Consider the following 55,991-nt stretch of genomic DNA (forward strand, 5'->3'; position numbering starts at 1 on the left):
CCGGTTGAGCGTAAACAGGCTGTTGAACGTAGACCGGCCGGTCCTGGTTGATCAACGCCGAGCCGATGATGGCCGAGCCGACGATCGCGCCAAATACCGCCGGGCCTTGCCAGCCACCGCCGTGGGCTTCTGCCTGACCTGTGATAGCGAATGCACCAATCAACAAGGCCACGATGGGGAGTTTACGAATCATGATAATTCCTCGGTTCTTCGACCCGGCGTCCGGGCCTGCACCAGGCCCAAAGTTGTCGCGGGGATACTTCTATGACAGCGAATTTCTGAAAATCAGCACGGCCGCTGGGTAAATTTTGTGTAAGGTCTGTACCGGCTTCTTTACCGACGGGTCAAAGAGGCACGCGGCCCGTTGCAGACAGGCATTTATGATCGTTCAGAACCCGATGGAATGGCTAACTCCGTCCATCCGAAAGTCCGTTTGAAGGAGAAGTTTCATGCAGATGAATCCCAACAAAGACACCCAGCTGTGCATGTCCCTGTCCGGGCGCCCCGGGAATTTCGGTCTGCGGTTTCATAACCATTTGTATGAGCAGTTGGGTCTGAACTTCTATTACAAGGCGTTCAGCAGTCAGGATTTGCCGGGTGCAGTGGCCGGGATTCGCGCGCTGGGGATTCGCGGTTGCGGCGTGTCGATGCCGTTCAAGGAAGCGTGCATCGCGTTGGTCGATGAGCTGGATGCATCCGCCGCGGCGATCCAGTCGATCAACACTATCGTCAACACCCAGGGTCACCTCAAGGCCTACAACACCGACTACATCGCCATCGCGCAGTTATTGGAAACCCACGCGGTGCCGCAAGACACCACGTTCGCCCTGCGCGGCAGTGGCGGCATGGCCAAAGCCGTGGCCAGCGCCTTGCGCGATGGCGGCTACAAAAACGGTTTGATCGTTGCGCGCAACGAACGCGCTGGCCGGGCATTGGCGGAGTCGCTGGGCTATCGCTGGCAGGCGGAACTCGGCGAAGAACGCCCGCAGATGCTGATCAACGTGACGCCGGTGGGCATGGACGGCGGGCCGGAGGCGGGGCAACTGGCGTTCGAGCCTGAAGTGATCAAGGCTGCCGACACGGTGTTCGATGTGGTGGCGATCCCGTCGGAAACGCCGCTGATCGTGCGCGGTCGGGCCGAGGGCAAGAAAGTCATCACCGGGCTGGAGGTGATTGCGATCCAGGCGCTGGAGCAGTTTGTCCTGTACACGGGTGTGCGGCCGACGGAAGAGCAGTTTGTGGCGGCGGTGAACTTTGCTCGTAGCTGATTATTGATTTTTGCGTTTAGCTATCCGGCCCCTTCGCGAGCAAGCTCGCTCCCACGTTGAAATGCGTTCTACTGTGTGCGAGCTTGCTCGCGAAGGTCGCGGCTCGGTTTTCGATCAGACATCCTTGCCTATACTGCGGCATCAGCAAGCAAAGACTTGCCCCTCATAAAAACCGTGATCGAGGCTCCCCCATGCATCCGCCCATCCTCAACCTGCACCAGGTCGAACTCGAACCCCTGCCCGAAGCTCTCGCTCCCGAAGGCGAAACCGCGGGCCGCTATCAGCAGCGCATGGCGCGCGTCGGCCAGCAGCTGGGCGCGCAGAAACTCGGCTATCGGCTGTACGCCCTGCCGCCGGGCATGCGCGGCAGTCCGTTTCACAGCCATCGGGTCAATGAGGAGATGTTCTATGTGGTGGCCGGCGAGGGCGAGGTGCGGCTGGGTGCCGAACGCTTTGCGATCCGTGCGGGCGATGTGATTGCCTGCCCACCCGGTGGTCCCGAAATGGCGCATCAGATCATCAACACCAGCGACGCGGAGCTGCGTTATCTGGCGGTCAGCACCCAGCAGCAGCCGGACATCTGTGAATACCCGGACTCCAACAAATACGTGGTGATGGACAATTTCAAGGTCGATGCCGAGGGTAACGCGTCAGGCTTTGTTGCCGTGGCGCGGCAGGCGGACGGAGTGGATTACTGGGAGGGTGAATAACCCGTAGATCCCATGTAGGCGTGAGCCTGCTCGCGATGGCGGCCGGTCAGGCAATGAATTTCTGAATGAGCCACCGCAATCGCGAGCAGGCTCACTCCTACAAGGGATTATGGTGATTATTCGAGGCGGGCCAGGCGCTCTTCCAGCGCGGCAATCCGTGCTTCCAGCTCTTCGATGCGCTCAACGCAAACGCCGCTATTTGAGCGCTCCCCGGGATTCTGCCGCGCGGCCAGAATCGCCTCGATGTCCGCTGGATCGCCCAGTGCATGGGTGTAACGGTCTTCGCGCTGACCGGCCTGACGCGGGATCAACACCGCCAGCCCGCGCGCGATCAGGCGTTCAAGCTGATGCACCACTTGCTCGGCATCTTCGAAGTCATGCATGCGGCCGCTGCGGGTCAGCAGCTCGTTGACGGTCTGCGGGCCGCGCAGAAACATCAGCCCGGTGAGAATCACCTGGGCCGGCACCAGTTCCAGCGCCTTGTCGAGCTTGTGCTCCCAGCGATCGGCGCGGCTGCCCATGACCAGTTTGGTGTAACCGTGGCTTTCCAGCGCCCGCAGGCTCTGGCCGACCTGACCCTGGGTCAGGTTCATCACCGGCTCGCGGCTGGTTTTCTGATTGCAGGCCAGCACCAGCGCATTGAGGGTCAGCGGGTAGGTTTCCGGGCTGGTGGCCTGTTTCTCGATCAGCGAACCCAGGATGCGGATTTCCGTGGCGTTGAGCCGGGGTTCGTCGGTGGTGGTTTCAAGTTCGGTAGTCATCGCGCGTTCCCTCTGCAGTCGAAGGCGCCTAGCCTAATCCTTGGCTAACAAAAGGCAAGCCGTGTGGTCATCAAGCATGGCTATAATCGCCTCCACGTTCCACCCAGCCACCACACGAGACTGCCATGACCATTTCCCTGTACGCCGCATCCGTCCCGGTTTTTCAACAAATGCTCAACGCCCTGAGCGATGTCCTGAAAAAGGCTGAAGCCCACGCCACCGAGAAAAACATCGACCCGAACGCCTTCCTGCAAGCGCGCCTGTACCCGGACATGTTCCCGCTGGTGCGTCAGGTGCAGATCGCGGTCGACTTCGCCAAGGGCGTTTCCTCGCGTCTGGCCGAAGTCGAAATCCCGAAATATGACGATACCGAAACCACCTTCGCCGAACTGCAGGCGTTGATCGCCAAGGTCCTGGCCTACATCGGCGAGATCAAGCCGGAGCAGATCAACGGCAAGGAAGGCATCGAAATCGTTACCCGCCCGGGCACCCCGAAAGAGAAGCGCTTCAGTGGCCAGGCCTACCTGCTGAGCTACGGTCTGCCGCAGTTCTTCTTCCACGTCACCACCACCTACGCGCTGCTGCGTCACAACGGTGTTGAAGTGGGTAAACGCGATTACATGGGCGCGTACTAAAACACCCGGCAACAAAAAAGCCCGCCAAGGTTTGTGCCTTGGCGGGCTTTTTGTTGGGTGAATCAAAAGATCGCAGCCTTCGGCAGCTCCTACATTTGAATGCGTTTCCTGTAGGAGCTGCCGAAGGCTGCGATCTGTTGATCTTCAAGCAGAACGCTGAATTTTCTCTTCCTCACCCAAACAAGCCGCTGCGGTAAACAGTACGTCGGTGGACGAGTTCAGCGCGGTTTCCGCCGAATCCTGCAGCACACCGATGATGAAACCGACCGCCACCACCTGCATGGCAATTTCGCTCGGAATGCCGAACAGGCTGCACGCCAGCGGGATCAGCAGCAGCGAGCCGCCGGCCACGCCCGAGGCACCGCAGGCACAGATCGCCGCCACGACGCTGAGCAGGATCGCAGTCGGAATATCCACGGCAATGCCCAGCGTGTGCACGGCGGCCAGGGTCAACACGGTGATGGTGATCGCCGCGCCGGCCATGTTGATGGTTGCGCCCAGCGGGATCGACACCGAGTAGGTGTCTTCATGCAGGCCCAGGCGCTTGCTCAATTCCAGGTTGACCGGAATGTTCGCCGCCGAACTGCGGGTGAAAAACGCGGTGATGCCGCTTTCACGCAGGCACTTGAGGGTCAGCGGGTACGGGTTGCGACGCAGTTTCCAGAACACGATCAGCGGGTTCATCACCAGCGCCACGAACAGCATGCAGCCCAGCAGCACCGCCAGCAGGTGCGCGTAACCGATCAGCGCGCCGAAGCCCGAGGTGGCGAGGGTCGAGGCCACCAGGCCGAAAATGCCCAGCGGGGCGAAGCGAATCACCACGCGCACGATCACGGTCACGCCGTTGGACAGGTCGCCCAGCACTTCACGCGTGGTGTCACCGGCATGGCGAATGGCGACGCCCATGCCGATCGCCCAGGCCAGAATGCCGATGAAATTGGCGTTCATCAGCGCGCTGACCGGGTTGTCGACCACGCTCAGCAGCAGGCTTTGCAGGACCTCGGCGATGCCCCCCGGTGCGGTGACCGCCACGTTATCGGTGGACAGCACCAGATGGGAGGGGAATGCCATGCTGGCGACAACCGCCACCACGGCTGCCGCGAAGGTGCCGAGCAGGTACAGGAACAGGATCGGCCGGATGTGGGTTTCCTGACCATGCTTGTGGTTGGCAATCGACGCCATCACCAGCACGAACACCAGAATCGGTGCCACGGCTTTCAGCGCCGAGACAAACACTTTGCCGATAAACGCAGAACCTTTCGCCGCTTCCGGGGCGAACAGCGCCAAGGCGATACCGGCAATCAGGCCGATCAGGATCTGCGTGACCAGGCTGAGGTTTTTCAGGCGTTGCAATAGAGAAGGGGAAGAAGCGGTCATAACGGCATCTCTGATTTTTTATAGGGTGCAAGGTTGCGTGAAACCGGTGATACATCGGGGGCAGGTCACCGGCACGAACCGAAAGGGCTGACGCGCCATCAACGCTGTTAAACAGGCCGCTGAATAGGGTGTACGTTTTTCAGGGCGCGGACTTTATCACAGCGTAGGCCTGATCCTTCAGGTGTGTGACGATCTGCCACCCGATTGATCGGCAAGTCGGCAGGTTTGTGCAAGTCAGTGCCGAAACACTCTGTTAAGATTCGCCATCCTCATTTTAATAGTTGCCAGCGGGCCGTTCGGTCATCGCTGGTGTCGTCGTTTTGCTGGAGTTGCTCATGCTGTTGCCCATCCTTCTGTTGTCCGCCGCCGGATTCACGGTGCTGACCACGGAGTTCGTTATTGTCGGCCTGCTGCCGGCGATTGCCCGCGACCTGGCGGTAACCATCCCGCAGGCCGGTCTGCTGGTGACGCTATTCGCGTTCACGGTGGCGATGTTCGGTCCATTCCTGACCGCGTATTTCGCCCGCTTCGAGCGGCGCAAGCTGTTCATCACCATTCTGATCATGTTCGGCCTGGCCAACACCGTGGCAGCGCTGGCACCGAACATCTGGGTCATGGCCATCGCCCGACTGATTCCGGCGCTCGGCCTGCCGGTGTTCTGGGCGCTGGCCAGTGAGACCGCGGTGGACATCGTCGGTCCGGATTACGCCGGCCGCGCCATCGCCAAGATCGGCTTCGGCATCGTCTGCGCCACGGTGTTCGGCATTCCGGTGGGCACGTTGATTTCCGACGCGTTCGGCTGGCGCAGTGCCTTTGCGATTCTGGCAGTGATCGCCTTCGCCAAGGCCTTGCTGCTGTTTGTCTACCTGCCGAAAACCAGCCTGCACCAGCATCAGGTCAGCTTCGCCTCGCAGTTCAAGATCCTGCGCAGCCCGCTGATGATCGGCCATGTCGTGTTATCGATCCTGGTGTTCAGCGGCATGTTCACCGCCTACACCTATCTGGCCGACATCCTTGAGCGTCTGGCCGGGTTTAACGGTACCGTGGTCGGCTGGTGCCTGATGGGCTTTGGTGCGGTCGGTTTGATCGGCAACTCGCTGGGTGGCCGTGCGGTGGATCGTCATCCGTTGGGGGCGTCAGTGCTGTTCTGCGCGTTCATGATTGCTGGCATGGTCTCGCTGGTGCCGAACATTCATTCGCCGCTGGGGCTGGCGGTAGCGATGGGCATTTGGGGCGTGACCCAGGCTGCGTTGTTCCTGGTCAGCCATGTGCGCCTGATGAAGGCCGCGCCAGAAGCGCCAGCCTTTGCCGCTTCGCTGAACATCGCCGGGGCCAACCTCGGAATCGGTCTGGGCGCGATGATTGGCGGTCGGGTGATCGACAGTGCCGGTCTGAGCTTTCTCGGCTTCGCTGCAGCCGGATTCATTCTGTTGTCGGTCTTCCTCGCCATGGTGCTGATGACGCTCAAGCCGCGCGAAACCTGCGCCCAGGCGTCATAACGCGGTAAACAGTTCGCGTCGGGCACCTTCGGTAATCGCAACGATGCCGGGGTGCTTGACCTTGCGCTCCACCGAAATGGCGTAGAACGACTCGGTTACCGCGTCGGTCTGGCCAATCACTTCGACGCCGTACTGGCGTTTGACTTCATCGGCAATCACGCTCGGGCCGATGAAAATCCCGCTGCCCGATTGGCCAAAGGCCTGCATCAGGGCGCTGTCATCGAATTCCCCAACGATTTTCGGCTGGATCTGCTGCTCGGCAAACCAGCGCTGCAAACGGCTGCGGACCACGGTTTCCGCGCCGGGAATCAACAACGGTGCGCCGTTGAGGTTGCGCGGAAAGTCCTGCCCGTATTGTGCTGCCAGCTGCGCGGTGGCGAAGAAACTGATCCCGCATTCCCCAAGCTTCTGGCTGTAGCCCTTGATGTCGAGATGCGAGGGCATCGGGCTGTCGGAAATCACCAGGTCCAGACGCTGGATCGCCAGGTCCGCCAGCAGACGTTCGAGTTTGTCTTCGCGGCAGGTGATGCGCAGCGGCTCGTTCAGCTCCATGGTCGGCGCAATCAGGCGATAGACGATGGATTTGGGCACCACATCCGCTACGCCGACGCGGAACAGGATCTGCTGTTCATTGGGCTGGGCGCGCAGCATCAGCTCCAGCTCACCACCCAACTGGAACATCTGTTCAGCGTAGGGCAGGGCTTGGCGCCCGGCTTCGGTCAGCTCCAGTTGGCGGCCGACTCGTTGAAACAGTTCGATGCCATAAGTCTGTTCGAGCAGCGAAATCTGCCCGCTGATGGTCTGCGGGGTCAGGTTCAGCTGTTCGCAGGCGCGCACGATGCTGCCGGTCTTGGCGACCACCCAGAAGTAATGCAGTTGTCGGTAATTGAGCATCACGCGGTTCCCCTGTAGGAGCTGTCGCAGGCTGCGATCTTTTGACGTTTAAAAACAAGATCAAAAGATCGCAGCCTGCGGCAGCTCCTGCATGAATATCTGGATTCGTATAAACCGAAGTATAGCCGCTAAAAATACGAATTTTCCTGAAGTGTTTGACTCCCTAGAATGCCCAGCCAGCGACGAGTGGTCTGTGACCTTGTCTGTTCATTCGAAGGAAGTCTTATGAAATACACAATTCCAGCACTGATGTTTACGTCTTTACTGCTTATGGCCGGTTGTGATCAGGCCGAGAAAAGCGCCCAGCAGTTGATGGGCAAGGCCGCCGAGAGCGCCAAGCAGGCGATCGACGACACGCACAAAGCCGCGGAACAAGCGCTCAGCGACGCCACTGGCGGCCTGATCGAGAAAAAAGCAGCACCGGAAGCAGACGCGGAAAAATCCGAATCTTCCTCCAAGACCATTTAAACCGTCTTACAAAGAGTCAGGACTGACCCATGGAATATCTGTTAGAACTCGCCGCCAGCCCCGCCGCCTGGGTTGCATTGGCCACACTGGTGGTGATGGAGATCGTGCTCGGCATCGATAACCTGATCTTTATTTCGATCCTGACCAACAAGCTGCCTGTGCAGCATCGGCAGAAGGCCCGTCGGATCGGTATCGGCATGGCGCTGATCCTGCGTCTGGCCCTGTTGAGCACCATCGCCTTCATCGTGCAACTGACCGAACCTGTGATCGAAATCATGGGCCAGGCGTTCTCCTGGAAGGACATGATCCTGATTGCCGGTGGTCTGTTCCTGGTGTGGAAAGCCACGACCGAGATCCATCACAGCATGGATCCGGCGCCGGAAGACCCGAAAACCGCGACGTCGACCGTGACCCTGGGCTTCGCTGCCGCGATCGGTCAGATCCTGATGCTGGACATGGTGTTTTCCATCGACAGCATCATTACCGCGGTGGGCATGACTGAGCACTTGCCGATCATGGTGATTGCGGTAGTGGTTTCGGTGATGGTGATGCTGTTTGCGGCTGAGCCTCTGGCCAAGTTCATCAACGACAACCCGACGGTGGTGATGCTGGCTCTGGGCTTCCTGATCATGATCGGCATGACGCTGATCGCCGAAGGCTTCGGCGCCCACGTACCGAAAGGTTATGTATACGCGGCCATGGCCTTCTCGGCAGCGATTGAGGTGCTGAACATGATGTCGCGCCGGACGAAGCAGAAGAAACTGGCTCAACAGGCGTAATCTGCAACAAATCAAAAGGCCGGCTGGACTCCTGGAGTCCAGCCGGCCTTTTTGCCTTTCGCCTTATGTAGGAGCTGCCGCAGGCTCGGGCCGCGATCGGACGATCTTTTGACTTTAAAGATCAAAAGATCGCAGCCTGCGGCAGCTCCTACAGGGGGGCATATCAGGCGACGTGGTAAAGGTTCAGTGCGCAGTCGCGTGGCGCACGCGTTGTTTTTCTGGCTTATGAATCGGGGGCGATTCGACCGGGTGATGGTGGCGCCGCGAAATCCGCAGCACGCCCCACAGCATGGCGGCAGCAACGGCCAGCCAGCCGGCTATCAACATTACGATGGTCATGGTCAGGCTCATCTGTGCCTCCTCTTTGCCCTGCGTCGGGCACACGCTTTTTCAATTCGCTCTGTTTCAGTGACAGTCTAGTCAACGGCGTGTTTCAGACTATTGACCAAAGGTCGGTGAAGACCAATCAGTTCGCTCTATGCAATCGATCGGTCTGCGGTTTAAGGCTATACCGCGGGCGTGCGCCGCCCTATGATCGCAGGCGTTGCCGGAACACGATGACCGGCGTCTGATCAGAGAGTGACGATGGTGCAGGTATTGACTCGATTGCGAGGGGCGCTGCTGGTGGCCGGTTGCGTGGCCGTGTTGGCGGGGTGTGCAGGCAGTGTGGCGCCGCAGGTCAAGCGCCTGCCGGAGCGGGTCGAACTCAGCGGCACGTTCTATCGGGGTGAAGCCAACCAGAGTGGCCCGCAAGTGCTGGCCAGCCTGTTGTCGCAGCAGGGCGTCATGATTACGCCGGGCTTGCTGGAAAAGCCATTGCATCTGCCGGGTGCACAGGATCAGTTGCAGCAGAACCTGCAAAATCTTGCGCGCGAATACGGCATGGTGGTCTATCCGCTGGACAGCAACTTGCCGGCCTTGCTGACCCAGGTGGCGGCCGGTTATCCGGTGATGGTGCGTTTCAGCGAAGGCTCGGCATTCTGGGCTGAACCGCGTTACGCGATCCTTTCCGGTTACGACCGGCGCAAGCAGAAAGTGCTGTTGCGCGCTGGCATGAACCATCGTGAATTGATGAGTTTCAGCTCCTTTGAATCGGCGTTCGAAAAGTCGGGCGGCTGGGCAGTGCTGATCCAGAAACCGTCGCAGATTCCTGCCGAGGTCGATCGCCAGCGCTGGCTCAAGGCGGCGGACGAACTGGCGCAGGCCGGACAGGAGCGTGAAGCGGCGCAAGCCAAAAAGGCCTTGGCCGCACATTAAGCTCCGTTCGTCATCTGCCGGGCACCCTCACGCCCGGCAGGCCTCTCATTGATAGAGCCCGAATGTGCGGGTGAATCAGGAGGCGAGCATGGCAGATTCCCCATCCCCGAAAGGCCCACACTCAAGCGAGCATTCGTCCGGTCATGATCTGGGCTTCGATCCGGATTCCCCGGACCTCGACGATCCCCAGGTTGACCCCGTCGGCCCCGCCAAGGCGCCGAAAGACGTGCAACCCGACGAAGACAGCAAGCGCCCGGCCAAACCTTATGACCCGTTAGCCGATCTGAAACCCTGAAGTGAGGTGCGTATGAGTACCGATTCCAGCTTCGACGATAAACATCCGGACAGTGTGCCGACCACGCCTGAAGAAGAGGTGGACCCGGTACTGGATCCGGACAGCCCGCTGCGTGATCCGTTGGCTCGGCCGAATGTGGTGACGCCTGAGCATCATCGTGATCCGAGTGCCGGTGATGGCATTCCCGATGACGATAAAATGCCGTTACCCAATGATTGAGTGACGGGTATTTAACGACTGGCTAATTACCTCTGTGGCGAGGGAGCTTGCTCCCGCTGGACTGCGCAGCAGGCCTTTCTTGTTAAAAAAGAAGGTCCGCTACGCGCCCCAGCGGGAGCAAGCTCCCTCGCCACCGTTGGGTATTTCGAGTTACTTGGAGGCTTCGACTACGCCGCTCTGGCGACCCTTGAGGTTTTTCTCGGCCTTGTATTGTTGCGCGACCGCCGGGACATTGGTGCTCCGGCCGGTTTCCATCCAGCTGCGGATACGGCTCGCATCGGCGAAATGGGTGTATTTGCCGAACGCATCGAGAATCACCAGGGCGACCGGACGGTTGCTCATCCGCGTCACCAGTACCAGACAGTGGCCGGCGGGGTTGGTGAAACCGGTTTTGGTGATCTTGATGTCCCAGTCGGCCTTGTTCACCAAATGATCGGTATTGCGGAAACCCAAGGTGTAGTTGGGTTTGCGGAACGACACGGTTTTTTCCTTGGTGGTGGTCAGCTCACTGAGGATGGGGTGCTTGCTCGCGGCTACCAGCAGTTTGCTCAGGTCGCGAGCGGTGGAGACGTTGCGCTCGGACAGCCCCGTCGGCTCAACGTAGTGCGTATTGGTCATGCCCAGTGCCTTGGCCTTGGCGTTCATTGCCGCGATGAACGCCGCATAACCGCCCGGATAGTGATGGGCCAGGCTGGCGGCAGCGCGGTTTTCCGAGGACATCAGGGCGATCAGCAGCATCTCGCGGCGCGGCAGTTCGCTCTTGAGTTTGACTCGGGAGAACACACCTTTCATTTCCGGCGTGTGACTGATGTCGACGTCGATCCATTCGTCCATGTTCTGGTGCGCTTCAACCACGACCAGTCCGGTCATCAGCTTGCTCACCGAAGCGATCGGCACGATCACGTCCGGGTTGCTCGAATAGATGACTTTATTGGTCTGCAAATCCATAAGCAGGGCGCTGCCGGAGGCGATCTTCAGTTGCGAGGCATCGCGTGGCGCGGCGGTGGTTTCAGCGGCGTTGACAGTTGGCGTGACGAATGTGCCTGAAACAGCAAAAACCAGGCTCAGGATCGAAAGACGAATTTTCACGCGGGCGAACTCATAAAAGTTGGATATTCCGTTAGTTTGTAACGGGTTATTTCTTCAAAGCGTCGCATTCTAGGAGTATGGCTGAAGATCTGTCGATGGTTGTTTGACTGACCTGAAAATCTCGTGAAAAGGCCTGTAAAAAGAGGGGTTTCCGGCGAACGGTTAGTGTTTTTTCTCAGACACGAAAAACCCCGCACCAGGCGGGGTTCTTTTACCGGGGGAAAACGCCTCAGGCGTGCAGGGTTTCTGCCGCGTAAAGGGTGTTTTCCAGCAGGCAGGCGCGGGTCATCGGGCCGACACCGCCCGGAACCGGAGTGATCCAGCCGGCGCGCGGCAGGGCGGTTTCGTACACTACGTCACCCACCAGCTTGCCGTCTTCCTGACGGTTGATGCCGACGTCGATGACGATCGCGCCTTCCTTGATCCACTCGCCCTTGACCAGGCCCGGCTTGCCGGCGGCCACGACCACCAGATCAGCCCGACCGACGTGGCCGGCCAGATCCTTGGTGAAGCGGTGCGTGACGGTCACGGTGCAACCGGCCAGCAGCAGTTCCATCGCCATCGGGCGACCGACGATGTTGGACGCGCCAACCACCACCGCGTCCAGACCATAAAGGTCCACGCCCGTGCTTTCCAGCAAGGTCATGATGCCTTTTGGGGTGCATGGACGCAGCAGCGGGATGCGCTGGGCCAGGCGACCGACGTTATAAGGATGGAAGCCGTCGACGTCTTTGTCCGGGCGGATGCGTTCCAGCAGTTTGGAAGCGTCCAGGTGCTCGGGCAGCGGCAGTTGCAGCAGCACGCCGTCGATCGCCGGGTCGTCGTTGAGGCGATCGATCAGATCGGTCAGCGCTTGCTGAGTGGTTTCGCAAGGCAGGTCGTAGGCTTGAGAGAGGAAGCCGACCTCTTCACAGTCTTTACGCTTGTGCGAGACATAAACCTGAGAGGCAGGATCGCTGCCGACCAGGATCACCGCGAGGCCGGGAGTGCGCAGGCCTTGCTGGCGACGCTCGGCAACTCGTTGGGCGATCTGCTGGCGCAGGCTGGCGGCGATCGATTTGCCGTCGATTAGTTGTGCAGTCATTGCGCGTGATTAACCATCGAGAGGGGAAAAAAAGAGAACGCATTCTCGCATGTCAGGCGGTGAGGGCAAAGGCGCTTGGTCAGCTAATTCCCCTAACTCCTTTAATTAAATGAATTTTTTTCAAAAAGGATTTGACGACCTTGGGAGCGCTCTATACTATTCGTCGCACTTGTCGGGCACAGCCTAGCACTGGTTAAGAAGGTCGAGCGGAATTACGGTTCTGCAAGACTGGAAAGCATTTAGTTTGTAGTCCTCCAAGAGTACAGATTAATAAGGCGCCCGTAGCTCAGCTGGATAGAGCATCCGCCTTCTAAGCGGATGGTCGCAGGTTCGAGTCCTGCCGGGTGCGCCATTAGGCAGCTTTGGCACAAGTAGCGCGATATGGTGGGCGTAGCTCAGTTGGTAGAGCACGGGATTGTGACTCCCGTTGTCGTGGGTTCGATCCCCATCGTCCACCCCATATTTCGAAAGGCGCCAGATGTAACAGTCTGGCGCCTTTGCTTTAAAAGCTTCATCTGCGGATGTGGTGGAATTGGTAGACACACTGGATTTAGGTTCCAGCGCCGCGAGGCGTAAGAGTTCGAGTCTCTTCATCCGCACCAATTAAAGCTTCATTCATGCCGCAGGCCGGATGAAGTTCAGCAAAGAAGTTGAATGGCTTTTTTGTGATGCAATATGGTGGGCGTAGCTCAGTTGGTAGAGCACGGGATTGTGACTCCCGTTGTCGTGGGTTCGATCCCCATCGTCCACCCCATATTTCGAAAGGCGCCAGATTTAACAGTCTGGCGCCTTTTTTGTTTTACGGCTTGTGGTTTGGCTGTGCAGGGTCTCGGGTCGCAGGGGCGGGGCGTTTCGTCGTGTTTCCGGGCTTGAGGCTGGCGTGCCGACCACCGGCCATGTTTGCGGGATCCGCCGTCAGGGAGATGGCTCGCAGGCGCTTCTATATATAGAGGCGGTTGAAGCAGAGCCCTGGCGTGATGGTCCTTATTCGTCTTCGGGGTGGAGTGCATTGCTGCATTCACACCTATAAATGGCCTGCTGTTTTTTTACCCGTTTTCAGTAGGGTGACTTCTTGAGTTTGACCCACTAGAATGCATGCCCTTGATTCTGGGGTCGGAAACGGCCGGCTAACGTCTGTGCAACGAGGAATATCCATGCAAGTTTCTGTTGAAAATACTACTGCTCTTGAGCGCCGCATGAGCGTCACCGTGCCGGCTGAGCGCATTGAGAGCCAGGTCAACAAGCGTCTGCAGCAGACTGCCCAAAAGGCCAAGATTGCTGGCTTCCGTCCAGGCAAAGTGCCAATGAGCGAAATCAAGCGCCGTTTCGGTGCTGACGCTCGTCAGGAAGCTGTTGGTGATGTCATCCAGTCCTCCTTCTACGAAGCTGTGGTTGAGCAGAAGCTGAACCCTGCCGGTTCGCCTTCGATCGAGCCGAAGTCGCTGGAAGCCGGCAAGGACCTGGAATACGTAGCCGTATTCGAAGTGTTCCCTGAGTTCACCGTTGCCGGTTTCGACGGCATCGCTGTCGAGCGCCTGAGCGCTGACGTGGCTGACGCTGATCTGGACAAGATGCTGGACATCCTGCGCAAGCAGAACACCCGTTTCGAAGTGGCCGATCGCGCTGCGCAGAACGAAGACCAGCTGAACATCGATTTCGTTGGCAAGGTTGACGGCGAAGCATTCGCTGGCGGCTCCGCCAAAGGCACTCAGCTGGTGCTGGGTTCCGGTCGCATGATCCCGGGCTTCGAAGAAGGCCTGGTTGGCGCCAAGGCGGGCGAAGAGCGCGTTCTGAACCTGACCTTCCCTGAGGACTATCAGAACCTGGACCTGGCTGGCAAAACCGCCGAGTTCACCGTGACTGTCAACACTGTTTCCGAGCCTAAGCTGCCTGAGCTGAACGAAGAGTTCTTCGCTCAATTTGGTATCAAGGAAAGCGGCATCGACGGTTTCCGCACCGAAGTTCGCAAGAACATGGAGCGTGAACTGCGTCAGGCCATCAAGTCCAAGGTCAAGAATCAGGTAATGGACGGTCTGCTGGCCACCAACCCGATCGAAGTGCCAAAGGCTCTGCTGTCCAACGAAGTTGACCGTCTGCGCGTGCAGGCTGTTCAGCAGTTCGGCGGCAACATCAAGCCTGACCAACTGCCGGCCGAGCTGTTCGAAGAGCAAGCCAAGCGCCGTGTAGTGCTGGGTCTGATCGTGGCTGAAGTGGTCAAGCAATTCGACCTGAAGCCTGACGAAGCCCGCGTTCGTGAAATGATCCAGGAAATGGCTTCGGCTTATCAGGAGCCTGAGCAGGTTGTGTCCTGGTACTACAAGAACGAGCAGCAACTGAACGAAGTTCGTTCGGTTGTGCTGGAAGAACAAGTTGTGGATACTGTTCTGCAGAAAGCTAGCGTGACCGACAAATCGGTCTCTTACGAAGAAGCGGTCAAGCCGGTAGAAGCTCCAAAAGCCGACTGATTGTTTTTGCGTTAAGAAGTACACACATAAGCCAGCCTTCGAGCTGGCTTATGCGTATTCAAGACATAACTATTTGGGAGTGACTGCAGAGCATGTTCCGTAATTCGTATATTCAGCAGAACTCTGATATCCAGGCCGCAGGCGGCCTGGTCCCGATGGTTGTCGAGCAATCTGCTCGTGGCGAGCGCGCCTATGACATCTACTCGCGCCTTCTGAAGGAGCGCGTAATCTTTCTGGTGGGTCCTGTAGAGGACTACATGGCCAACCTGATCTGTGCGCAATTGCTGTTCCTTGAAGCGGAAAACCCGGACAAGGACATCCATCTTTACATCAACTCCCCGGGCGGTTCGGTGACAGCGGGCATGTCGATCTACGACACCATGCAGTTCATCAAGCCAAACGTATCGACGACCTGCATTGGTCAGGCGTGCAGCATGGGTGCATTCCTGCTGACCGCCGGTGCACCTGGCAAGCGTTACTGCCTGCCGAACTCGCGCGTGATGATTCACCAGCCACTGGGCGGTTTCCAGGGCCAGGCGTCGGATATCGAAATCCATGCCAAGGAAATCCTCTTCATCCGCGAGCGTCTGAACACGCTGATGGCCAAGCACAGCGGTCGTACGCTTGAAGAAATCGAGCGCGACACCAACCGCGACAACTTCATGAGTGCAGAAGCTGCGAAGGAATACGGCCTGATCGACGAAGTCATCAGCCAGCGTCCCGCGTAAAATAAGCAGCTCAAAATAGGGTTGGTCGGCAGGTCCGACCACCAGCGGGCTTGAAAAAGCCCGCAATAGCCTTCATCTTGTGTTGCAAGCCTATCGGATTTGGATCGAACGAATGACTGACACCCGCAACGGCGAGGACAACGGCAAGCTGCTCTATTGCTCCTTCTGTGGCAAAAGCCAGCATGAAGTGCGCAAATTGATTGCCGGCCCCTCGGTCTTTATCTGCGACGAGTGCGTCGACCTGTGCAATGACATCATCCGCGAGGAGGTGCAGGAAGCACAGGCCGAAAGCAGCGCGCATAAATTGCCTTCGCCTAAAGAAATCAGCGGCATCCTTGATCAGTATGTAATCGGTCAGGAGCGTGCGAAAAAGGTTCTGGCCGTAGCGGTGTACAACCACTACAAGCGCCTGAACCAGCGTGACAAGAAGGCTGACGACGTCGAACTCGGCAAGAGCAACATCCTGCTGATCGGCCCGACAGGCTCCGGTAAAACCCTGCTGGCCGAAACACTGGCCCGCCTGCTGAACGTTCCGTTCACCATCGCCGACGCAACCACCCTCACCGAGGCCGGTTACGTAGGTGAAGATGTCGAGAACATCATTCAGAAACTGCTGCAAAAGTGCGATTACGACGTGGAAAAAGCCCAGATGGGCATTGTCTATATCGACGAAATCGACAAGATTTCCCGCAAGTCCGACAACCCGTCGATCACCCGCGATGTTTCCGGTGAAGGCGTGCAGCAGGCCTTGCTCAAGTTGATCGAAGGCACGGTCGCTTCCGTTCCGCCGCAAGGTGGCCGCAAGCATCCGCAGCAGGAATTCCTGCAGGTCGACACCCGTAACATCCTGTTCATCTGCGGTGGTGCGTTCTCTGGTCTGGAAAAGGTTATTCAAAACCGTTCCACCAAGGGCGGCATCGGTTTCAATGCAGAAGTGCGCAGCAAGGAGGAAGGCAAGAAAGTCGGTGAATCCCTGCGTGAAGTCGAGCCTGACGATCTGGTCAAGTTCGGTCTGATCCCGGAGTTCGTCGGTCGTCTGCCGGTCCTCGCGACGCTGGACGAGCTGGATGAGGCTGCGCTGATGCAGATCCTCACCGAGCCGAAAAATGCTCTGACCAAGCAGTATGCCAAGCTGTTCGAGATGGAAGGCGTGGATCTGGAATTCCGGACCGACGCACTGAAATCGGTCGCCAAGCGTGCCCTGGAGCGTAAAACCGGTGCCCGTGGCCTGCGTTCGATTCTCGAAGGTGTGCTGCTCGACACGATGTACGAAATTCCCTCGCAGTCCGAGGTGAGCAAAGTCGTCATCGATGAAAGCGTGATCGAAGGCAAGTCCAAGCCACTGTATATCTACGAAAACAGTGAGCCGACGGCCAAGGCAGCGCCGGACGCGTAAGCGTTCACACTGCCGGAACAAAGAAGGGGCCTTCGGGCCTCTTTTTTTTTATGTCGTTTTTTACATCCGCTTTGCGCTTGTTTTTTTTCAAGGCAGCCCCCATCTTGGTTTCAAGCTTAATTCCATCTGATTACGGCCATATGGCCGCCGTAGAGGCGAAATCATGAAGACAACCATCGAATTGCCTCTCCTGCCATTGCGTGATGTCGTGGTTTATCCGCACATGGTTATCCCGCTGTTCGTGGGGCGCGAGAAATCCATCGAAGCCCTCGAGGCTGCGATGACGGGCGACAAGCAGATCCTGCTGCTGGCCCAGAGAAACCCGGCTGATGATGATCCCGGTGAAGACGCTCTCTATCGCGTAGGGACCATCGCGACTGTGCTGCAGCTGCTGAAGCTGCCGGACGGTACCGTCAAGGTTCTGGTCGAAGGTGAGCAGCGCGGCGCTGTAGAGCGCTTCAGCGAAGTCGACGGCCATTGCCGTGCCGAAGTCTCGCTGATCGAGGAAGTCGACGCCGCCGAGCGCGAGTCGGAAGTCTTTGTGCGCAGCCTGCTGTCGCAGTTCGAACAATATGTGCAGTTGGGCAAGAAAGTCCCGGCTGAAGTCCTGTCGTCGCTCAACAGCATCGATGAGCCTGGGCGCCTGGTCGATACCATGGCTGCGCACATGGCGCTGAAAATCGAGCAGAAGCAGGAAATCCTCGAGATCATCGATCTGTCGGCCCGGGTCGAGCACGTGCTCGCCTTGCTGGATGCCGAGATCGATCTGCTGCAAGTTGAAAAACGCATTCGTGGCCGCGTCAAAAAGCAAATGGAGCGCAGCCAGCGCGAGTACTACCTGAATGAGCAGATGAAGGCCATTCAGAAAGAGCTGGGCGACGGTGACGAAGGTCACAACGAAATCGAAGAGCTGAAAAAGCGCATCGATGCTGCCGGGCTGCCGAAAGATGCCCTGGCGAAAGCCACCGCCGAGCTGAACAAGCTCAAGCAAATGTCGCCGATGTCCGCTGAAGCCACCGTGGTGCGCTCCTACATCGACTGGCTGGTTCAGGTGCCGTGGAAGGCACAAAGCAAGGTACGCCTCGACCTGGCGCGTGCTGAAGACATTCTCGATGCCGATCACTACGGCCTCGAAGAGGTCAAGGAGCGCATCCTTGAGTACCTCGCCGTGCAGAAGCGCGTGAAGAAGATCCGTGGCCCGGTGCTGTGCCTGGTCGGCCCTCCTGGCGTGGGTAAAACCTCGCTGGCGGAGTCGATTGCCCACGCCACCAACCGTAAATTCGTGCGTATGGCCCTGGGTGGCGTGCGTGACGAGGCGGAAATTCGTGGTCACCGCCGGACCTACATCGGTTCGATGCCGGGAAGATTGATTCAAAAGATGACAAAAGTGGGCGTGCGCAACCCGCTGTTCCTCCTTGACGAAATCGACAAGATGGGCAGCGACATGCGTGGCGATCCGGCGTCGGCGTTGCTGGAAGTGCTCGATCCGGAGCAGAACCACAACTTCAACGATCACTATCTGGAAGTCGATTACGACCTGTCCGATGTGATGTTCCTGTGCACCTCGAACTCGATGAATATCCCGCCGGCGCTGCTGGACCGGATGGAAGTCATTCGCCTGCCGGGCTACACCGAAGACGAAAAGATCAATATCGCCGTGAAATACCTCTCGCCGAAGCAGATCGCTGCAAACGGTCTGAAGAAGGGCGAGCTGGAATTCGACGAAGAAGCGATCCGCGACATCATCCGTTACTACACCCGTGAAGCGGGTGTGCGTGGCCTTGAACGGCAGATTGCCAAAGTCTGCCGCAAGGCCGTCAAAGAGCATGCGCTGGAAAAACGCTTCTCGGTAAAAGTGACAGCTGATCTGCTGGAACATTTCCTCGGTGTGCGCAAATTCCGCTACGGTCTGGCTGAACAGCAGGATCAGATCGGTCAGGTGACTGGCCTTGCCTGGACGCAAGTGGGCGGCGAATTGCTGACCATCGAAGCGGCTGTGGTGCCGGGTAAAGGTCAGTTGATCAAGACCGGTTCGCTGGGCGACGTAATGGTCGAATCGATCACTGCCGCGCTGACCGTTGTGCGCAGCCGTGCGAAGAGTCTGGGTATTCCTCTGGACTTCCACGAGAAGCGCGACACCCACATTCACATGCCGGAAGGGGCAACGCCGAAAGACGGTCCTAGCGCCGGTGTGGGCATGTGCACGGCACTGGTTTCGGCATTGACCGGGATCCCGGTGCGCGCCGATGTCGCCATGACCGGTGAGATCACTCTGCGTGGTCAGGTGCTGGCGATTGGTGGTCTGAAGGAAAAACTGCTCGCGGCGCATCGCGGCGGAATCAAGATTGTGATTATTCCGGAAGAGAACGTGCGCGATCTGAAGGAGATTCCTGACAATATCAAGCAGGATCTGCAGATTAAACCGGTTAAATGGATTGACGAGGTCCTGCAAATTGCGCTGCAATACGCGCCGGAGCCCTTGCCGGATGTGGCTCCGGAGATAGTTTCCAAGGACGAAAAACGTGAGTCTGATTCAAAGGAAAGAATTAGCACGCATTAATACGTTTTTGCCTGGGGGGCTTCCTTGACAGCTTTTTAGAGCCCTTGTTATAAAGCGGCTCTTAAGTGTCTGTAGGCCATTCAGCACTCGTTTTTGCTTTCACCAAAAAACTTAGAATCATCTCAAAATAGATATAAGGGGACTTAGAGTGAACAAGTCGGAACTGATTGATGCTATCGCTGCATCCGCTGATATCCCGAAAGCTGCTGCTGGCCGTGCGCTGGACGCTGTAATCGAATCCGTCACTGGCGCTCTCAAGGCTGGCGACTCCGTTGTTCTGGTTGGTTTCGGCACTTTCTCCGTGACTGATCGTCCAGCTCGCGTTGGTCGTAACCCACAGACCGGCAAGACGCTGCAAATCGCTGCTGCTAAAAAGCCAGGTTTCAAAGCCGGTAAAGCACTGAAAGAAGCAGTCAACTAAGTTAGTTTGTTTCAGGTTTTTACCCATCCGGGTCGGGGTCATGCCTGACTTGGCAGCGGAGCGGTAGAGCAGGTCGCTGAAACAGTGGTCTGTAACGCCGGGATCGAGGGTTCGAGCCCTGTCCGCTCCGCCAGTTACGAGAAGGCGCATCCTCGGATGCGCCTTTCTTCTATCCGGATTCTACCCACGCTCCACGGTTGCCAAATTTTTGAAGTTCAACCGTTTCTGGGGGACGCATGCTGCAGAATATCAGGGACAATTCACAAGGCTGGATTGCCAAGACCATTATCGGGGTCATCGTTGCACTGATGGCTTTGACCGGTTTCGATGCCATTTTCAAGGCCACCACGCACACTAACGATGCGGCCAAGGTCAATGGTGAAGAAATCAGCCAGAACGAGCTGAGCCAGGCCGTTGACATGCAACGCCGTCAGCTGATGCAACAGCTGGGCAAGGACTTCGATGCTTCCTTGCTTGACGAAAAAATGCTCCGCGAATCGGCCCTCAAGGGGCTGATCGATCGCAAGCTGCTGCTGCAAGGCGCAGAACAATCGAAATTCGCTTTCTCCGAAGGTGCACTGGATCAAGTGATCCTGCAGACCCCTGAATTTCAGGTGGACGGCAAGTTCAGCTCCGAGCGCTTTGACCAGGTGATCCGTCAACTGGGCTACACCCGCATGCAATTCCGCCAGATGCTGGCTCAGGAAATGCTGATCGGTCAGTTGCGCGCCGGTGTGGCAGGCAGCGGTTTCGTCACTGACGCCGAAGTGCTGGCCTTTGCCCGTCTGGAAAAACAGACCCGCGATTTCGCCTCGCTGAACGTCAAGGCCGATCCGGCCGCAGTCAAGCTGACCGACGATGAGGTCAAGGCCTACTACGACGAGCACGCCAAGGAGTTCATGACTCCTGAGCAAGTGGTTGTCGATTACGTCGAGCTGAAGAAGTCTTCGTTCTTCGACCAGGTTGCCGTCAAGGACGAAGACCTGCAGGCGGCGTATCAGAAAGAGATCGCCAACCTGTCGGAACAGCGTCGCGCGGCGCACATCCTGATCGAAGTCAACGACAAGACTACCGACGCTCAGGCCAAGGCGAAGATCGAAGAAGTCCGGGCGCGTCTGGCCAAGGGCGAGAAGTTCGAAGCGCTGGCCAAGGAGTTCTCGCAGGATCCGGGTTCGGCCAACAATGGCGGTGACCTTGGTTTCGCAGGTCCTGGCGTCTACGATCCAGCCTTCGAAAAAGCCCTGTACTCGCTGAACAAGGACCAGGTGTCGGAGCCGGTGCGTACCGATTTCGGTTACCACCTGATCAAGCTGCTGGGTGTTGAAGCACCGGAAGTACCGACCCTGGCCAGCCTGAAAGACAAGCTGACCCGCGAGCTGAAGACTCAGCAGGTCGAGCAGCGTTTCGTCGAAGCCACCAAGCAACTGGAAGACTCGGCGTTCGAAGCATCTGACCTGGCTCAACCCGCGGCGGATCTGAAACTGACCGTGCACACCTCCAAGCCGTTCGGCCGTGAAGGTGGCGAAGGTATTGCGGCCAACCGTGCTGTGGTGGCGGCGGCATTCAGCCAGGAAGTGCTGGAAGAAAACGCCAACAGCACCGGCATTGAGCTGGACCCGGAAACCGTGGTCGTGTTGCGTGCCAAGGAACACCTGAAGCCTGAGCAACTGCCGCTGGAAGCCGTTAACACGGCAATTCGCGCCCAACTGACCAAAGAGCACGCCAGTGCTGCCGCCAAGACCAAGGCAGAGCAGTTGATTGCCAGTCTGCGTGATGGCAAAACTGCGCTGGACAAGGCGGTTGACGGTCAGAACTGGAAGGTTGTGACGGCGGCGACTCGCGCTCAGGAAGGGGTTGACCCGACTGTGCTGCAGGCGCTGTTCCGCATGCCGAAACCGGCGGCCAAGGGCAAACCGACTTTCAGCAGCGTGACGTTGCAGGACGGTAGTCTGATGATCGTGCGCCTGGACGGTGTGAACGAGGCCGTTGCGCCGACTGACGAAGAGAAGGCGCAATACCGTCGTTTCCTCGCTTCTCGTGAAGGTCAGCAGGACTTTGCGGCGTTCCGCAAGCAGTTGGAGAGTCAGGCGGACATCAAGCGGTATTGATGTTTGACTGAGCGGTAAAAGGGAAGCCCCGATCTTATGGTCGGGGTTTTTTTTGCCCCAACGTTCGGCCCTCGCCGTGGCTCGGGTTCCTTCGTTACGGGGTAGACATCCAATCCCACTGTAGGAGCGAGCCTGCTCGCGAAGGCGGCCTGCCAGTCACTCAGTCCTTGGCAGACACACCCCAATATCCCGCTCACGCAAACCCATGACCCCGCGCCCTGAGCGCCGCACCCAAGGTCAATGCCAGCAACCCCACAACAATCCACGGAAAGGCCCCAACCCCCGGATTCCCCAGCAGCAAGCCACCGGCCAGCCCACCGCCGGCAATCCCGACGTTCCACAGTGTCACCAGCATCGATTGCGCCGTATCTGCAGCTTCTGCGGCGGTTTTTGCTGAGGCGGTCTGTAGGAGTGAAGGCATTGCACCGAATGCCAGGCCCCACACGGCGACGGCGATGTAGACCGCTGTCGCCGATTCACGCCAAAGGCCGAGAGCGATGGCTGAGAGCATGAACAGCGCCGTGCTGATCAGCACCAGTTCGCGCAGCCAATGATCGATCAGGCTGCCGACGATCCACAGGCTCAGCACCGAGGCCAGGCCGAATACCAGCAGCACCCGGTCGATATCGCCGCCCAGTCCCGACGGTTGCAGGAACGGCGCGATGTAGGTGTACAGCAGGTTGTGAGCGACCACGTAGGACAAGGTCACGAACAATACCGAGCGCACCCCGGGCAGGGTGAAGACCTGACGCAGGGGCAGGCGTTTTCCTGCGCGTTCACCGGCAAAGTCCGGCACTTGCCAGCGCACCCAGATCACCAGCAGCAGCGTCAGTGCGGTCATGATGGCGAAGCTCAGGCGCCAGCCAACCAGGGTGCCGAGCAGCGTGCCCACCGGGATGCCCAGTGACAGCGCCAGCGGCGCGCCGAGCATGGCTACGGTGATCGCGCGGCCTTGCAGGTGTGGGGCGACCATGCGACTGGCATAGCCTGCCAGCAATGCCCATAGCAGCCCGGCAAATATCCCGGCGAGCAAGCGTGCGATCAAGGTCAGCCAGTACAGCTCCGACAGGGCGGTGATGCTGTTGGCGACGGCAAAGCCACCAATGGCTGACAACAGTAATGGCCGGCGGCGCCAGCCGCGTGTGGCAATGGTCAGCGGGATGGCTGCCAGCATCGAGCCGATGGCGTACAGCGTGACCAATTGCCCGATCAGCGCCTGCGACACATTCAGGCCCGCGCTCATCTGCGGCAGCAGGCCGGCGGGCATGGCCTCGGTCAGCACGGTGATGAAGCCCGCGGTGGCCAGGGCCAGCAGCGCACCGAGGGGTAAGCGTTCGCGGACCTCGGCCGGGTGGGCGAGGCCTGAGGAGGTCAGTTGTGCGTCGTTCATGAGTCAGCGTCCATTTGCCGAAGGAGATGAAGGCTCTAGGCTAGGGTGCTGCGCATTAGAGAAAAATGGGTTACGGTTCCGAACATATCGGATACGGATGTCGTGAATGGGAGGATTGGGATGGACAGCCTGGGCGGTATTTCGGTGTTTGTGCAGGTCGCCGAGACCCGTAGTTTTACCGAGGCCGGGCGACTGCAGGGCGTCTCGTCCTCGGCGGTCGGCAAGAGTATTGCGCGGCTTGAAGCGCGACTCGGCGTGCGCCTGTTTCATCGCACCACCCGCAGCATCACCCTGACCAGCGAGGGCGCACTGTTCCTTGAGCGTTGTCGCAAGATCCTCGCCGAGGTGGAGGCTGCCGAGTTCGAACTGTGCAATTCGGCGTCACAGCCGCACGGCAAGCTGCGCATCAGCCTGCCGCAGGTGCACGGGCTGGTCATGCCGGTGATGAACGCGTTCATGGCGCTGTATCCGCAGATCGAGCTGGATCTGGACCTGACCGATCGTATGGTTGATGTGGTCGAGGAGGGTTTCGATGCGGTGATTCGGACCGGGCAGCCGCGAGATTCACGGCTGATGGCACGGCCTTTGGGCGAGTTTCACATGGTGTTGGTGGCGAGTCCGCTGTATCTGCAGCAGCGCGGTGTCCCGCAGGCGCCTGCTGATCTGGTGCAGCATGCCTGCCTGCGGCACACCTTTCATGCCACCGGCAAACTCGAACCGTGGCCGTTGATCCGCGAAGAGGGCGCGCCGGAGCCGAGCTTGCCGACGCGACTGGTCAGCACGTCCATCGAAGCCATCAACCATGCCGCCCTGGCCGGAATGGGCATCGCCTGCCTGCCGGACTTCATGGTTCATGAGGATGTGGCGCAGGGGCGTTTGCAGCGGGTCCTCGATGCGCATCTGCAACACGTCGGTCAGTTCTGGGTGCTGTGGCCTTCGAGTCGCCATGCAACCGCCAAATTGCGGGTATTTATCGATCATTTATCGGCGCGGCTTTTTCCAGACGCCCATCATCGGTAAAGTTGTAACTGTTTTAAGACACTAATCCGTACGCCGCGGGGCCGCGATCTGTTGCACAATACGCCCCGGACCGTTTTCCCTCAGGATGTTTAATGTTGATTTCAACTCCCATGCGTGTCGTTGGGTTGGCGCTGTTGTTGACCGCTGTCGCCGGCTGTTCGAAAGACAAGCCGATCTATGAGCATGAGAATTTCGACGATTCCGGTACGTATTCTCGCAATTACCCGGTGGCCGATGTCGCCAGTTGCGAGGCGGCCCGTCGTGCGCTGCTCAGCCAGGGTTACATCATCACCAGCAGTGACCCGAAGCTGGTCAGTGGCCACAAGAGCTTCCAGCAGACGGGTGAAACCCACCTGGAAATCAGCTTCAACGTGGTGTGTGCCGAAGATGGCAGTGCCAAGCACCATGCCACGGTATTCGCCAATGCCCTGCAGGATCGCTATGCGCTGAAGAAGACCAACAACTCCGCCAGCCTCGGGGTCGGCGTGTTGGGCTCGGTGTCGATGCCGATCGGCTCGTCGGACGATTCGATGGTCAAGGTCGCCAGTGAAACCGTGACCTCGCAGAAGTTCTACGAGCGTTTCTTCACCCTGGTCGAACTGTTCCTGCCAGCAGACGCGAAGAAAGCCGCGCACATCGAAGAAAAGCCCAAGACCGATCTGGGTGTGCCGGAGCCGAAGCCTGCCGCTGTAGCGCCGGCAACTCCCGCAACACCTGCGCCGGCAGTAGAGACAGCGCCTGCGCCGCCGCCGGCAGGGATTGTCGAGCCGGCCCAGATCATGGCGCCGGCAGCTCCGGCAGCGACACCCGCGCCGACCCCGGTTTCACCGACACCGGTGGGGTCCGAGCCGGTGGTGCCTCCCGCCGAGTCGGCGCCGATCATCCCGGCACCGAGTGCAGAACCTGCGCCGGCCACCGAAACAATCACACCGCCGGCCAACCCGACCAATATCCCGCCGCCATCGGAGCCGATTCCGGCGATGCAGTAATTCCGGGCACGAAACCCTGTGGGAGCAAAATAGCTCCCACAGTTGTTTCTGCCGTATGTGAAATCTCGTTACATTCCCCCGACAAAAATCCCGCGATAAATTCCTGACCACCTGCTACGTTTTATTTCATGAAGGCCGGGTTTCACTTTTCCTTCATACGGGCACGATATGCTCGAGGCACTGGTCATTTGACCGGGCTATTTTTCAAGCGGGCAGCAGGGGGATGACACGATGGACGACTATCAAGAAGAACTGCTCGAATACCAGGCGTTTGAACTGGATCAGCCAGAGCCGGCCGAAGACGCCACAGAGCTGTAAGGCGTCAGGCGGTTTTGCGGTGACTGCGGCGAAACTCGCCGGGCGTCTGGCCGCTCCAGCGTTTGAAGGCGCGTTGAAACGCCTCGGCTGAGGCAAAGCCCAGCAGGTAGGCAATCTCGCCGAACGCCAGTTCGGTGTCGCGGATATACGTCATTGCCAGATCGCGGCGGGTGTCATTGAGGATCGCGCGAAACTGCGTGCCTTCTTCGGCCAGTTTGCGGCGCAAGGTCCAGGTTGGCAGCTTCAGGCGTGCCGCCACTTCTTCCAGGTCGGGTTCCCGGCCACCATTGAGCAACGGCCCCAACAGCTGAGTGATGCGTTCACGCAGGCTGCGGGTGCGGGTCAATTGCTCCAGTTCCCGCTCACACAATGCAAGCAAATGCTTCCAGGTGCTGGGGCAGTGTTCCGGGTTGCGCAGGGCGAGGCTGTTCAGGTTCAGGCGCAATTGATTGCGTTCGGCGCCGAACTGGATCGGGCAGTCGCCCAACACACTGTAGGCATCGCGATAGTCCGGCTCGGCGAATTCGATGTCGATGCGCTCGGCGCGCAGTGGCTCGCGGCTGACGCTGGACAGCTGATGCAGCCAGCCGGCGATGATCGAATCCACCACAAAGCGGTTATAGGCGTTGTACGGGCTGATCGAGTAGAAGCGCAGCCAGGCGCCATGGGCGTCTTCGTGAAAGCTCGACTGTCCGCGATAGTTGGAGCCGTACAGCGGCTCGAAGCGGATCAGGCAACGGGCGGCTTCGCGCACGGTCGGCGCCTGTGCGGCGGTGACCCCGGCCAGTCCGGCCTGGCTCAAGCGGCTGAGCTGGCCCATGCGCAGGCCCAGCGCCGGATCGCCGGTCAACTGGATCGCGCTGTGCCCCAGACGCATGTAGCGCGGGATCGACAGCCGCGCACCAGCCTCGGCCAGTCGCGCCGCGTCCAGGCCATATTGTTCGAGCAACGGTTGCGGGTCGGCGCCATGGCTGCGCACCGCATCGGCCAGGCTGTGAACGAAGCCTACCGACAGATCCCCAAGGCGCATCGGCAGCGGCTTCATGGTTTACAACCAGATGTTCAGCAGACGCGCGCCACGGGCTTCGCCATCGGCGAATTGCTGGCCGTTGCTGCTGAGGAAGCTTTGCCCCGCACTGGGCTTGTCCCAGAACTGCCCGCGCAGGAATACGCTGATGCCGGCGATCGCCCGGCTGCTCGGTGGCTGCGCGGTCAGGGTCAGGCGATGCCAGGCCTGGCCTTCACTGATTTCCCCGGGCTTGAGGCTGACCGACCCCGGCGTACTCGAACCCTTGTAGCCGCCCCACGGCTGATTCCACGCACCGTGGCCGACCACAAACGCTGGCACCGCCACCAGTTGCGCGCCGAGTTCGTCGAGTTGGCGATAGTTGTCCGGGTACCAGCTGTCACTGCCGATCAGGACACCGAGACGCCCGGCCGGGGTGTCGACCACGGTGATTGCGTGCTCGTCTTCGCTTTCGATCACGTCGCGTTGTTCGAAGATCGGGTGCATCTGCCGCTGTGGCTGGCCCAGCGGCACGCCATCACGGCCAAACACCACGCTGCTGTTGAACAGCGCGCCGCTGCCCGGTTTGAGCTGGCCGTCGCGGATACTCGGTTCGGGCAGCACGATGGAACCGGCCACCAGCGTCACACGGAATTCCTTGGCAAGCCCCCCGAACAACGCCTGGTAATCCTTGGCCATGGACTTGGACTTCATGCGCAGATGCGCGTCGTCGAGGCGATTTTCGCCCTTGGCACTTAGCCAGGCGCGGGCGAACAGCAGCGGGTTGCTCGCCGCCAGCCAGTTCATTGCTTCGGCGAGGGTCGGGGCCTGATACAGCTCGTCTTTCTCGCCGCTGATCATCAGCCAGGTGCCGACATGCTCGGGCAGGACCACCACGGTTTTTTCGTTCAGCAGCCCCTGATCCTGCGCCTGCTGCAGATAGGCCGCGAGTTTGCGGTGCAGGCGCTCGGGGCTCTGGTAGTCGGTGGGGAACAGTTCCGGTTGAATCCCCAGCAAATTGCCACGGTCGGCCGGCGTGCCCTGATCGACCGCCAGTTTGATCCGCAGGTCCGACAGGTAATGCCCCGCCGGCCGGTCCGCCGCCCACATGGCGTAGGTGGTCAGGGCGGCAACGATGGCCATGGAGAAAAACAGGTACAGAAGTTTGCGCATGAAAACCAACAACAACCGGGTACAGAGTGTGGCGACTAGGGTAGGGCGCATGCCAGCGCTTGCCAAGGGGCGCTGCGCATTTGGATCAATAAGTTGTCAGTTTCGGTCATTGAGTGACAGCAGTGCGACTCTTAGTCTGTCGAACATGACTGACGGGGGACGCAGAGCTCCCGCAATTTCCGTGATCGCTCGTTGTGGAGTTACCGATGACCGCCGCTCATTACCCGCACCTGTTGGCCCCGCTGGACCTGGGATTCACCACGCTGCGCAACCGCACCCTGATGGGCTCGATGCACACTGGCCTTGAAGAAAAACCGGGCGGCTTCGAACGCATGGCGGCGTACTTCGCCGAGCGTGCCCGTGGCGGCGTCGGCCTGATGGTCACCGGCGGCATCGGCCCGAATGACGAGGGCGGTGTGTACTCCGGCGCGGCCAAACTGACCACCGAGGAAGAAGCGCTCAAGCACCGCATCGTCACCCGCGCGGTGCACGAGGCGGGCGGCAAGATCTGCATGCAGATCCTCCACGCCGGACGTTATGCCTACAGCCCGAAACAGGTTGCGCCGAGTGCGATTCAGGCGCCGATCAACCCGTTCAAGCCCAAGGAGCTGGACGAGGAGGGCATCGAGAAACAGATCAGCGATTTCGTCACTTGCTCGGTACTGGCACAGACCGCCGAGTACGACGGTGTGGAAATCATGGGCTCGGAAGGTTATTTCATTAACCAGTTCCTCGCCGCCCACACCAACCACCGCACCGACCGCTGGGGCGGCAGCTACGAAAACCGTATGCGCCTGCCAGTGGAAATCGTCCGTCGCGTGCGTGAAGCGGTCGGCCCGAACTTCATCATCATTTTCCGTCTGTCGATGCTCGATCTGGTCGAAGGCGGCAGCACCTGGGATGAGATCGTGACCCTGGCCAAAGCCATCGAGCAGGCCGGTGCAACGATCATCAACACCGGCATCGGCTGGCATGAAGCGCGGATTCCGACCATCGCCACCAAAGTGCCGCGCGCGGCGTTCAGCAAGGTCACCGCCAAGCTGCGTGGGTCGGTGAACATTCCGCTGATCACCACCAACCGCATCAACACCCCGGAAATCGCCGAGCAGATTCTCGCCGAAGGCGACGCTGACATGGTCTCGATGGCCCGGCCGTTCCTCGCCGACCCGGATTTCGTCAACAAGGCCGCTGAAGGCCGTGCCGACGAAATCAACACCTGCATCGGCTGCAACCAGGCATGTCTGGATCACACGTTCGGCGGCAAGCTCACCAGTTGCCTGGTCAACCCGCGTGCCTGCCACGAAACCGAACTCAACTACCTGCCGGTGCAGCAGATCAAGAAGATCGCGGTGGTCGGTGCCGGGCCTGCCGGTTTGTCCGCCGCCACCGTGGCGGCCGAGCGCGGGCATCAGGTGACCCTGTTCGATTCGGCCAGCGAGATTGGCGGCCAGTTCAATATCGCCAAGCGCGTGCCGGGCAAGGAAGAGTTTTTCGAAACCCTGCGTTACTTCAAACGCAAGTTGCAGACCACCCACGTCGAGGTGTGCCTGAACACCCGCGTCGACGTGGCGAAACTGGTTGAAGGCGGCTACGACGAAATCATCCTCGCCACCGGCATCGCGCCGCGTGTGCCGGCGATTCCGGGCGTGGAGAACGCCAAGGTGCTGAGCTACATCGATGTGATTCTGCAGCGCAAACCGGTGGGCAAACGTGTTGCGGTGATCGGCGCCGGCGGTATCGGTTTCGACGTCTCGGAGTTCCTTGTGCACGAAGGCGTGGCCACCAGTCTGGATCGCACCGCGTTCTGGAAAGAGTGGGGCATCGACACCCACCTCGAAGCCCGTGGTGGCGTGGCCGGGATCAAAGCCGCGCCGCACGCGCCGGCCCGTGAAGTGTTCCTGCTGCAGCGCAAGAAAACCAAAGTCGGCGACGGCCTGGGCAAGACCACCGGCTGGATTCACCGCACAGGCCTGAAGAACAAGCAGGTGCAGATGCTCAACAGCGTGGAATACCTGAAGATCGACGACCAGGGCCTGCACATCCGCATCGGCGAAACCGGCGAGCCGCAAGTGCTGGCGGTGGACAACATCGTGATCTGCGCAGGTCAAGACCCACTGCGTGATCTGCAGGAAGGTCTGGTGGCCGCGGGGCAGAACGTGCACCTGATCGGCGGCGCCGATGTGGCGGCAGAGCTGGATGCCAAGCGCGCGATCAATCAGGGTTCGCGTCTGGCGGCTGAGCTGTAAGCCCCCCTGTAGGAGCTGCCGCAGGCTGCGATCTTTTGACTTTGCTTTTAAAGACCAAGATCAAAAGATCGCAGCCTGCGGCAGCTCCTACAGGATGTTTTGGTGCTGATAGAATTGGTTTTTTCTGATGCTGTTGCGCCCATGCTTCTTTCTCCCGCCAACTGGCTACCCCAGGCTCCCCTCGAACCGCTGCTACTCGACTGGCTCACCCGCGCCGGAATCGAGGTCGCGATCCTGCGTCTGGACCAGATCGACCCGCTGATCAGCGGCAACAAATGGTTCAAACTCATCGAGCACCTCAAGGCCGCTGACCGCGCCGGGGCGCAGGGCGTCATCAGTCTCGGTGGTGCGCACTCCAATCATCTGCACGCCTTGGCCGCTGCCGGCAAGCGTCTGGGTTTCGAAACGGTCGGTCTGTTGCGCGGGCATCCACAGCAAACGCCGACAGTGGCGGATTTGCAGGCGTTCGGCATGCAACTGCACTGGCTCGGTTATGGCGGCTATCGGGCGCGGCATGAACCCGGGTTCTGGGAGCCGTGGCAGGCGCAGTACCCGAATCTGTATGCGGTGCCCGAGGGCGGTGGCGGATTGGCGGGGGCGTTGGGCTGCAAGGCGCTCAAGGAACAAGTGAGCGTGCAGTTGAGCAATCTGGGCTGGAGCGATTATCACGGCTGGTGGCTGGCCTGCGGCACCGGGACGACGCTGGCAGGGCTGGTGCTCGCCGAGGCGGGTGTGCATCCGGTGTACGGCGCGCTGGCGGTGCCCGATGATCATGGGGTGGCGCCGCAGGTGGCGGCGATTGTTCGGGAGGCGGGTTTGCAGATATCGGCTTATGAGCTGATTGACGCCAGTCGAGGTGGTTTCGCCAAGGTTGATCCGGTGTTGCTTGAATTCATCGAGAACGCTGAACAGAGCTGCGGCGTGCCGCTGGAGCCGTTGTATACCGGCAAGGCGTTGCTGGCCCTGAAGCAGCAGGTGGAAGCGGGGAGGTTCGAACATGGCACGCGGTTGATCTTCGTGCATACCGGTGGTTTGCAGGGGCGGCGAGGACTTATCTCCTACAGTTGAACGTCTGTGGCGAGGGAGCGTGCTCCTGCTCGGCGGTGCAGCCGTCGTAACCCCGGCGAATGCGGCCTGCCTGACAGTCCGCATTTTCAGGATTCAGGTCTGTTGCGCAGACCGGCGGGAGCAAGCTCCCTCGCCACAGGGAGTTTCACCCAGGCAATGTTCAACCGCGCTTGGGCATCATCCGCAACAGCGTGTTATCGCCCACCACATAATGGTGATAGAGCCCCGCCAGCGCATGCAGGCCGATCAGCCAGTAGCCAATGTTGCCGATCAGCACGTGCCAGTGTTCCACCTGCTTGGCGAGCGCCTTGTCTTCATTGACCAGCAACGGCAGATCGAAGCCGTAGAACATCACTTGATGCCCCTCGGCGCTGGTGATCAGCCAGCCGAGAATCGGCATGCTGATCATGAACAGGTACAACAGCCAGTGCATCACCCGCGCCAACAGGGTTTGCCATTGCGGCGAGGCCGGGAAGATTTTCGGTGCCGGGCCAAGGCTGCGCGCTACCAGACGAAACCACACCAGCACAAACACGGTCAGGCCGAGCATGTAGTGCACTTCACGGATCAGCGAGCGACCGCCGCTGCCTTTGGGAAAGATCCCGCGCAACTCCATGCTGGCGTACACCAGGATCAACAGGACCAGCATCAGCCAGTGCAGCAGGACGGACACGGTGCTGTAGCGTGATTCGGAACTTGTCCACGGCATACGGTGTTTCCTCACAGATCAGGGTCGCCACGCGCCGTTCTTGTGCGACGGCATGCTTTAACTGTAATCCGCTTTGGCGGATTTGCCTGATGCTGACCGGAGTTTCACTGCGCTGAGTCAGCGCTTTAACGAAAAAAAACGCCAGTGTCGCGAAGACGCTGGCGTTTTTTGTGTTTTGGCGAACAGGCGCGATCAGCTCGATTGCGGCATCTCACCCTTGGCCAGACGCTTGTTGATGTCGGCAATCACTTCCGGCAGGTCGCTGATGGTATCGATCATGTAGTGCGGGCGCGAGCCGGCGAACAGCGCGTGGATGCGCTCACGTTCGCTGGCCAGTTCGTCGCTGCCCAGCGCACGGTAACCGGCGTAGTCCAGGCCCAGCGCATTGCCCGAGCAAATCAGCGCCACGGTCCACATCCCGGCACGCCGGCCTTCGAGGATGCCCGGCACGGTGTCGTCGATCTTCACGCAGGCGCCGACGTCGTCGATGCCCAGGGCGATCACGTTGGCCAGGGCCTGAGCTGGCCATGGGCGACCGTTCGGTACCTCGTCGGTGGCGACCACGTGGTCGGCGACGTAGCCGTTGGTGGCAGCCAGGGCCACGACCTTGTCCATCACCTGTTTCGGGTAGCCGGAGCAGGAACCGATCTTGATCCCTTGCTGGCGCAGGTGGGCGATGGTTTCCAGCGCGCCGGGAATCAGCGCCGAGTGTTCGGCGATCTTCTCGATCTGCAACGGCATGAAGCGGTTGTAGATCGCGGTCACGTCATCATCGGTCGGGGTGCGACCGAACGCCTTGCGATAGCGCTCGGCGACCTGCGGCTGATCGCACAGGGTGCGGATGTGGTCCCACTTGCCCATGCCCATCGGGCCGCGAGCCTCTTCGATGGTGACCTGAACGTCGAACTCGGCGAAGGCTTCGACGAAGATCTGCGTGGGTGCGAACGAGCCGAAATCGACCACGGTGCCGGCCCAGTCGAGGATCGCGGCTTGCAGTTTGGCTGGATTTGCGTAGTTCATGGCAATCAAATTCCTGAGTTGAAATGCAATTCAAACGGTAGGAGTGAGCCTGCTCGCGATAGCGGTTGATCATTCAACACCTTCGTCGACTGACACGGCCTCATCGCGAGCAGACTCGCTCCTACAGGGGATTTGTGTTTGGGGTTAGATTTCCAGGACTTCCATCTCGCGCAGCACTTCTCCCACCGCCGCCACGGCCTGGCGCATTTCGTCCGGGGTGACGTGGCCGATGCAGCCGACGCGGAAGGTTTCGACCTGGGTCAGTTTGCCGGGGTAGAGGATGTAGCCCTTGGCCTTGACCCGTTCGTAGAAGTCCTTGAACTGGTAGCGCGGGTCTTGCGGGGCATGGAAGGTGGCGATGATCGGCGCCTGGATCGCCGCCGGCAGGAAGCTGCGCAGCCCCAGCTTGCCCATCTCATCCATCAGCGCCTGACAGTTGGCGGCGTAACGTGCGTGACGGGCTGGCAGACCACCTTCTTCGTTGTATTGCAGCAACGCTTCGTGCAGCGCGGCGACCACGTGGGTCGGCGGGGTGAAGCGCCACTGGCCGGTCTTCTGCATATAGGCGTGCTGGTCGAACAGGTCCATCGCCAGCGAATGCGAGTGGCCGGCGGCAGCCGCCAGCGATTCTTTGCGGGCGAACACGAAACCCATCCCCGGCACACCTTCCAGGCACTTGCCGGAGGCGGCGATCAGCGCATCGAACGGGACTTTCTGCGCATCCACCGGCAGCGCGCCGAACGAGCTCATGGCATCGATGATCAGGCGCTTGCCGTGTTGCGCAACGACATCGGCAATTTCCGGCAGCGGGTTGAGGATGCCGGTGCTGGTTTCGCAATGGATCAGCGCGACATGGGTGATATCGCCATCGGCGCGCAGCAGACGGTCGACGTCGGCAGCGGTGGTCGGTTCGTCTTCAGCGGTTTCGAAGGTGCTGAACGAGCGGCCGAGCACTTCGCAGATCTTCGCCAGACGCTTGCCGTAGGCGCCATTGATCAGCACCAGGATTTTGCCGTCACGCGGCACCAGAGTGCCAATGGCGGCTTCGACGGCGAAAGTGCCGCTGCCCTGCAAAGGCACGCAATGGTGACTGGCGGCGCCGTTGAGGATCGCCAGCAATTGCTCGCAGAGGCTGGCGGTCAGTTGGTTGAAGCGGTCATCCCATGACCCCCAGTCGACCATCATTGCCTGGCGGGTACGCGCCGAGGTGGTCAACGGGCCGGGAGTGAGCAGGATGGGTGCGGCAGTACTCATTCGTGTGTCCTCGCGAAAGCGCAGTGGGATGAAGCTACGGGGCATACGTTGCAATTCGGTGGATCATCAATCAAATTGTTTGTTGTTATGCCAGCCATCAGTGAGGGTTATTCATGAATCTGTTCCAGCTGCGCGCCTTCGACGCCGTGGCCCGGGAAGGCAGCTTCACCCGTGCCGCCGCGCGCCTGTTCATCAGCCAGCCGGCGGTCACCGGCCACATCAAAGCGCTGGAGGAGCATTACCAGATCACCTTGTTGCGCCGTACTGCGCGCCGGGTGGAGCTGACCGAGGAGGGCACCAAACTGGCGGCGATCACCCGCGCCATGTTCGGTCTGGCCGAGGAAGCGCAGGCCCTGCTCGAAGCCAATCGCCAGTTGCTCACCGGGCGCCTCGAAGTGGCGGCGGACGGCCCGCACATGGTCATGCCGATGCTCGCCAGCCTGCGCGCGCGTTACCCGGGGATCACGGTGAATCTGCGTCTGGGCAATGCCCAGGAAACCCTGGCGGCGCTGTTATCGGAGCATGCGGATGTGGCGGTGTTGACCGAGGTCGAACCGCGCAAGGGCCTGCACCTGCAAGCCTTGAGCGAATCGCGGATCTGCGCCCTGGTGCCCGCCGGGCATGCGTGGGCGCAGCGTTCCGGCGAGGTGCGGCTCAAGGAGCTGGATCAGGTGATCATGGTGCTGCGCGAGCCGAGTTCGATTACCCGGCGCACCTTCGATCAGGCGTGTGTGCAGGCAGCGGTCAATCCGCGGGTGCTGCTGGAACTGGACAGCCGTGAGGCGGTGACCGAAGCGGTGGCGGCTGAACTGGGGGTGGGCGTGGTGTCATCGGTGGAAGTCAGCCATGACCCGCGGGTGGTGGCGATTCCGATTGTTGGGGAGGGGCTGGTGAATCGGCATATGATCGGGTGCATGGAACGGCGGCGGGAGTTGCGGTTGATTCAGGCGTTCTTTGGTCTGGCGCCGGCCTGATCCACCGTGGTGCCCCAATCGCCAGCAGGCTGGCTCACACGGGTTCTATGCCATGCACATATCCCCTGTAGGAGCTGCCGAAGGCTGCGATCTTTTGATCTTGTGGTGTAAATGCAAAAGTCAAAAGATCGCAGCCTTCGGCAGCTCCTACAGGAGGAGGGTCAGGTCAGACTCTCGCGCACCATATCGAGAAACGTCGCCACCACCCGCCGCGAACTCTGCTCGCGCAAGCACACCAGTGTCTCGGTCAACCGCCGGGTGCAATCGGTGATCGGCAACGCACACACCCGCGAATCCGCGCCAAACTCCGCCGCTGACACCACCCCCACACCAATCCCCACCACCACCGCTTCGCGCGCTGCTTCCCGGCCTTCGACCTGAATTGCTGGACGAATGCGAAACCCGGCGCGGGCCATTTCCTCCTCCAGAGTCTGGCGGGTCACCGAACCGTGTTCGCGCAGCACCAGCGGCGTGTCATCCAGATCAGCCAGGCAGATCGACTCGCGTTCGGCCCACGGGTGATGGCGCGAGACAAACGCCACCATCGGGTCGTTGCGCAGCGGCACGCACAGCAAACGCTCATCACTGACATCGCGCCCCAACAGCGCCAGATCGGCCTGATAGTTGAACAGGCGAAACAGCGATTCATCGGTGTTGCCGGTCTCGATCTTCACGCTGATCCCCGGGTAGCGCTCGCAGAACCGCGCAATCTGCGGCAACACGTGCACCGGGGCGTCGACCGCGAGAATCAGGCTGCCGGTCTGCAGCGCCTGGGATTCCTGCAGCAACTCCTGGGCTTCAGCCTCAATCACAAACAGCCGCTGGGTGATTGCCAGCAGGCGCTCACCCAGATCGGTCAGGCGCACCGAACGCTTGTTGCGGTGGAACAGCAGCACGCCGAAGCGCTCTTCGAGTTTGCGCACCTGGTCGGAAATTGCCGGTTGCGTGAGAAAAAGGCGCTCGGCGGCTTTGGTGAAGCTTCCATGGACGGCCACAGCGTGGAAGGCTTTGAGCTGGGCGTGAGACACCGACATGTAGCCTCCAGTAACAAGCTGAACTTATGTGTGAAATACGATAAATCGATTTTATTTATTAAACAGTAATTGCTTTGATCCGCTCACGCCAGCGCTGACGGCCCGCTCGGGCAGCAACGCTGGCGATGAGCCTGTGCGTGCAACAACAGGACTCATCTGACCGTTATCGCCATAGGGATGGGGCGATAGCGCAGTGCTCAACAATAAAAAACACAGGCGTTTACTTAACGATTCTGCCGGCACACTCACACCCTGAGGTCAGAACCACAATGAACAAGCACATCGGTACCCTTGCGCGTTGGCGCATGCAGATCTTTGCTATCACCTGGCTCGCGTACGCCGCTTTCTACTTCACCCGCAAAGCGTTCTCGGTGGCCAAACTGGGCATCGCCGAAGACCCGACGTTCATGCTCGACAAGATGGCCATGGCCAACCTCGACGCGATCTATCTGGCGGCCTACGCCATCGGCCAATTCACCTGGGGCATGCTTGCCGACCGCTTTGGCCCAAGGGTCGTGGTGCTGGGTGGCTTGCTGATTTCCGCCGGTGCCGCGCTGGTGATGGGCAGTTTCGCCACGCTGCCGATCTTCGCCACCTGCATGCTGATCCAGGGGCTGGCGCAGTCCACGGGCTGGTCGGGCTTGTGCAAGAACCTCGGCAGTTTCTTTCCCGCCGAACAGCGCGGGCGCGTGCTCGGTTTATGGAGCTCCTGCTACGCGTTCGGCGGTCTGGTGGCGTCGCCGTTCGCCGGCTGGTGGGCGTATACGCTGATGGGCACCTGGCACGCGGCGTTCATTTCCAGCGCGGCGGTCGTGGCGGCGGTGGCGGTGTTGTTCTTTATCTTCCAGCGCAACAAACCGGAAGACGTCGGCTTGCCGGCGGTCGAGCCGGAGCCGCAACTGAGTGCCGAAGAAACCGAAGCCAACAGCAAACTCAGCGTCTGGGAGCCATTGAAGGAAATCCTGCGCAACCGCACGGTGCTGGTGCTGGGCCTGGCGTACTTCATGTTGAAACCGGCGCGATACGCGATTCTGCTGTGGGGGCCGGTGATCGTCTTCGAACAGATGCCGAGTGTCGGCAAGGTTGGCGCGGCGATCATTCCCACGTCGTTCGAACTGGCCGGATTGCTCGGGCCGATCATGATCGGCATGGCCTCGGACAAACTGTTCGGCGCCCGGCGCATGCCGGCCTGCGTACTCAGCCTGTTGGCGCTGACCGTGACCCTGGCGCTGTTCATGGGCGCGTTGCACACCGGTAGCGTGATGCTGGTGGTGGCGCTGCTGTTTGTCATGGGCCTGACCCTGTACGGACCGGATTCGATGATCAGCGGCGCCGCTGCCATCGACTTCGGCAAGGCCAAGGCCGGCGCTACCGCTGCCGGTTTCGTCAACGGCTGCGGCTCGGTCGGTGCGGTGCTCGGCGGCCTGCTGCCGGGTTACTTCGATTCGGTGACGGTGTTCATCGTCTTCGCCGGCTGCGCATTGTTCTCGGCACTGGTGCTGATCCCGCACTGGAACAGCCGCCCGGTCGGGGTGATGGAGCCGCGCGCGTCCGTTCCCAATCGCCCGCTGACGATCAAACCGCTGCGTTCCTGAAACCCCTTTGCCTCGCGGCCTGCTGCGGTGTTCGCGGCAGGCTGTGTCGTGGCCGTATGACTGGAGAAATCCCATGAGACCGTTTTGGCTCGAGCAGGCCCTGCAGGCCGATCCATCCCCGACTTGCCCGCCGCTGCAAGGCGAAGTGCGCGCTGATGTGTGCATCGTCGGCGGCGGTTACACCGGGCTGTGGACGGCGATCATGCTCAAGCAGCAGAACCCTGAACTCGACGTGCTGCTGATCGAAGCCGACATCTGCGGCGCCGGTGCCAGTGGGCGCAACGGTGGTTGTGCGTTGTCGTGGTCGGCCAAGTATTTCACCCTTGAGCGCCTGTTCGGCGTCGAGGAGGCGGTGCGCTTGGTCAAGGCGTCCGAGCGCAGTATTCACGCCATTGGCGAGTTCTGCGAACAGTACGGCGTCGACGCCGATTACCGTCTCGACGGCACACTGTACACCGCCACCAACCAGGCGCAGGTTGGCTCAACCGACGCGGTGATCGCCGCGCTGGAGCGCAATGGCATCAACTCCTTCACAAACCGCCCGCTGGCCGATGTACAGCGCATGGCTGGTTCGAGTAAACATCTGGAAGGCTGGTTCTCGCCGGCGGCGACCAGTGTACAACCGGGCAAACTGGTGCGCGGGCTGCGCCGGGTGGCGTTGCAACTGGGGGTGAAGATCCACGAAAACACCGCGATGACCGGTCTGGAAGAAGGCCGCCCGGCGCGAATCCACACGGCGAAGGGCAGCGTAATCGCCGACCGCGTGGTGCTGGCGATGAACGCGTGGATGGCCCGGGCGTTCCCGCAGTTCGAACGCAGCGTGGCGATCGTTTCCAGCGACATGCTGATCACCGAGCCACGCCCGGATCTGCTGCAGGAAATAGGTTTGACCAGCGGCGTCAGCGTGCTCGATTCGCGGATTTTCGTGCACTACTACCACAACACCCCGGACGGCCGGATCATGCTCGGCAAGGGCGGCAACACCTTCGCCTATGGCGGGCGAATGCTGTCGGTGTTCGATCAGCCGTCGCCGTACGCCGGGTTGCTCAAGCGCAGCCTCGGCGACTTCTTCCCGGCGTTTGCCGAGGTAAAAGTCGATGCGACGTGGAACGGGCCATCGGATCGTTCGGTCACCGGTTTGCCGTTTTTCGGGCAGATGAGCGCCAGTGGCAATGTGTTTTACGGCTTCGGTTATTCCGGCAGCGGCGTCGGCCCGTGTCACATGGGCGGGCAGATTCTCGCCTCGCTGGTGCAGGGCCTCGACAACCCATGGACCCGCTCGCCACTGGTCAACGGACCGCTGGGCTATTTTCCACCGGAGCCGATCCGTTACCTCGGCTCGTTGATGGTGCGCAACGCCATCCGCCGCAAGGAACGCGCCGAGGACCACGGGCACCGGCCGCGGCATCTGGACGTGCGCCTGGCGAAATTCGCCGCGGCGGCGGGCAAGGCTGACAAGGGCTGAGCGTTACGGATCGGCGCTGTTGAGCAGCCAGTCGAGCAACAGACTGCTGTCGTTTGTTGGCGCAGATTCCCGTGGCGAGGGCGGGCGCGAGTGGCTCAGGCAGAGGATCGGTCGATCCGGATCGCTGTCGAGGAAACTCACCCACACCTCGCTGCCGGCGCGGGGCAATTCGTGGGCGGCAAGGCGGCCATTGGCGCCGGTCAGGGCAATCGGCAACCACAGGCAAGCCGTCTCGGCTGCCTGCGCCGGCCACAGACTGACGCCGATACGCCCCAGTTCATCCAGTTGCGCCGGCTGACCGGGCGTACCCAACACTCGCGCCAGATGATAGCCACCGATGTTCGGACGTGGCTGCGCCAGGGGCGGACGAAAATCGCTGGCCCAGGGCAGGGCGGTGAAGTCGTTGCGATAGCGATGCACGTCGCTTGTCGGATCGAGGATCGAGGGGTGCTGACCTTGATGGTGCAGCTCGGTGATCAGCCACTGCTCGTTGAACGCATTGATCGGGTGCTCGGTGATCTGCAGCAGATGTCCGCTGCGCAGTGCGCTGCAATCGCTGCGCCCGTGGATCGAACGGGACAGGCAGCGCTGGCGCTGCAAATGGCGACGACTGCGTTGTTCGGCGTGACGCTGTTCGCCCGACAGCTGCAAGGGCGTGAGCGCGGGCACGGGATGATTGGCCGCGTCAGCGCTGCTGACCTGCTGGCCCCGGTTGCGAATGCCATGCGCGGCCATGACCGGTGTCGCGTCATGCCGCTGAAACAGCGTGCTGAGGCGAGGTGAAGGGCTCTCGTCAGTCACGGCGAACGGTACCGGCAGCGGTTCCTGCGGCAGGCTCAGGTTGTCGTCGGCAAACACCACGACATGCCCATCCGGGCGATGCTCGAAGTGATAGTGGATGCCTTCTTCCTCGCACAGGCGTTGCAGCAAGGCCAGGTCGCTTTCCTCGTACTGAATGCAAAATGGCCGTGGCGGGTAATGACCGACGCTCATCTCGATCCGGTAACTGTGTGCTGGCAGGCCCTGCTCGTCGAGCAATTGGGCAAGGATCGCCGGTACGCTCGTCTGCGCGAACACCCGGCGCCGGGGTGATTGCGCCAGACGCTGCAACTGCGGAACCAGCGTCATTCGGTAACTGATCCGGTGGCTGGCGCGATGCTCGCAACGGACGCTGTGGATCAGGCCGTGAATGCCATGATCGACACCCAGACTCAGGTAGGCCGGTTGTCGCAGCAGGCTGCTCGGTGACAAGGCCGGGGCCAGGCCGATCACTTCAATCTCGAAACGAAAGGGCTGATTGAGCGCTTCCTTGCCGGTGAAACGCAGCACCGGCAGGCACAGTGGGCCATCGGTCAGGGTCAGGGTGAACGGGCGTTCCTGGTCATTGAGCATTCATACGGGCTCTGTGGGGCAATACGGACGGCAGAGGGTACGAAAACCCGAGCACGAATGGTCATGGCCAGTGGGTTTTTCAGAATCGCCCTACAAGGCGTGGTGAAGATGTCGATTCAACAATGAATTTTTTTGGTCGATTGCCGACTTTAGGCCGTATAAACTTGGCGCCACGCGTCGGCCAATAGATGTCTCGGCGCCACAGATCAAGAGAGTGAGTAATGGGCGCACAGTGGAAGGTTAAACACAAAGAAGCGGCAGCCAACGCCAAGGGCAAGATCTTCGGCAAACTGGTGAAAGAAATCACCATCGCTGCCCGCAACGGTGCCGATACCGCCACCAACGCACACCTGCGTCTGGTGGTCGAACAGGCCAAGAAAGCCTCGATGCCCAAGGAAACCCTGGACCGCGCCATCAAGAAAGGCGCCGGCCTGCTGGGCGAAACCGTGCAATACCACCGCGTGACGTATGAAGGTTTCGCGCCGCACCAGGTTCCGTTGATCGTCGAGTGCGTCACCGACAACATCAACCGCACCGTCGCGGAAATCCGCGTGGCCTTCCGCAAGGGCCAACTGGGCGCTTCCGGCTCGGTGGCCTGGGACTTCAACCACGTCGGCATGATCGAAGCCTCGCCGGACACCCCGGACGCCGATCCGGAAATGGCCGCGATCGAGGCCGGTGCCCAGGACTTCGAGCCGGGTGAAGAGGGCGCGACCTTGTTCCTGACTGATCCGACCGACCTTGACGCCGTGCAGAAAGCCCTGCCCGAGCAAGGCTTCACCGTGCTGTCGGCCAAACTCGGCTACCAGCCGAAGAACCCGGTCAGCGGCCTGAGCGCCGAGCAGATGGCTGAAGTCGAGGCGTTCCTCGAAGGCCTCGACAACCATGATGACGTGCAGGACATGTTTGTCGGTCTGGCGGGCTAAGATCAAAAAATCGCAGCCTGCGGCAGCTCCTACAGGGATCCACATAACCCTGTAGCTGCCGCAGGCTGCGATTTTTCTGTCATTGCGCGCGCAATACCTCAATGACCTCATCAAACCCCGGCCGCGCCAGTACATCCGCCTGACAGCAACGCCGTTCCAGTTCTTGCAGCACTTCGCGCCGTTCATCGCTCAACCCCGAGTCGATCCGCGCCAGCAATTCCCCGAGCAGAATCCCGAACGCCCGCACTTCGATGCGTTGCAGCGCTCGTGTTTCCAGGTTGTCGGTGGTGGCATGGAACGACGCCGCGCCAAAATCCCCCAGCAGACAATCGCCCTGATCGTTCAACAGAATGTTGTGTCCGTAGAGGTCGCCGTGGGTGATGCCCTGTTGATGCAGGTGTTCGGCCGCCGAAGCGATGCCTCGGGCAATGTTCAACGCCACCTCGGCACTGAACCGGCAATCTTCGCGGTAGACATCCCGCGAGCAACTGGCCAGGCTCGGCAATGCCGCAAGATTGCGGAAGCTTGGGTCGATCAGTTGCATCACCAGGCCTTGTTGCCCGTCAGGGTGACCGTGAATACGGCCCTCGACGCGAATCAGGTTCGGGTGCAGGCCGGCGGTGATGCAGGCGTTCATCTCGTGCAGCGGCGAGCCGTCGCTGGTCATCTCACCTTTGTACAGCTTGACCGCGACCGGCACCGGCGAGTGGTCGGTGCGCCGCCACAGCGCCCGGGAAATCACCCCGGAAGCCCCTTCGCCCAAACGCTGTTCCAGATGCAGCGCCGACCAGTCGATCAACGGCGTGGCTTCGAGCGCGGCGGCGTCGGCCTCGGTTTCCAGGGGATTGCCGGCATAGGCCAGCCAAGTCAGGCTCGGCAGGGTCAGCAGCCACTGCGGCAGTTCACGCAGGCGGTTGGCGGCGATGCGGATCAGCTCCAGACGATGACATTGGCTCATCGACGCCGGCAGCGCTTGCAGGCGATTGCCTGCAAGCAACAGTTTTTGCAGGTACGGGCGCTCGCCGAGTTCGCTCGGCAAGGTTTCGATGCAGTTATCGGTCAGGATCAACCAGCGCAACAGCGGCGGCAACGCAGTGCCCGGCACGTGGCTGATACGGTTGGCCTTGAAGCCGATCATCGTCAGCGCCGCACATTGACCGACGCAGGCCGGCACCTCGGTGAAGCGGTTGTCCGAGCAGAACAGAATGCGCATCCGGGTCAGCCGATGCAGGTCGTCCGGCAGGCTGCTCAAGGCATTGCCGCTGAGGTTGAGCACCTCCAGCGTATCGGCCAGTTCAAAAATTTCCCGGGGGAACTCGGTCAGGCCGCAAGACAGGTCAAGCCGGGTAATGCCCGACAACTCGCCGGCGCGCAATTGAGCAAGGGTGTGCATGGGGATGTTCACTATCAAAGGAAAGAAGCGCCGGGCGCCTGGAATGGGCGACATGATAACGGCAATGCTGGGATTTGCATTGACCCGGGCTTCGCGAACAGGCTGGCTCCCGCAAGGATTGGTGTATTCAGTGTACTACCTGTAATTGTCCCAGACGGCTGCGGGTACGGGCCAGGTCGATGACGTTGCCGCTCAGGGCCGCGCACAGCGGTAACCGGCCGAGCAGGGTCAGGTGTTTGTCCTGGTCGTAGAGCACGTCGATCAGGTTGATGAAGCGCTGTTGAACGGCGATCGAACATTCGCCCAGTTCCGGCAGATCGTCGATGATCCAGTGGTCGAACCGCCGACACAGCTCCAGATAATCCATCACCGCCGTCGGTTGCTCGCACACATCGTTGAACGTGAAAGCGACCCGGCGCCCCTCGCACAGGCGCGCCTGAACGTGTCGGCTGCCCACGGGCAATGCGATGGCCGGCGCGCCCTCAGGCGGCAGTTTCAAGGCCTGACGCTGTGTCGCTGTGGCCGGCCACACATAGTGGCCCTGGGTGAACAACTGATGCGCGTGATTGCTCGCCTGGCTGCGGTAATCGTGCGGGCCGCCGACCTCCATCACTTGCATCCGCGCGTTGATCAGGTCGATCACCGGTTTGAAACGGGCGTGATAGAGCGGGTTGGGCAGCAAGCCCTCCGGCGGATAGTTGGAGGTCACCAGCAACAGGATGCCGCGGTGGAACAAGGCCTGGAACAGCCGGGTGATGAGCATCGCATCGCCGATGTCATGCACATGAAATTCGTCGAAACACAGTACCCGGCAATCGTGTAACAGCTCGTCGAGGGTGACAGCGAGGGCATCGTCGTGTTTGCGATGGTTGAACATGCCCTGATGCAGCCGGGCAAAGAATTCATGGAAATGCACCCGCTGTTTCTGCGCGGTGGGCAGCGCCTGGAAAAAGCCGTCGAGCAGCCAGCTCTTGCCGCGTCCGACCGCGCCATGCAGGTACAGGCTCGCTGGCGTTTGCGCGCTGGCGCCGAACAACAGGCTGGCCTGCTGCGCCATGCAGTCGATCACCCGCTGCTGGCTGTGGCTGAGGGTATAACCCTGCCCATGGGCCTTGTGCCGGAAATACTCACGGATCGACTGGGCGCTGGCGTCATGCCCGTTGCTGCCCGACCGGCCCCTGGCGAACCAGCGGCGCAGCGCCGACCAGCGTTGGGTCAGTGGCGATCGTTTCGGCGCTTGAGAGGGCACTGTGCAGTCACTCCGTGTTCATCAAACCGGCGCCCGGAAGCGCGGCGACGTAGTGTAACCAGAGGCTGCGGCAACCCGCCATCGCGGCTCGTCGACAGTGGGCGATCTTGTGGGAGCGAACCTCGGTGAATTCAGAATGGCAGGGATTGCTTGAGCATTGGCGCCGCCGGGGTATCGACCGGGCTGACCATCGCATAGTTGTACCCGCCGCCGGACCAGTAATCAGCCTGCAGATCACCATCGCTGCGACTGCCCCGTGGCAGGAAGGTGTTCTTCGGCCCTGGTGGTCGCACGTAGAAACTGACCTTGTGGCCGCTGCGATCCTCGTACATCACCATCGCCGCCGGCCCTTCGTCGGTGCTGAGCAGGCGGCCGCTGACCGGTTCGAACCCGGCGGATTTCAAGTCCGGCAAGCGACTGGCCTGAGTGAAGTAACGGTCGAGCCAGCGCTGCATGTCGCCGGCAGTGTCGACCTTGTAGTCCGCTGGCAAAATCCCTTGCTGGGCAATCAATCGATAGGCCTGCAAGGCATCGGTCATCGGCAGCACGGAGGAGCGCACCAGGGTCATTTCCCGGGCTTGCCAGCCACTGAAACCACCGATGCCGACCGCGATCAGCAACACCGCCGCGCTGGCCAGGCGTCGATGCGACTGACGCTTTAGACGCTGGCGAATCAGCGCTGGATCAAGCTCCGGATTGGCCGGTTGCTGCAAGGCACCGCCGAGGGCGGCGCGCAATTGCTGGGCGTCCTGTTGCCAGGCGCGAACCTGCGCGGCTGCGTCCGGGTGATTGGCCAGCCAGGCATCGAGGACGCGCCGGTCGGCCTCGCTGAGTTGATGGTCGACGTACGCGTGCAGGTCGCGCTCGCTGGGGGGCATGCTGATCATTTGAGTATCCGCAAAGAAGGGCTGCTGATTTCGCCGTCGCTCAGTTGGCGCAACGCCTGGCGGGCGCGGGACAGACGCGACATCACGGTGCCGGTGGGGACGTCGAGGATGTCGGCGACCTCCTTGTACGTCAGGCCTTCGACCGAGACCATCAACAACAGGGCGCGCTGCTCGGTGGGCAGGCGATCGAAGGCTTGCAGGGTCGATTGGGCGATCACGGTGCGCTCGGTCGACGGTTCGGCATCGTCGCGACCGGTGAAGAATTCCAGCATCCGCGCATAACGGCGCGAGCGTCGATGGGCATCGAGAAATTGCCGATAGAGGATCGAGAACAGCCACGCACGCACGTCGCCCTCGGCGCGTTTACCGCCCCAGCCGGACAGGGCCCGTTCAAGGCTGGCCTGCACCAGATCGTCGGCGCTGCTGCTGTTGCGGGTCAGCGACACGGCAAAGCGACGCAATCGGGGAATGATTTCTTTCAACTGTTCGTCGAATTCGCTCATGAATTTCTGCTAGTCACTACGCTGTGGACTAGGGAGACGTCTGCCGTTCGAGGTTATTCCACGTTCGGAAAAATAAATACCGGGTCATGGAATAAATCTCGCTGGGGTGCGTCTTGCTGATTCTTCCTACTTGTGGCCGATGGCCCTGGAGTTGTTCATGGTTGATCGTACTTCACCGCCGGGCAGGGCGCCGCGTCCGCCTTTGAGTGCCGCGAGCGCAGTGTTGCGCCTGACGGCCATTGCTGTGGTGGTTGCGGCAGTGGCCGGGGCGTTTGCCTACGTGCACGGTAACCTTGACCCACAACGTCTGACGCCCAAGGCGCTGGTCGATGTGCTGGAGAAAAACAACGGCGTGCACCCCGGGTTTCGTCGCAACCACGCCAAGGGCGTGTGCGTGATCGGGCATTTCGAGAGCAGCGGCGAGGCGCGGGCGTTTTCTTCCGCGCAGGTGTTCAATGAGGCGCAGACCCCGGTGGTCGGGCGTTTCGCGCTGCCGGCCGGCAATCCCTATGCGCCGGACAGCAGCGTGCCGATCCGCAGTCTGGCGCTGCGTTTCACCCAGGCCAACGGTCAGCAATGGCGCACCGGGATGAACAGCATGCCGGTGTTCCCGGTCGGCACTCCCGAGGCGTTCTATCAGTTGCAGCAGGCGCAGTCGCCGGACCCGGCCACGGGCAAACCGAACCCGTCGAAAGTGCCGGCGTTCTTTGCCGCGCACCCGGAAGCCGTGCCGTTCCTGACCTGGGTGAAGAGCGCCAAACCGTCGGCCAGCTATGCCACCGAAACCTACAACAGTGTGAATGCGTTCTATCTGGTCAGCGCCAGTGGCCAGAAGCAGGCCGTGCGCTGGAGTGTCACGCCACTGGCGCGTGATGCCGCCGGTGCCACGGCGCCGGAGGGCGCGGATTTTCTCGAGAAGGATCTGGTGCAGCGTCTGGCCGAAGGGCCGTTGCGCTGGCAGTTGAACATCACCTTGGCCAACCCCGGTGATCCGGTGAATGACGCCAGCAAGTCCTGGCCCGAAGGACGCAAGGTGCTGAACGCCGGCACGCTGGTGCTGGAGAAGACTCAGCCGCAGCTCAGCGGCGAATGCCGTGACATCAACTACGATCCGCTGGTGCTGCCGGCCGGTATCGAAGGTTCCGACGACCCATTGCTCGCTGCGCGTTCTGCCGGTTACGCCGATTCCTACTTGCGTCGTACCAGTGAAGTCAGCCAATTGCCCGCCGCCAGACAGGAGGCTCGTCCATGAGCACGCAACCGACTCATTTCGCGCTGTTGGCGCGGCTGCTGCACTGGCTGATGGCGGTGATGATCATCGCCATGTTGTTCATTGGCGCCGGCATGGTCACGTCGGTTTCACAGCGGCATGAATGGCTGATTCATCTGCACAAACCGCTGGGCATCGCGATTCTGCTGCTGGTGGTCGTACGCCTGTTGGTGCGGTTTTCCACCCGACAGCCGCCGCTGCCAGCCGATCTGCCGGGCTGGCAGGTGATGGCGGCGAAGGCTTCGCATGTGTTGTTGTACGCATTGATGCTGGTGCTGCCGGTGTTCGGTTGGGCAATGATCAGTGCGTCGGGCGAACCGGTGATGCTCAGCACTACGTTGCAGTTACCGTCGATCCTGCCGGCCGATGCGCAGGTGTTTGCCGTGCTGCGCAAGGCGCATGGGTATCTGGCGTACCTGTTGTTCCTCACCGTGCTGTTGCACCTGGCGGCGGCGCTGTTTCACGGTTGGGTGCGCCGCGACGAGGTGCTCGACAGCATGCTGCGCGGTCGGGATCGCGGTTAGCCTGTCTGGGTGGCGCACCGTTGGGGTGCGCCACTTTTAAGGGTCAGCCACCAGTAGCCCAGCGCCACGGCATTGATACCGGCACCGAGCAGGCACACGCCGGTCCAGCCGGCCCACGCGTACATCGCCGTCGAAAGGATCGAGCCCACTGCACTGCCGATCGAATAAAACAGCATGTAGCCGGCGGTGAGACGGCTTTGCGCTTCGGGGCGCACGCTGTAGATCAGGCTCTGACTGGTGACGTGCACGGCCTGCAAGCCCAGATCCAGAGTGATCACGCCGAGCAACAGTGCCCAGAGTGACGACTGGGTGAGGGCGATCGGCAGCCACGAGGCGAGCATCAGCAGCAGCGACAGACCACTGACCCATTGGCCCAGGCCACGATCCGCCAGATGTCCGGAGCGTGCTGCAGCCATTGCTCCGGCGGCGCCGGCCAATCCGAACAGGCCGATTTCGCTGTGTGACAACGACAGGGGCGGGGCGGCCAGCGGCAGCACCATCGGCGTCCACAGGACCATGGCGCTGGCGAAGGTCAGCAGGGCGAGTATCGCCCGTTGTCGCAGCACCGGCTCTTGCCTGAACAGGCTGAACACCGAAGCGATCAGCGCGACATAGCTGCTGGCCGGCTGCGCGGCCTCATCCTTGGGCAGGACACGCAACAGTAACAACGCCATCAGCAGCGTCAGCCCCGCCGACAGCAGATAGATCGCCCGCCAACCGGCCAGATCAGCCATGGCCCCGGCAATGGTGCGCGCGAGCAAAATACCGACGACGATGCCGCTGGTGACGACCCCGACCACCCGTCCGCGTTGCGCCGGGATAGCCAGTGTCGCGGCGTAGGCCACCAGCACTTGCGTCACCACCGCGAGCAACCCGGTCAGGGTCATGCCGAGCAGCAACCACACACTGCTGGGGGCCAGTGCGATCATCAGCAGGGCGGCTGCCGAGAGCAGGGTCTGGGTGACGATCAGCCGGCGTCGGTTTAGCAGGTCGCCGAGCGGCACCAGCAACACCAGGCCGATGCCGTAGCCGATCTGCGTCAGGGTGATGACGACGCCGATGGTTGCCGGCGACATGGCAAACGCCTCGGCCATGGCGTCCAGCAGCGGTTGCGCGTAATACACGTTGCCCACGGCCAGACCACAGGCGATGGCGAACAGCAGCACCACGCTGCTTTTGAGTGGTTGAGATTGCATGCCCTGATTCCTTTTTGGGTTTCAAATTAAAACCAGAGTTACGGTAAGCATTCTGGTTTTAATTTGCAACCTGATCGGGCGAGGCGGTGGATTGCGCAAAAAAAAAGATCGCAGACAACGCTGCGATCTTTGGGTGTGACGGGGGAGGGATCAGCGCAGGGTGTCGACCATGTCGGCGATGGTGGTCAGCACGTCCTTGCCCAACTGTTTGGAGCGCTTGCCGGACCAGCCCGTTTCTTTGTCGGGATGGTCGTCGTGGTCCTTGAACGGCATTTCCAGGGTCAGTGACAGGCAGTCATATTTCTCGCCGACGGCATTGCAGGCCAGGGTCATGTTGGCCTGGCCCGGTTCGTCGCGGGTGTAGCCGTACTGGGTCTGGAAGTCTTTGGTGGTGTGCTTGAGGTGCGTGCGGAAATGCTCTTCGAGCTTCTCGATACGCGGCGTGTAGCCCGGGTTGCCTTCGCAACCAGCAGTGAACACGTGGGGGATCTCTTCGTCACCGTGTACGTCGAGGAACAGATCGACGCCGTACTTTTCCATCTGCTGCTGGACGAAAAGTACCTCGGGGCTGACTTCCTGACTGGCGTTCTGCCAGGCACGGTTCAAGTCCTGACCCATGGCGTTGGTGCGCAGGTGGCCGTGGAAGGCACCGTCCGGGTTCATGTTCGGCACCAGATACAGATCGGCGCTGGCCAGCAGTTTGTTCAACACCGGGTCTTCGTGGCGTTCCAGACGCTCGATCACGCCTTCCATGAACCATTCGGCCATGTGCTCACCCGGGTGCTGCTGAGCGATGATCCAGACTTTGCGCCGGCCTTCGGCGCCGCTGCCCTTGCGCAGCAGTTGGATATCTCGACCCTCGACACTCTTGCCGGTGGCCAGCAGCTCGGTGCCGGCCTTGGTCAGCGCCTGCTCGATCAGCCAGTCATGACGGCCGCGGCTATAGGGTTCGAAGTAGGCGAACCAGGCGTGGGTCTGCTCGGCTTCGAGGCAAAAGCGCAGGCTGTCGCCTTCGAAACTGGTAGGAATGCGGAACCAGTTGACGTGGTCGTAGGAAGCGACGGCCTGATAGCCGGTCCAGGCCTTGTTATAGGAGGATTGGCTGGCGTTGACCAGGCGAAACCAGTGCTCCTGATGCACATGCAGGCCGCTGGCCTTGAAGTGGAACCACTGAAAGTGAGCGCTGCGGGTATCCGGGCGAATGGCCAGAACCGGGTTGAGCGGATTGGAGAGGTCGATGACTTGAATGTTGCCGCTGTCGAAGTTGGCGCTGATGTCGAACGAAGATTTGGCCACGGTCATAATCGGTTCCTGAATATGATTTTTATAGCGGCTACTTTACACGCAAGACAGGGGTGAAACCGAGGGAAATTGCGGGGTTGCGGCGGGGGCGTCCTCCATGACGCGCAAGCAGCTTAGAGACTGTGCGATTGATTCTCAAGTGCTAATTGCCGTAAGTTTGCCCCAATGTGGCCGGGCTCCGCTTGCCAAGCGATATTCTTTTGATATTATCCGCGCCATCGAATTTGCAGCACCCAAAGACTTCGTTAGCCTGAAGCCATAAGCCCGAAAAACGGGCAAAAAAAGACCCGGCAAAAAGCCGGGTCAAAAACCGTGATTAGCCTGATGAGGAGATAGTCCAGAAGACCGACCTAAGGTCTCTGGTCCATCGACTGATCTCGCGACCAGTTGCTTGCAATAATAATCATTATCATTTGCAAGTCAAATGTTTTTATCTGCGCGATGGGAAAATTCTTTCCTGTCCGTCCGTTTGCCGTGTTCGTCAGAGCTGGTCGCCATCGATCGAATGGTCGACCATCGCCCGCGCCATATCCACCATATGCACCACCGAAAAGGCCAGGTCGCGGCTCGCGCCTTGCAGGTTTTCTGCTGCCTTGAAGGCGGTGGCCGCTGCACAGCGCAACAGATCCGAGGCATGCACCAGGGCTTCTTCGCCGCTGAGGTGGCGTTTCACATCGAAAAAACGCTCTTCGACCTCGGGTTCTGACACAGCTGGTTTCAAGTAATAATCCAGCGCCCGCTGTGCTGCCGCGTTGCCTTGAGGGGAGGTGAACGTGGTGTCCATTTGCAGATCGGGCAAGTCTTCGCTGTTGATATTCATGGTGAAAGGTCACTCCTTGTTCGATTGAAAGTCCGTGCTTTCAGGATAGTACGATGCGTAGTTGTGACCAGAATTTAAATACTACAATATGTGTTTTGCCGGCCGAAGGCGTCGACGTAAGGTGCCCCACATGGATAAATGGATTGAGTTGGTCAAGGCCAAGATGAGTGAACTCAAAATCACTCAAACAGAGCTCGGAGAGCGCGTCGGCATGTCCCAGGGCGGCATCGGGCATTGGCTGAACAAACGTCGCGAACCGGGCATCACCCAAATGAACCGCGTGTTGCACGCGCTGGGCATGGACTTCCTCGAAGTGGTACTGGTGATCCGCGAGCCGCAGGAAGCGGCGGATGACGAGATGCCACTGGCGCAGAAGTACAACCCGTACTTCCGCTACCCGGTCAGCGACTGGCGCACCTCGTGTGAAATTCGCGAAAGTGCAACCACAGCCTATGCCCCGGCGCATGGCAAGCAGCGCTTCGAACTGACGGATTATCACGCCCGTGGTGCGGCGTTCTGGCTGACGGTTACGGGGGATTCGATGACTGCACCCACCGGCCAGAGCATTGCCGAAGGCATGCTGATTCTGGTGGATCCGGAGGTGGAAGCGGTGCCCGGCAAACTGGTGATCGCCCAGTGGCAGGACAGCGAAGAAGCGATCTTCCGCAAACTGGACGAAGAGGGCGGCCAGCGTTACCTGGTACCGCTCAATCCGACCTGGCCGAAAGCCCTGTTCACCGACGAGTGTCGAATCATCGGCGTCGTGGTTCAGGCAACGGCGCGTTTCTAGTCAGATCGATCCTCGTCAGGCGTAGGATCGATCTCCTCATTTACACGGCTTCCAGTTCAACCAAAGCGCTGCCTTCGCCAACCATTTCGCCTTCCTGGCAATACATCGCTTTGATCACTCCCGCATGGGGCGCACGGATGCTGTGCTCCATCTTCATCGCCTCCAGCACCACCAGTTGCGCGCCGGCCTCGACCGATTGCCCGGCCTCCACCAACACCCGCACGATACTGCCGTTCATGGGTGCCGTCAGACCGCCCTGATGACTGTGGCTGGCTTCGACGGCGCTGATTGGGTCGTAGGTCTCGATGCGGCGCAACTCGCCGTCCCATTGCAGGTACAACGAATTGCCCTGGCGAATGGCGCGCAAGGTACGACGCACGCCGTCGTGCTCGACCCACAGTGCTTCGCCCGACAGCCTGGTGTTGCTGGCGGCACTCAAGGTCAACGCGCGATCCTGGCCTTCGCAGCTCAGATGCAAGGTGATTTCCGCCGGCAAACCTGCGCGCAAACCACTGTTCAACGCCCACGGCGAGCCCAAATCGTCCGCCCGCACCGCGCCCGGCAAACTCTGCGCGAAAGCCTGCGCTGCTGCATGCCAGAACCCATCGCTCAGCTCACCCGGAGCCGGCAGCAGTTGTTCCTGATAGCGCGGAATAAACCCGGTATCCAGTTCCGCAGCGGCAAAGGCCGGATGCGCAATGATCCGCCGCAGGAAGTTGATGTTGGTCTTCAAACCGCCAATGGCGAACTCATCGAGCATGCTCAACAGTCGCAGACGCGCCTGCTCGCGATCCTCGCCCCAGGCAATCAGCTTGCCGAGCATCGGGTCGTAGAACGGCGAAATCTCGTCGCCTTCCTCAACCCCGCTATCCACCCGGCGCCCCGGACCGGCAGCCGACTCACGATACAGCTGCAGACGCCCGGTCGCGGGCAGGAAGTCATTCGACGGGTCTTCGGCATACAGCCGAACTTCGATCGCGTGCCCGTTGAGCGGCACCTGATCCTGTGTGATGGGCAACGCTTCACCGCGCGCCACACGAATCTGCCACGCGACCAGATCGAGGCCGGTGATTGCTTCGGTGACCGGGTGCTCGACCTGCAAACGGGTGTTCATTTCCATGAAGAAGAATTCGCCGCGCGCATCCAGCAGAAACTCCACGGTGCCGGCGCCGACGTAACCGATCGCCTGCGCCGAACGCACCGCCGCTTCACCCATGGCGCGGCGCAGTTCCGGGGGCAGGCCTGGCGCCGGGGCTTCTTCGACGACTTTCTGGTGGCGACGCTGGATCGAGCAATCCCGTTCGTTCAGGTACAGGCAGTTGCCGTGCTGGTCGGCGAACACCTGGATTTCCACGTGACGCGGCTTGAGCAGGTATTTCTCCACCAGCATCCGCGAATCGCCGAACGACGACTGCGCTTCGCGCTGGGCCGAGGCCAGGGCTTCGGCCAGTTGGCTGACGTCCTCGACCACTTTCATGCCTTTGCCGCCGCCACCCGCCGTGGCCTTGAGCAGCACCGGGTAGCCAATGCGTTCACAGGCATCGCGGAAGGTGTCCAGATCCTGCGCCTCGCCGTGATAGCCCGGCACCAGCGGCACGCCAGCGGTTTCCATCAAGGCCTTGGCCGCAGACTTGCTGCCCATGGCGTCGATGGCCGAAGCGGGTGGGCCGAGGAAGATCAACCCGGCTTGTTCAATGGCGCGAGCGAATCCGGCGTTCTCCGACAGAAAGCCATAACCCGGGTGAATTGCCTGTGCGCCGCTGGCCTTGGCCGCCGCGATCAGTTTGTCGATCTGCAGATAGCTGTCGGCGGCTTTGCTGCCACCCAGGTCGACGCGGATGTCGGCTTCGCGGCTGTGGCGCGCTTCGCGGTCGGTGGCGCTGTGTACGGCGACGGTGGTCAGGCCCAGCGCCTTGGCGGTGCGCATGACCCGGCAAGCGATTTCGCCACGGTTGGCCACCAGCAGGGTGGTGAGAACAGGTGCGCTCATCAACGCGGCTCCTTGGGGGTGGTTGCGGCTTGCCAGCTCGGCGCACGTTTTTGCAGGAACGCGCGCAAGCCTTCCTGGCCTTCAGGGCTGACGCGGATGCGCGCGATGGCGTTTTCGGTGTAGCGGCGCAAGGCCGGGGTCAGCGCGCCGTTGCCGACTTCGCGCAGCAGATCTTTACTGGCGCGCATCGCGGCGGGGCTGTTGAGCAGCAGGTTGTCGATCCATTGCTCGACGGCTTGATCAAGCTCGACGGCCGGATAGCTCTCGGACAACAAGCCGATTTCCCGCGCCCGCTGGCCACCGAAACGTTCGGCGGTCAGCGCGTAACGACGGGCGGCGCGTTCGCCGATGGCCTGCACCACGAACGGACTGATCACCGCTGGCGCCAGGCCGATGCGTACCTCCGACAAGCAGAACTGCGCATCATCGGTGCCAATCGCCATGTCGCAGCAACTGATCAGCCCAAGCGCGCCGCCGAACGCCGCACCTTGCACCACGGCCAGGGTCGGGATTTTCAGCTTGGCGAGGTTGTACATCAGCTCCGCCAGTTCGCGGGCGTCGTCCAGATTGGTGTGGTAATCGAGTTCGGCCGATTGCTGCATCCACGCCAGATCGGCGCCGGCGCTGAAGTGTTTGCCACGTCCGCGCACCAACAGAAAACGCAGGCTGGCGTCGCTGGCAACCTTGTCCAGCGCCAGAATCAGCTCGCGGATCATCTCGGCGTTGAACGCGTTGTTCTTTTCTGCACGGTTGAGCCACAGCGTGGCGAAACCCCGTGGGTCGCTCTGCAGTTCGAGGGTGTTGAAGTCGCTCATGAGATTCTCCCGATCACATCCGGAACACGCCGAAGCGGCTCGGTTCGATAGGCGCGTTCAACGACGCGGACAAGGCCAGGGCCAGCACATCGCGGGTCTGCGCCGGGTCGATGACGCCGTCGTCCCACAGGCGTGCGCTGGAGTAGTAGGGGTGACCCTGCTCTTCGTACTGGTCGAGGATCGGTTGCTTGATCTCGGTTTCCTGCTCGGCCGTGAAGCCCTGGCCGCTGCGCTCGGCCTGTTCGCGCTTGACCTGCACCAGCACGCCGGCAGCCTGCTCGGCGCCCATCACACCGATGCGCGCATTCGGCCACATCCACAGGAAGCGCGGATCGTAAGCCCGTCCGCACATGCCGTAGTTACCGGCGCCAAAGCTGCCGCCGATGATCACGGTGAATTTCGGCACCTTGGCGCAGGCCACCGCCGTCACCAGTTTCGCACCGTGCTTGGCGATGCCGCCGGCCTCGTATTTCTGCCCGACCATGAAGCCGGTGATGTTCTGCAGGAACAGCAGCGGGATACCGCGCTGGCAGGCCAGTTCGATGAAGTGCGCGCCTTTCTGCGCGGCTTCGGCGAAGAGGATGCCGTTGTTGGCGAGGATCGCGATCGGGTAGCCGTGCAGGTGCGCAAAACCACACACCAGCGTGGTGCCGAACAGCGCCTTGAACTCATCGAACACCGAACCGTCGACCAGCCGCGCAATCACCTCGCGCACGTCGAACGGCTGCTTGGCGTCGGCCGAGACCACGCCATACAGCTCATCGCTGGCGTACAGCGGTGCAATCGGCGCGCGTTGTTGCACCTCGCCGAGCTTGCGCCAGTTGAGGTTGGCAACGCTGCGGCGGGCGAGGGCGAGGGCGTGTTCGTCGCTCTCGGCGTAATGGTCGGCCACGCCGGAAATCTTGCAGTGCACATCGGCACCGCCGAGGTCTTCAGCGCTGACCACTTCACCGGTTGCGGCTTTCACCAGCGGCGGGCCGGCGAGGAAGATCGTCGCCTGATTGCGCACCATGATCGCTTCGTCGGCCATCGCTGGTACATAAGCACCACCGGCAGTGCAGGAACCCATGACCACGGCGATCTGCGGAATGCCCATGGCGCTCATGTTGGCCTGGTTGAAAAAGATCCGGCCGAAGTGTTCGCGATCCGGGAACACCTCGTCCTGACGCGGCAGGTTGGCGCCGCCCGAGTCCACCAGATAGATGCACGGCAGGCGGTTCTGCTGGGCGATGGTCTGCGCGCGCAGGTGCTTTTTCACGGTCAGCGGGTAGTACGAGCCGCCCTTCACCGTCGCGTCGTTGGCGACGATCATGCACTCGACGCCTTCGACCCGGCCGATCCCGGCGATCACGCCCGCCGCCGGTACGTCTTCGCCATACACGGCGTGCGCAGCGAGCTGGCTGATTTCCAGAAAGGGCGAGCCGGGGTCGAGCAGACGATTGATCCGCTCACGCGGTAGCAGTTTGCCCCGTGAGGTGTGCCGTTCCTGGGCTTTCGCGCCGCCACCCTGCGCCACTTGGGCGAGCAGAGTGTGCAGGGCGTCGACTTGTTCGAGCATCGCCGCGCTGTTGGCGGCGAACTCCGCTGAACGGGGATTGAGCTGGGTATGCAGGATCATGGGCTACTCCGTAGCAGCTTGAAGTTTCAAGCTACAAGCTGC

51 protein-coding genes and 4 tRNA genes (1 of these 55 running past the window's edge) are annotated in these 55,991 nt (G+C 60.8%); 30 read left to right on the top strand and 25 right to left on the bottom strand.

Going from position 1 to position 55,991, the window contains the following annotated elements; all coding sequences use genetic code 11:
* Positions 1 to 193: the 5' portion of a hypothetical protein gene (locus tag NN484_RS11495; protein WP_007965394.1), read on the bottom strand. 158 nt of this gene lie to the left of the window's left edge; only the first 193 of its 351 coding nucleotides appear in the window; the start codon lies at positions 191 to 193; the stop codon falls past the left edge of the window.
* Positions 194 to 449: 256 nt separating this feature from the next.
* On the opposite strand from NN484_RS11495, the gene NN484_RS11500 reads away from it, so the two are divergent.
* Both NN484_RS11500 and NN484_RS11505 read left to right on the top strand, forming a co-directional pair.
* Positions 450 to 1,268 carry a shikimate 5-dehydrogenase gene (locus NN484_RS11500; protein ID WP_274659141.1) on the top strand — a complete coding sequence of 273 codons (819 nt, stop codon included), beginning with the start codon at positions 450 to 452 and terminating at the stop codon, positions 1,266 to 1,268.
* A gap of 191 nt (positions 1,269 to 1,459) precedes the next feature.
* Positions 1,460 to 1,978 (top strand): cupin domain-containing protein, encoded by a 519-nt coding sequence (locus NN484_RS11505; protein WP_127652168.1) that lies wholly within the window; start codon positions 1,460 to 1,462, stop codon positions 1,976 to 1,978.
* Positions 1,979 to 2,094: 116 nt separating this feature from the next.
* Here the strand turns inward: NN484_RS11505 and NN484_RS11510 are convergent, their stop codons facing one another.
* Positions 2,095 to 2,739 (bottom strand): YceH family protein, encoded by a 645-nt coding sequence (locus NN484_RS11510; protein ID WP_274659142.1) that lies wholly within the window; start codon positions 2,737 to 2,739, stop codon positions 2,095 to 2,097.
* Positions 2,740 to 2,864: 125 nt separating this feature from the next.
* Here NN484_RS11510 and NN484_RS11515 point away from each other — a divergent pair, with 125 nt between their 5' ends.
* On the top strand, positions 2,865 to 3,374 hold the full coding sequence (locus NN484_RS11515) for a DUF1993 domain-containing protein (RefSeq protein ID WP_007965386.1): 510 nt from the start codon (positions 2,865 to 2,867) through the stop codon (positions 3,372 to 3,374).
* Positions 3,375 to 3,518: 144 nt separating this feature from the next.
* On the opposite strand, the gene sstT is transcribed toward NN484_RS11515, so the two are convergent.
* Positions 3,519 to 4,751 carry a serine/threonine transporter SstT gene (gene sstT / locus NN484_RS11520; protein ID WP_274659143.1) on the bottom strand — a complete coding sequence of 411 codons (1,233 nt, stop codon included), beginning with the start codon at positions 4,749 to 4,751 and terminating at the stop codon, positions 3,519 to 3,521.
* 335 nt (positions 4,752 to 5,086) lie between these two features.
* On the opposite strand from sstT, the gene NN484_RS11525 reads away from it, so the two are divergent.
* A complete protein-coding gene (locus tag NN484_RS11525; RefSeq protein WP_127652122.1) occupies positions 5,087 to 6,250 on the top strand; it encodes an MFS transporter in 1,164 nt (387 codons plus the stop codon).
* Here the strand turns inward: NN484_RS11525 and nhaR are convergent.
* Complete coding sequence (gene nhaR / locus NN484_RS11530) at positions 6,245 to 7,144, bottom strand: transcriptional activator NhaR (protein ID WP_215500982.1); 900 nt, start codon at positions 7,142 to 7,144, stop codon at positions 6,245 to 6,247. The genes NN484_RS11525 and nhaR overlap by 6 nt on opposite strands.
* 225 nt (positions 7,145 to 7,369) lie before the next feature.
* On the opposite strand from nhaR, the gene NN484_RS11535 reads away from it, so the two are divergent.
* Positions 7,370 to 7,612: a hypothetical protein gene (locus NN484_RS11535; protein WP_127652120.1), complete on the top strand. Its 243-nt coding sequence runs from the start codon at positions 7,370 to 7,372 to the stop codon at positions 7,610 to 7,612.
* 29 nt (positions 7,613 to 7,641) lie between these two features.
* Positions 7,642 to 8,391: a TerC family protein gene (locus NN484_RS11540; RefSeq protein ID WP_127652119.1), complete on the top strand. Its 750-nt coding sequence runs from the start codon at positions 7,642 to 7,644 to the stop codon at positions 8,389 to 8,391.
* Between the two features lie 183 nt (positions 8,392 to 8,574).
* On the opposite strand, the gene NN484_RS11545 is transcribed toward NN484_RS11540, so the two are convergent.
* Complete coding sequence (locus tag NN484_RS11545) at positions 8,575 to 8,742, bottom strand: hypothetical protein (protein WP_215500981.1); 168 nt, start codon at positions 8,740 to 8,742, stop codon at positions 8,575 to 8,577.
* Positions 8,743 to 8,976: 234 nt separating this feature from the next.
* Here NN484_RS11545 and NN484_RS11550 point away from each other — a divergent pair, with 234 nt between their 5' ends.
* From NN484_RS11550 to NN484_RS11560, 3 genes are all read left to right on the top strand, one after another.
* Positions 8,977 to 9,648 carry a peptidase C39 family protein gene (locus NN484_RS11550; protein WP_215500980.1) on the top strand — a complete coding sequence of 224 codons (672 nt, stop codon included), beginning with the start codon at positions 8,977 to 8,979 and terminating at the stop codon, positions 9,646 to 9,648.
* Between the two features lie 88 nt (positions 9,649 to 9,736).
* Positions 9,737 to 9,943, top strand: coding sequence for a DUF6021 family protein (locus NN484_RS11555; protein ID WP_215500979.1), 207 nt, complete (start codon positions 9,737 to 9,739; stop codon positions 9,941 to 9,943).
* A gap of 12 nt (positions 9,944 to 9,955) precedes the next feature.
* Positions 9,956 to 10,162 (top strand): hypothetical protein, encoded by a 207-nt coding sequence (locus NN484_RS11560; RefSeq protein ID WP_127652116.1) that lies wholly within the window; start codon positions 9,956 to 9,958, stop codon positions 10,160 to 10,162.
* Positions 10,163 to 10,312: 150 nt separating this feature from the next.
* On the opposite strand, the gene pbpG is transcribed toward NN484_RS11560, so the two are convergent.
* Together pbpG and folD are read right to left on the bottom strand one after the other, a co-directional pair.
* Complete coding sequence (gene pbpG / locus NN484_RS11565) at positions 10,313 to 11,251, bottom strand: D-alanyl-D-alanine endopeptidase (RefSeq protein ID WP_127652115.1); 939 nt, start codon at positions 11,249 to 11,251, stop codon at positions 10,313 to 10,315.
* A 229-nt stretch (positions 11,252 to 11,480) separates the two neighbouring features.
* On the bottom strand, positions 11,481 to 12,335 hold the full coding sequence (folD, locus tag NN484_RS11570) for a bifunctional methylenetetrahydrofolate dehydrogenase/methenyltetrahydrofolate cyclohydrolase FolD (RefSeq protein WP_127652114.1): 855 nt from the start codon (positions 12,333 to 12,335) through the stop codon (positions 11,481 to 11,483).
* 275 nt (positions 12,336 to 12,610) lie between these two features.
* On the opposite strand from folD, the gene NN484_RS11575 reads away from it, so the two are divergent.
* The 10 genes from NN484_RS11575 (at position 12,611) to NN484_RS11620 (ending at position 22,013) form a co-directional block, all read left to right on the top strand.
* Positions 12,611 to 12,687: transfer RNA gene (locus NN484_RS11575), tRNA-Arg, on the top strand.
* A 32-nt stretch (positions 12,688 to 12,719) separates the two neighbouring features.
* Positions 12,720 to 12,795, top strand: a tRNA-His gene (locus NN484_RS11580).
* Between the two features lie 57 nt (positions 12,796 to 12,852).
* Positions 12,853 to 12,937: transfer RNA gene (locus tag NN484_RS11585), tRNA-Leu, on the top strand.
* Positions 12,938 to 13,013: 76 nt separating this feature from the next.
* Positions 13,014 to 13,089, top strand: a tRNA-His gene (locus tag NN484_RS11590).
* Between the two features lie 400 nt (positions 13,090 to 13,489).
* Positions 13,490 to 14,800 (top strand): trigger factor, encoded by a 1,311-nt coding sequence (tig, locus tag NN484_RS11595; protein ID WP_127652113.1) that lies wholly within the window; start codon positions 13,490 to 13,492, stop codon positions 14,798 to 14,800.
* Between the two features lie 92 nt (positions 14,801 to 14,892).
* The gene (clpP, locus tag NN484_RS11600; RefSeq protein ID WP_127652112.1) at positions 14,893 to 15,528 is read left to right on the top strand and encodes an ATP-dependent Clp endopeptidase proteolytic subunit ClpP; all 636 of its coding nucleotides are present in this window, start codon (positions 14,893 to 14,895) and stop codon (positions 15,526 to 15,528) included.
* A gap of 112 nt (positions 15,529 to 15,640) precedes the next feature.
* Positions 15,641 to 16,924 carry an ATP-dependent Clp protease ATP-binding subunit ClpX gene (gene clpX / locus NN484_RS11605; RefSeq protein ID WP_003223632.1) on the top strand — a complete coding sequence of 428 codons (1,284 nt, stop codon included), beginning with the start codon at positions 15,641 to 15,643 and terminating at the stop codon, positions 16,922 to 16,924.
* A gap of 163 nt (positions 16,925 to 17,087) precedes the next feature.
* Entirely contained in the window at positions 17,088 to 19,484 is a 2,397-nt protein-coding gene (gene lon, locus NN484_RS11610) for an endopeptidase La (RefSeq protein WP_127652111.1), read from the top strand.
* 148 nt (positions 19,485 to 19,632) lie between these two features.
* Positions 19,633 to 19,905, top strand: coding sequence for an HU family DNA-binding protein (locus NN484_RS11615; protein ID WP_008077714.1), 273 nt, complete (start codon positions 19,633 to 19,635; stop codon positions 19,903 to 19,905).
* Positions 19,906 to 20,141: 236 nt separating this feature from the next.
* On the top strand, positions 20,142 to 22,013 hold the full coding sequence (locus NN484_RS11620) for a SurA N-terminal domain-containing protein (protein WP_215500977.1): 1,872 nt from the start codon (positions 20,142 to 20,144) through the stop codon (positions 22,011 to 22,013).
* A gap of 193 nt (positions 22,014 to 22,206) precedes the next feature.
* Here NN484_RS11620 and NN484_RS11625 read toward each other — a convergent pair whose 3' ends face one another.
* On the bottom strand, positions 22,207 to 23,403 hold the full coding sequence (locus NN484_RS11625) for an MFS transporter (protein WP_215500976.1): 1,197 nt from the start codon (positions 23,401 to 23,403) through the stop codon (positions 22,207 to 22,209).
* A 120-nt stretch (positions 23,404 to 23,523) separates the two neighbouring features.
* Between NN484_RS11625 and NN484_RS11630 the strand changes: the two genes are divergently transcribed.
* Together NN484_RS11630 and NN484_RS11635 are read left to right on the top strand one after the other, a co-directional pair.
* Positions 23,524 to 24,423: a LysR family transcriptional regulator gene (locus tag NN484_RS11630; RefSeq protein ID WP_215500975.1), complete on the top strand. Its 900-nt coding sequence runs from the start codon at positions 23,524 to 23,526 to the stop codon at positions 24,421 to 24,423.
* A 92-nt stretch (positions 24,424 to 24,515) separates the two neighbouring features.
* On the top strand, positions 24,516 to 25,412 hold the full coding sequence (locus NN484_RS11635) for a DUF2242 domain-containing protein (RefSeq protein ID WP_215500974.1): 897 nt from the start codon (positions 24,516 to 24,518) through the stop codon (positions 25,410 to 25,412).
* 322 nt (positions 25,413 to 25,734) lie between these two features.
* Here NN484_RS11635 and NN484_RS11640 read toward each other — a convergent pair whose 3' ends face one another.
* A complete protein-coding gene (locus tag NN484_RS11640) occupies positions 25,735 to 26,775 on the bottom strand; it encodes an AraC family transcriptional regulator (protein ID WP_127652106.1) in 1,041 nt (346 codons plus the stop codon).
* A 3-nt stretch (positions 26,776 to 26,778) separates the two neighbouring features.
* Positions 26,779 to 27,909 carry a nitrilase-related carbon-nitrogen hydrolase gene (locus NN484_RS11645; protein ID WP_127652105.1) on the bottom strand — a complete coding sequence of 377 codons (1,131 nt, stop codon included), beginning with the start codon at positions 27,907 to 27,909 and terminating at the stop codon, positions 26,779 to 26,781.
* Positions 27,910 to 28,115: 206 nt separating this feature from the next.
* Here NN484_RS11645 and NN484_RS11650 point away from each other — a divergent pair, with 206 nt between their 5' ends.
* Together NN484_RS11650 and NN484_RS11655 are read left to right on the top strand one after the other, a co-directional pair.
* Positions 28,116 to 30,155, top strand: coding sequence for an oxidoreductase (locus tag NN484_RS11650; RefSeq protein ID WP_215500973.1), 2,040 nt, complete (start codon positions 28,116 to 28,118; stop codon positions 30,153 to 30,155).
* Between the two features lie 141 nt (positions 30,156 to 30,296).
* Entirely contained in the window at positions 30,297 to 31,223 is a 927-nt protein-coding gene (locus NN484_RS11655) for a 1-aminocyclopropane-1-carboxylate deaminase/D-cysteine desulfhydrase (protein ID WP_274659144.1), read from the top strand.
* Positions 31,224 to 31,383: 160 nt separating this feature from the next.
* Here NN484_RS11655 and NN484_RS11660 read toward each other — a convergent pair whose 3' ends face one another.
* From NN484_RS11660 to NN484_RS11670, 3 genes are all read right to left on the bottom strand, one after another.
* Positions 31,384 to 31,932, bottom strand: a complete 549-nt coding sequence (locus NN484_RS11660) for a cytochrome b (protein ID WP_127652102.1) — start codon at positions 31,930 to 31,932, stop codon at positions 31,384 to 31,386.
* A gap of 192 nt (positions 31,933 to 32,124) precedes the next feature.
* Entirely contained in the window at positions 32,125 to 32,952 is an 828-nt protein-coding gene (gene phnX, locus NN484_RS11665) for a phosphonoacetaldehyde hydrolase (protein WP_215500971.1), read from the bottom strand.
* A 144-nt stretch (positions 32,953 to 33,096) separates the two neighbouring features.
* Positions 33,097 to 34,206, bottom strand: a complete 1,110-nt coding sequence (locus tag NN484_RS11670) for a 2-aminoethylphosphonate--pyruvate transaminase (RefSeq protein ID WP_274659145.1) — start codon at positions 34,204 to 34,206, stop codon at positions 33,097 to 33,099.
* Between the two features lie 113 nt (positions 34,207 to 34,319).
* Here NN484_RS11670 and NN484_RS11675 point away from each other — a divergent pair, with 113 nt between their 5' ends.
* On the top strand, positions 34,320 to 35,180 hold the full coding sequence (locus tag NN484_RS11675) for a LysR substrate-binding domain-containing protein (protein WP_274659146.1): 861 nt from the start codon (positions 34,320 to 34,322) through the stop codon (positions 35,178 to 35,180).
* A 161-nt stretch (positions 35,181 to 35,341) separates the two neighbouring features.
* On the opposite strand, the gene NN484_RS11680 is transcribed toward NN484_RS11675, so the two are convergent.
* Positions 35,342 to 36,214: a LysR family transcriptional regulator gene (locus tag NN484_RS11680; RefSeq protein WP_127652097.1), complete on the bottom strand. Its 873-nt coding sequence runs from the start codon at positions 36,212 to 36,214 to the stop codon at positions 35,342 to 35,344.
* A 269-nt stretch (positions 36,215 to 36,483) separates the two neighbouring features.
* Between NN484_RS11680 and NN484_RS11685 the strand changes: the two genes are divergently transcribed.
* Both NN484_RS11685 and NN484_RS11690 read left to right on the top strand, forming a co-directional pair.
* Positions 36,484 to 37,809, top strand: a complete 1,326-nt coding sequence (locus NN484_RS11685; RefSeq protein ID WP_215500968.1) for an MFS transporter — start codon at positions 36,484 to 36,486, stop codon at positions 37,807 to 37,809.
* A gap of 73 nt (positions 37,810 to 37,882) precedes the next feature.
* The gene (locus tag NN484_RS11690; protein ID WP_274659147.1) at positions 37,883 to 39,274 is read left to right on the top strand and encodes an FAD-dependent oxidoreductase; all 1,392 of its coding nucleotides are present in this window, start codon (positions 37,883 to 37,885) and stop codon (positions 39,272 to 39,274) included.
* A 3-nt stretch (positions 39,275 to 39,277) separates the two neighbouring features.
* Here NN484_RS11690 and NN484_RS11695 read toward each other — a convergent pair whose 3' ends face one another.
* A complete protein-coding gene (locus NN484_RS11695; RefSeq protein WP_274659148.1) occupies positions 39,278 to 40,666 on the bottom strand; it encodes a type VI secretion system Vgr family protein in 1,389 nt (462 codons plus the stop codon).
* A 221-nt stretch (positions 40,667 to 40,887) separates the two neighbouring features.
* On the opposite strand from NN484_RS11695, the gene NN484_RS11700 reads away from it, so the two are divergent.
* Positions 40,888 to 41,592, top strand: a complete 705-nt coding sequence (locus NN484_RS11700; RefSeq protein WP_027614601.1) for a YebC/PmpR family DNA-binding transcriptional regulator — start codon at positions 40,888 to 40,890, stop codon at positions 41,590 to 41,592.
* 79 nt (positions 41,593 to 41,671) lie between these two features.
* Here NN484_RS11700 and NN484_RS11705 read toward each other — a convergent pair whose 3' ends face one another.
* The 4 genes from NN484_RS11705 to NN484_RS11720 form a co-directional block, all read right to left on the bottom strand.
* Positions 41,672 to 42,985, bottom strand: coding sequence for a protein kinase (locus NN484_RS11705; RefSeq protein WP_274659149.1), 1,314 nt, complete (start codon positions 42,983 to 42,985; stop codon positions 41,672 to 41,674).
* Between the two features lie 127 nt (positions 42,986 to 43,112).
* Positions 43,113 to 44,234, bottom strand: coding sequence for a cell division protein ZapE (gene zapE / locus NN484_RS11710; RefSeq protein ID WP_274659150.1), 1,122 nt, complete (start codon positions 44,232 to 44,234; stop codon positions 43,113 to 43,115).
* A gap of 131 nt (positions 44,235 to 44,365) precedes the next feature.
* Positions 44,366 to 45,121, bottom strand: coding sequence for an anti-sigma factor family protein (locus NN484_RS11715; RefSeq protein ID WP_274659151.1), 756 nt, complete (start codon positions 45,119 to 45,121; stop codon positions 44,366 to 44,368).
* Positions 45,118 to 45,624, bottom strand: a complete 507-nt coding sequence (locus NN484_RS11720) for an RNA polymerase sigma factor (RefSeq protein ID WP_215500962.1) — start codon at positions 45,622 to 45,624, stop codon at positions 45,118 to 45,120. The genes NN484_RS11715 and NN484_RS11720 overlap by 4 nt, the downstream gene beginning before the upstream one ends.
* Positions 45,625 to 45,781: 157 nt before the next feature.
* On the opposite strand from NN484_RS11720, the gene NN484_RS11725 reads away from it, so the two are divergent.
* Complete coding sequence (locus tag NN484_RS11725; RefSeq protein WP_274659152.1) at positions 45,782 to 46,876, top strand: catalase family peroxidase; 1,095 nt, start codon at positions 45,782 to 45,784, stop codon at positions 46,874 to 46,876.
* Positions 46,873 to 47,418 carry a cytochrome b gene (locus NN484_RS11730; protein WP_274659153.1) on the top strand — a complete coding sequence of 182 codons (546 nt, stop codon included), beginning with the start codon at positions 46,873 to 46,875 and terminating at the stop codon, positions 47,416 to 47,418. Before NN484_RS11725 ends, NN484_RS11730 begins: the two co-directional genes overlap by 4 nt.
* Here NN484_RS11730 and NN484_RS11735 read toward each other — a convergent pair.
* The 3 genes from NN484_RS11735 to NN484_RS11745 form a co-directional block, all read right to left on the bottom strand.
* Positions 47,415 to 48,614, bottom strand: coding sequence for an MFS transporter (locus tag NN484_RS11735; RefSeq protein ID WP_274659154.1), 1,200 nt, complete (start codon positions 48,612 to 48,614; stop codon positions 47,415 to 47,417). The two genes, NN484_RS11730 and NN484_RS11735, sit on opposite strands and share 4 nt — an antisense overlap.
* 150 nt (positions 48,615 to 48,764) lie before the next feature.
* A complete protein-coding gene (locus NN484_RS11740) occupies positions 48,765 to 49,916 on the bottom strand; it encodes a M14 family metallopeptidase (protein WP_127652083.1) in 1,152 nt (383 codons plus the stop codon).
* A 481-nt stretch (positions 49,917 to 50,397) separates the two neighbouring features.
* Positions 50,398 to 50,736, bottom strand: a complete 339-nt coding sequence (locus NN484_RS11745; protein WP_274659155.1) for a DUF6124 family protein — start codon at positions 50,734 to 50,736, stop codon at positions 50,398 to 50,400.
* A 130-nt stretch (positions 50,737 to 50,866) separates the two neighbouring features.
* Here NN484_RS11745 and NN484_RS11750 point away from each other — a divergent pair, with 130 nt between their 5' ends.
* A complete protein-coding gene (locus NN484_RS11750) occupies positions 50,867 to 51,526 on the top strand; it encodes a LexA family protein (RefSeq protein ID WP_215500958.1) in 660 nt (219 codons plus the stop codon).
* Positions 51,527 to 51,566: 40 nt separating this feature from the next.
* On the opposite strand, the gene NN484_RS11755 is transcribed toward NN484_RS11750, so the two are convergent.
* Genes NN484_RS11755 through NN484_RS11765 form a run of 3 tightly spaced genes read right to left on the bottom strand, consistent with a single transcriptional unit; the run spans position 51,567 to position 55,949 of the window.
* A complete protein-coding gene (locus NN484_RS11755) occupies positions 51,567 to 53,516 on the bottom strand; it encodes an acetyl/propionyl/methylcrotonyl-CoA carboxylase subunit alpha (protein ID WP_274659156.1) in 1,950 nt (649 codons plus the stop codon).
* Positions 53,516 to 54,331: a gamma-carboxygeranoyl-CoA hydratase gene (locus NN484_RS11760; RefSeq protein ID WP_215500956.1), complete on the bottom strand. Its 816-nt coding sequence runs from the start codon at positions 54,329 to 54,331 to the stop codon at positions 53,516 to 53,518. Before NN484_RS11760 ends, NN484_RS11755 begins: the two co-directional genes overlap by 1 nt.
* A 13-nt stretch (positions 54,332 to 54,344) precedes the next feature.
* Positions 54,345 to 55,949: a carboxyl transferase domain-containing protein gene (locus tag NN484_RS11765; protein ID WP_127652078.1), complete on the bottom strand. Its 1,605-nt coding sequence runs from the start codon at positions 55,947 to 55,949 to the stop codon at positions 54,345 to 54,347.
* Positions 55,950 to 55,991: the final 42 nt, after the last annotated feature.

The organism is Pseudomonas serboccidentalis, assembly GCF_028830055.1.
GTDB classification, from domain to species: domain Bacteria; phylum Pseudomonadota; class Gammaproteobacteria; order Pseudomonadales; family Pseudomonadaceae; genus Aquipseudomonas; species Aquipseudomonas serboccidentalis.

Excerpts from the sequence above, each read along its gene's own strand:
- NN484_RS11700 (WP_027614601.1), top strand. The coding sequence starts at position 40,888 with ATGGGCGCACAGTGGAAGGTTAAACACAAAGAAGCGGCAGCCAACGCC.
- NN484_RS11540 (WP_127652119.1), top strand. The coding sequence starts at position 7,642 with ATGGAATATCTGTTAGAACTCGCCGCCAGCCCCGCCGCCTGGGTTGCA.
- NN484_RS11560 (WP_127652116.1), top strand. The coding sequence starts at position 9,956 with ATGAGTACCGATTCCAGCTTCGACGATAAACATCCGGACAGTGTGCCG.
- NN484_RS11635 (WP_215500974.1), top strand. The coding sequence starts at position 24,516 with ATGTTGATTTCAACTCCCATGCGTGTCGTTGGGTTGGCGCTGTTGTTG.
- NN484_RS11620 (WP_215500977.1), top strand. The coding sequence starts at position 20,142 with ATGCTGCAGAATATCAGGGACAATTCACAAGGCTGGATTGCCAAGACC.
- NN484_RS11515 (WP_007965386.1), top strand. The coding sequence starts at position 2,865 with ATGACCATTTCCCTGTACGCCGCATCCGTCCCGGTTTTTCAACAAATG.
- NN484_RS11545 (WP_215500981.1), bottom strand. The coding sequence starts at position 8,742 with ATGAGCCTGACCATGACCATCGTAATGTTGATAGCCGGCTGGCTGGCC.
- folD (WP_127652114.1), bottom strand. The coding sequence starts at position 12,335 with ATGACTGCACAACTAATCGACGGCAAATCGATCGCCGCCAGCCTGCGC.
- lon (WP_127652111.1), top strand. The coding sequence starts at position 17,088 with ATGAAGACAACCATCGAATTGCCTCTCCTGCCATTGCGTGATGTCGTG.
- NN484_RS11655 (WP_274659144.1), top strand. The coding sequence starts at position 30,297 with ATGCTTCTTTCTCCCGCCAACTGGCTACCCCAGGCTCCCCTCGAACCG.
- NN484_RS11755 (WP_274659156.1), bottom strand. The coding sequence starts at position 53,516 with ATGAGCGCACCTGTTCTCACCACCCTGCTGGTGGCCAACCGTGGCGAA.
- NN484_RS11505 (WP_127652168.1), top strand. The coding sequence starts at position 1,460 with ATGCATCCGCCCATCCTCAACCTGCACCAGGTCGAACTCGAACCCCTG.
- NN484_RS11715 (WP_274659151.1), bottom strand. The coding sequence starts at position 45,121 with ATGATCAGCATGCCCCCCAGCGAGCGCGACCTGCACGCGTACGTCGAC.
- NN484_RS11685 (WP_215500968.1), top strand. The coding sequence starts at position 36,484 with ATGAACAAGCACATCGGTACCCTTGCGCGTTGGCGCATGCAGATCTTT.
- NN484_RS11645 (WP_127652105.1), bottom strand. The coding sequence starts at position 27,909 with ATGCGCAAACTTCTGTACCTGTTTTTCTCCATGGCCATCGTTGCCGCC.
- NN484_RS11720 (WP_215500962.1), bottom strand. The coding sequence starts at position 45,624 with ATGAGCGAATTCGACGAACAGTTGAAAGAAATCATTCCCCGATTGCGT.
- phnX (WP_215500971.1), bottom strand. The coding sequence starts at position 32,952 with ATGAACTACGCAAATCCAGCCAAACTGCAAGCCGCGATCCTCGACTGG.
- NN484_RS11735 (WP_274659154.1), bottom strand. The coding sequence starts at position 48,614 with ATGCAATCTCAACCACTCAAAAGCAGCGTGGTGCTGCTGTTCGCCATC.
- NN484_RS11650 (WP_215500973.1), top strand. The coding sequence starts at position 28,116 with ATGACCGCCGCTCATTACCCGCACCTGTTGGCCCCGCTGGACCTGGGA.
- clpP (WP_127652112.1), top strand. The coding sequence starts at position 14,893 with ATGTTCCGTAATTCGTATATTCAGCAGAACTCTGATATCCAGGCCGCA.
- tig (WP_127652113.1), top strand. The coding sequence starts at position 13,490 with ATGCAAGTTTCTGTTGAAAATACTACTGCTCTTGAGCGCCGCATGAGC.
- NN484_RS11500 (WP_274659141.1), top strand. The coding sequence starts at position 450 with ATGCAGATGAATCCCAACAAAGACACCCAGCTGTGCATGTCCCTGTCC.
- NN484_RS11745 (WP_274659155.1), bottom strand. The coding sequence starts at position 50,736 with ATGAATATCAACAGCGAAGACTTGCCCGATCTGCAAATGGACACCACG.
- NN484_RS11725 (WP_274659152.1), top strand. The coding sequence starts at position 45,782 with ATGGTTGATCGTACTTCACCGCCGGGCAGGGCGCCGCGTCCGCCTTTG.
- NN484_RS11675 (WP_274659146.1), top strand. The coding sequence starts at position 34,320 with ATGAATCTGTTCCAGCTGCGCGCCTTCGACGCCGTGGCCCGGGAAGGC.
- NN484_RS11535 (WP_127652120.1), top strand. The coding sequence starts at position 7,370 with ATGAAATACACAATTCCAGCACTGATGTTTACGTCTTTACTGCTTATG.
- NN484_RS11680 (WP_127652097.1), bottom strand. The coding sequence starts at position 36,214 with ATGTCGGTGTCTCACGCCCAGCTCAAAGCCTTCCACGCTGTGGCCGTC.
- NN484_RS11760 (WP_215500956.1), bottom strand. The coding sequence starts at position 54,331 with ATGAGCGACTTCAACACCCTCGAACTGCAGAGCGACCCACGGGGTTTC.
- NN484_RS11660 (WP_127652102.1), bottom strand. The coding sequence starts at position 31,932 with ATGCCGTGGACAAGTTCCGAATCACGCTACAGCACCGTGTCCGTCCTG.
- NN484_RS11550 (WP_215500980.1), top strand. The coding sequence starts at position 8,977 with ATGGTGCAGGTATTGACTCGATTGCGAGGGGCGCTGCTGGTGGCCGGT.
- nhaR (WP_215500982.1), bottom strand. The coding sequence starts at position 7,144 with ATGCTCAATTACCGACAACTGCATTACTTCTGGGTGGTCGCCAAGACC.
- NN484_RS11510 (WP_274659142.1), bottom strand. The coding sequence starts at position 2,739 with ATGACTACCGAACTTGAAACCACCACCGACGAACCCCGGCTCAACGCC.
- NN484_RS11555 (WP_215500979.1), top strand. The coding sequence starts at position 9,737 with ATGGCAGATTCCCCATCCCCGAAAGGCCCACACTCAAGCGAGCATTCG.
- NN484_RS11625 (WP_215500976.1), bottom strand. The coding sequence starts at position 23,403 with ATGAACGACGCACAACTGACCTCCTCAGGCCTCGCCCACCCGGCCGAG.
- NN484_RS11525 (WP_127652122.1), top strand. The coding sequence starts at position 5,087 with ATGCTGTTGCCCATCCTTCTGTTGTCCGCCGCCGGATTCACGGTGCTG.
- sstT (WP_274659143.1), bottom strand. The coding sequence starts at position 4,751 with ATGACCGCTTCTTCCCCTTCTCTATTGCAACGCCTGAAAAACCTCAGC.
- NN484_RS11765 (WP_127652078.1), bottom strand. The coding sequence starts at position 55,949 with ATGATCCTGCATACCCAGCTCAATCCCCGTTCAGCGGAGTTCGCCGCC.
- NN484_RS11690 (WP_274659147.1), top strand. The coding sequence starts at position 37,883 with ATGAGACCGTTTTGGCTCGAGCAGGCCCTGCAGGCCGATCCATCCCCG.
- NN484_RS11730 (WP_274659153.1), top strand. The coding sequence starts at position 46,873 with ATGAGCACGCAACCGACTCATTTCGCGCTGTTGGCGCGGCTGCTGCAC.
- NN484_RS11695 (WP_274659148.1), bottom strand. The coding sequence starts at position 40,666 with ATGCTCAATGACCAGGAACGCCCGTTCACCCTGACCCTGACCGATGGC.
- NN484_RS11750 (WP_215500958.1), top strand. The coding sequence starts at position 50,867 with ATGGATAAATGGATTGAGTTGGTCAAGGCCAAGATGAGTGAACTCAAA.
- NN484_RS11670 (WP_274659145.1), bottom strand. The coding sequence starts at position 34,206 with ATGAGTACTGCCGCACCCATCCTGCTCACTCCCGGCCCGTTGACCACC.
- NN484_RS11630 (WP_215500975.1), top strand. The coding sequence starts at position 23,524 with ATGGACAGCCTGGGCGGTATTTCGGTGTTTGTGCAGGTCGCCGAGACC.
- NN484_RS11640 (WP_127652106.1), bottom strand. The coding sequence starts at position 26,775 with ATGAAGCCGCTGCCGATGCGCCTTGGGGATCTGTCGGTAGGCTTCGTT.
- NN484_RS11705 (WP_274659149.1), bottom strand. The coding sequence starts at position 42,985 with ATGCACACCCTTGCTCAATTGCGCGCCGGCGAGTTGTCGGGCATTACC.
- clpX (WP_003223632.1), top strand. The coding sequence starts at position 15,641 with ATGACTGACACCCGCAACGGCGAGGACAACGGCAAGCTGCTCTATTGC.
- NN484_RS11740 (WP_127652083.1), bottom strand. The coding sequence starts at position 49,916 with ATGACCGTGGCCAAATCTTCGTTCGACATCAGCGCCAACTTCGACAGC.